Source organism: Aeromonas ichthyocola (assembly GCF_046087985.1).
GTDB lineage: Bacteria > Pseudomonadota > Gammaproteobacteria > Enterobacterales > Aeromonadaceae > Aeromonas > Aeromonas rivipollensis.
Genome location: NZ_JBJSWH010000009.1, coordinates 1 through 57,671, shown reverse-complemented (window position 1 = coordinate 57,671; position 57,671 = coordinate 1). Strand labels below are relative to the sequence as shown.

The following is a 57,671-nucleotide window of genomic DNA, read 5'->3' as shown; positions in this document are numbered from 1 at the left end:
CGGCTTCCGGCGTGACATCCTGTTCGGTGAGGTGATGAGAGGAACGGCGCTTGATCAACATGGAAAACTCCCGGGGCGATGAGGCTGACAACCATAAGACCCGCCCCGGCCGAGTTTTATTTCACACAAATTTACATGGGCTGGTAAAGAGGCAGCGCCTTGGCCATGGTGCCGACCAGGAACAGCAGAATGAATACCAGCAGGGGAACTATCACGTTTGGCACCATCAGACTCACTCCATGAGCAGGACAGGGCCTCTAACTATGGTCGAAGGCCAAGAACGCCTCCAATGAATTTTTTTCGCGAGCGCAAGCGTATTCCCGAGTTGAAAAGAGTGACGGAGATCACACACAATCCGGCCCCTGCTTGCCGCCTCCTCGCCGAAGGGTAGGCTGCCTCCTTTTCCGGATTCAACCACTGAGAGTCATGTCATGAGCCCATTGATCGCCATCGCCATCACGACCGGGATCCTCTCCGCCGTCTGGGGCGGACTGGCCGCCGCCCTCGGCCTCATCTCCTGGGTCGGCTTCCTCGGTTGTACCAGCTATTTCGCCTCGAGCGGCGGTTACAGGGCGCTGCTGCAGACCCTGCTGTGCAATGCCACCGGCATGCTGTGGGCACTGCTGCTGATCCACGGCGAAGGCTGGTGGGGGGCTGGCATGGCGGGCTATCTGATGACGGGTGTGGTGGCGACCCTGATGTGCGTGCAGGCCAAGCAGCAGTGGCTGGGCTACATTCCCGGCACCTTCGCCGGTTGCTGCGCCACCTTCGGGGCGGCGGGGGAGTGGCGGCTTATCCTGCCATCCTTGGTGATAGGCGCGCTCTTTGGCTACCTGATGAAGGCGAGCGGCCTCTGGCTCTCCGACAAAACCCGGAAGGCCCAGGCCGCGAACAGCGCGGTCGATCCGGCCTGAACAAGGGGAACGGCCCGTCGCTGACCGCCCACACCTGCCCCGCTTATCCCTTCGATTTGAAGTTTGCTGCCTCGATACCGTGCCGATTCAATAACTTGTAGAAATCGGTACGGTTTCTTCCCGCCATGTTGGCCGCCAGGGTCACATTCCCTTCCGTGGTGCGCAGCAGGCGGATCAGATACTCCTTCTCGAACTCGGCGCGGGCCTCGTTGAACGAGGGAATACCGCCGACACCACCGCTCAGGGCCGACTCCACCATGGCGGCGCCTATCACAGGGCTGCAGCAGAGGCTGGCGAGCTGTTCCACCACTCCGTAGAGCTGACGGACGTTGCCGGGCCAGGCCGCCGCCGCCAGCAGGGCCAGCGCCTCCGGCGAGAAGCCGAGGGCGGCGCAGTTGTCGTGGCGACTGCGATAGTCGTCCAGCGCCTGGCGCGCCAGCAGGGGGATGTCCTCGCTGCGGGCGCTGAGGGGCGGCAAGGTGATGTTGGCCACGTTGAGGCGGTAGAAGAGATCCTCCCGAAAACGCCCCTCCTCCATGGCGGTCACCAGATCCTGATGGCTGGAGCTGATGACCCGCACCTCGGGGGTGCCCTGACCATATTCCGCCAGCACCTGCAGCAACTTGGCCTGCAACGACTCCGACAGATTCCCTATCTCGTCGAGGAAGAGGGTCGCCCCCTTGGCCTGCTCGAACAGGCCGGACTGTCCATCCTCGCCAAACAGCTGCAAGTCCAGCACCGGCCAGGGCAGCGCGGCACAATTGATGGTGTGCAGCGGCTGGTCACGGCGACGGCTTGCCTGATGCAGCGCCTGGGTCATCACCCCCTTGCCGGAGCCCGAAGGCCCCAGGATCAGCACGGGCACCTCCATGGCGGCCACGCTGCTCGCCTGGATCAGCAACTGCTCCATCTGGGGGTTGCGGGTCTGGATGAGGGACTGCCACTCATGCTGCTGTTTCGGGCGGGTCAGACTCAGGGCGTGCTCTATGGTGACGAGCAGCTCGTCCTTGTCGATGGGCTTGGTGAGAAAGCTGAACACCCCGGAACGGGTCGCCTGTATGGCGTCCGGGATGGTGCCGTGGGCGGTCATGATGATGACCGGCATGCCGAGCCACTGGGCCTGGATCCTCTCGAACAGCGCCAGTCCGTCCATTCCCCCCATCCGCAGGTCGCTCAGCACCAGATCGGCCCGCTGCTGACGCAACCTGTCCAGCGCCCCCTCGGCGCTGTCGGCGGTATCCACCTCGTAACCCTGACTGCGCAGGCGCATGCTCATCAGCTTGAGCAGGCTGGCATCGTCGTCCACCAGCAGAATGCGACTCATGCTCTCACCCCTTTACCCTGAAGACCTGTTGTTGTTCCCCGCCTTGCACGCCCTCGGCATGTCATGGCTGGGCGCCCCCATTGAGCTTGCGCTGGTTGAGCTGTTCGTCGATGGCGGAGAGCTGCTCTATCTGGCGGCGCAGACGCTGCACCTCCTGGCTCTGATCGTCGCGGCGGCTGTCACGGGCCAGCAGCTCCTCGCCGAGGGCTATCCAACTGCGCAGGAAGGCCTGGGCATCCAGGCCGAGCTCAGGCAGCAGGGCCTTGAGCCGATCCAGCCCGGCCCGGCGGCTCGCTACCGACTCGGACGGATGGGTGTTGACCATGGCCAGGCTGACCCGGCTCTCGAGATCGGTGGCACCGGCCAGCCGCTCGCGCTCCTGCGCCCGCTGCTGGGGGCGGCTGGCCAGCAGCCAGTCCGAGTATTGCAGGCGCACCTGCATCTCCTTATTGGCGAACTCCATCCGCTTGGCGAGGACCTGCTCCGAGGGCTCGGTCAGGCTGCGCGATGGCAGCAGGGAGCAGCCTGAGAGCAGGCTTATCATCAATACGGGTACAACGAATCGTTTCATCTTGAATTTCACTTAAGATCCAACCGGAAACAGACATCAGCCTGTTTATCCTCAATTAATTTAAGCTCGCCCCCCAGACTCATCGCCGACTCGCGGGCAATGGAGAGGCCCATTCCGGATCCTTTCAACAACCCCTGGCGCACTATGCTGCCCTGCTCGAAGGGCTCGAAGATCCGCTCCCGCTCGTTTGGCGGGATGACGGGCCCTTCGTTGGCCACCTCCAGCCAGCTGCCGTTGGCATCCTGGCCGGCACGGATCCAGATCTGGCCACCCTTGGCGCCATAACTGACCGCGTTGGAAAACAGGTTGTCGAGGATGAGGCGCAGACGATAAGGCTCGGCCTGCAGGCTGATGGGCTCGGGCGGCAAGTGTACACTGATTTGTTTGGATTCCAGCGCCAGCCGGTACTCCGCAGACAATTCTGACAACAAGGGAGCCAGCGGTACCGCCGTCAGGCTGAACACCTCCTGCTGACTGAGGCGGTTGAAGTCGAGCAGGCGCTCGATCAGGGTCTGCAACCGACGGCTGTTCTCCTCCAGCATCTGGCAGATCTCCTGCTGATCCCCGTTGAGCGGCCCCACCAGTTGTTCGGAGAGCAGATCCGCCCCCTCCCGCAGCACGGCGAGGGGCGTCTTCAGCTCGTGGGATACATGGCGCAGGAACTGGTACTTCTGCTGTTCCAGCTCCTTGAGCTTGTCGTGCAGCCAGCCGATCCGCTCTCCCAGCAGCACCAGTTCGGCGGGGCCATCCACCGGGCGTTTGTCCGGCTCGACACCGGCGCCCAGGCTCAGGATCCGCGACTCAATCTGACGCACGGGGTGGATGATGAGGTAGGTAAACATCAGCACCAGCAACAGGCTGAGCCCCGCCACGAAGCCGCTCACCCACCAGAGCTCGCTGGTCAGTCCGGCGATGGCGATGAGCTGCACCGCATCCATGTGTTCGTCAACCCGGCTGCGGGTGACCACTTCCAGCTGCTGTTGGCATCGTTGAACTGGGTCAAGTTGGGGCTGTTTGCCTCCGCCTTGGCCAGCGCAGCATCCTGCAGGCTGTCGAGCCAGGCCAGCCCTGCTCGAGCCCGCTGTAAAGCTGGCCGTCGGTGATGGAGTTGCCTAGCGGCCAGCAGGCTGCGATACCCGCCGAGCTGCTGCTGATAACTGGTGAGGATGCGGCTCATCCCCCAGCACCGCATAGCGGCGCAAGGTGCGCTCCAGATCGATGGCTTGGGTGGTCAGCAGGTCGCGGCGGGTATCCTTGCACCGCCCGCTCCATCTCGTCGCTGGTCAGCTGACTGAGGTGGGCAGGGAGGGCTGTCGTGCCAGATCATGCCGCCCAGGGGCATCAACACCAGCACGAAGCCCATCAATACCACCTGCAGCAGGGAGCGTGGGCGAACCTTGGTCATCATCTCTTCTCTTGCATTCTTCATGGGTGGGCCAGCATATCCGCACCGCCCCAAAAAACAAAACCGGCCAACAGGGCCGGTTTGGTTGCACTCTGGATTGTGGTGATTCACGCCAACGCGACGGACGCCAGACAGATTATCAGGATCATCGCCAGCGCGCCCGAGGCGGTCAACAGCGCCCATTTCAGCTCCACACTCATGCAAACCTCCTTTCTGCCAATCAGAGCCGGATCACAATAGATAAGACAATGTTAAGCATAGTTAATCCGATAACCGTGAGCTGCGTATACATTTCAGATGAGCCCAACCTAAGGAATGGAACATGTTCTATCTGTGTAGCATTGGATCCAATATTGACCCCCATAGCATGTCAGCCAGGCCGTGGCCGAGCTGCTTGCGAACGTCGGCCCCTGCGGCTGAGCTCGGTGATCCGCACCAAGCCGGTGGGAATGCACTCCAGCCACGACTTTCTCAACTGCCTGCTGGTGGTGGAGAGCCCGCTCGATGCCGCCCGCCTCAAGCAGCACTTTGTCGCCCTCGAGGTAGCTCACGGCCGGGATCGCAGCGATCCGCTCTGCAAGGTGCATGATCGGCCGCTCGACATCGATATTCTGGCCAGCAACAGAGCGGTGACTTTGCCTCGGCAGAGGTCGATGCCTATCTGGCGGAGCTGCTGGCCGAGCTCTACGGCCATGGCGAGGTGCATGACTGCAAACCAGCAAGGTGGCGCTGCAGAGCTGACGCAGCCCTGCCCCGTCGGGCAAGCTCAAACCCGGCAAAGGCTTGCTGACCCGGCAGGTCGGGCTGGAGCCGCTGGTGCTTGGCAAATCTTCAGAGAGTGGCCAGCGCGCGCCCGCCATCCACCTTGATGCTGGCCCCCGTCACATAACTGTTCCCCATCAAAGCTGCACCGCCTGCCAGATGGGCTCCAGCCCCCCTCCCGCGCCAGCGGCGTCTTCGCCAGCACCTGCTGGCGCCATGCCTCGTCATGCTCGTCGAGAAACAGGATGGGGCCGGGCTCTATGGTGTTGACCCGCACCGCGGGCGCCAGCTCCCGGGCAAAGCTCATGGCCAGCGAATGCGCCCCGGCCTTGGTGGCCACATAGGCGGCGAACTGGGGCGCCGGGGCGTGAATATAGATGTCGGTGATGTGGATGATGCTGGCGTTGGGATTGCCTGCCAGCTTGGGTGCCAGCGCGCGATTCAGCTGAAATGGCGCCGCCATGTGTACCCGGTAGAACTGCTCGAACTGGGCCAGTTGCGCCGCCGGATCCGTTGCCTGCGGCTCGAAGGCCGAGGCGTTGTGGATCACCAGCGCCAGATCCTGATGGGTCGCCAGCACATCGATCAGCTTGCCAACGTCCTCTTCCCGACCAAAATCCGCCTGCACCAGCTCGACCCCCAGTGCCCGCCAGCGTGGCCAGCTCCGGCCGCTCGCTGCGATAGCTGCCCGTCACCTGCCAACCCGCCGCCACCAGCTGTTCACACAGATAAATCCGAGTCGACGGCCGCAGCCCGTTACCAATGCACGCATAACCTCTCCCTTTCATGGTCTTGCATGAACGAAGCCCGCCTGCCAGCGGATCACCGCCGATGGCTTGTGCCTATCAATCCCTGCGGCACAAGCCATTGGTCGCGGGCCACCCAGGGCGTCATAGTGGCGGCATCCCCCTCTTGCGGAGTCACCACCATGCTGAAAGTACACCACCACATGGGTCGCCTGACCCACTCCCTGCCGGACTCGGCCTGGCCGAGGCGCTCGATCGCTTGCATCAATCGGGTCTTGGCGGCCTGCCGGTGCTGGATGAGCAGAAACGGCTTATCGGCTTTCTTTCCGAGCAGGACTGCATCCCAGCCTGCTCACCGGCAGCTATCACTGCGATACCCGCACCCGGGTGGAGGATCTGATGAACCGCTCGCCCCTCTCGGTCGGGCCGGATGACAGCATTCTGGATCTGGCCCGCCAGATGGCCGACGCCAAGCCCAAGATCTACCCGGTGCTGCAACAGGGCAAGGTGATCGGCATCATCAGCCGCCGTCAGGTGATGCAGGCCCTCAACCAGCAGATGAAGGTGTGCCAGCAGACCTAAGCTCTGGTAACGCCCCTTGTCACCGATATCGAAGTGCAGGGGCATCCGCCACTTGGCCAGCGCCAGCAAGGTCAACAGGGCCCCGCAGACCAGCGCCACCAGTGCGGCGGCCCACTCCACCCGCAACCACTCCAGCAGCCATAACGCCGGCAGCAATAGGGCAGCAGCTTGATGCCGGGAATGGCGAAGCAAAACTGCTCCTTGAACGCCAGCCCGGAGAGGGTCACCAACGCCGCTCCCAGCACCAGCGCATCCGGTGCCCCGCACGCAGCCAGGGCCAGTGCGCCCCAGGCCAGCCCCTGCAGAATCAAAGCGAATCCGCTTGTCGTAGATATGCAGCGAGAAGCCGCATACCCCGCTTGCCACGGCCAGCGACATCAACCAGTGCTCGACGGCGAGCAGTGCCATCCCGCTCAGCAGCGCCGCCCCGCGGCAAAGCAGCAGCAAGGCTGCCAGACTCAAGCCAAGGCGGTAGAGGCAGACAGAACTTGTCGATGCCATCCAGCGCTTTCTATTTCAGGGTTTGCCATAAACAGTCGCTTCTAACGGATGCAGGTGCCATCCAATATACCCCAGGTCTTGCGAATATCTTCCGGGCTCAGGAGACGTGGTTTGCGTGTGATCCCCCTGTTTTGCTCTGCTGTTTCCACTCTGGCTGCAGGCCAAAGAGCTGGTGATCTGCGGCACCATGGAGCCCCCGCTCAAGTATCTCGATGCCGATCAGAAACCTCGGGACTGGATATGGACATAGTCACCGCCATCTTCGACAAGCTGGAGATTCCCTTTCGCATCGAGCTGACCGACTCCGGCGCCCGCCTGACCCGCAACGCCGAAACCGGCGCCTACGACCTGGTGATGACCCACTCCTACAAGGCGGAGCGGGAGAGTTATCTGCTCTACCCGCAGCAGGCCCATATCCGCCACAGCTGGCACTTCTTCGTGCGCAAGGCCGACATGAGCAAGATCCACTACCAGACCCTGGCCGATCTCAAGCCCTGGCGCATCGGTGTCACCAAGGACTTCTCCTACACCCCCGAGCTCACGGCGGCCATGGCCGATCCTGCCTATCGCTTCCAGGCGATCCCCATCAACCAGCTGCAACTGCGCAAGCTGATCGCCGGGCGCATCGATCTGGTTCCCATGTCCCTGGTCACCGCCTTCACCCAGATAAGGGAAGAGGGGCTGGAGGGCAAGCTCGGCTACCTGCCAAAACCCCTCAAGACCAGCGCCTACTTCAACACCTCTGGACCCGCGCCACGGGCCGATGCCACCACCCCGGCCCTGATGGCGGCCTACGACGCCGAACTGCTGCGCATGAAGCGCACGGCCGCCTCAAGGCCCTCTACGACAAGTACGCCATCCCCTCAGGGCTATCGAACCCTGATCAAGGGGTCAGGGTTTCACATCCCGCAGGATCGGATTCTGCAACGAAATGAGCGTTTCGGTGGACTGGATCTCGTCTATGGTCTGGATCTTGTGGATCAGCACAGTCTGCAACTCGTCGATGGAACGGGTCATCACCTTCATGAAGATGCTGTAGTGGCCCGTGGTGTAGTAGGCCTCCACCACCTCGTCCAACGCCTGCAACTTGGCCAGGGCCGAGGGGTAATCCTTGGCGCTCTTGAGGTTGATGCCGATAAAGCAGCAGACGTCGTAACCCAGCTTCTTCGCGTTCACCTGCACCCGGGTCCCCTCTATGATCCCCGCCTGCTTCATCTTCTCCACCCGCACATGAATGGTGCCCGGGCTGACCGCCAGCTGTTTGGCCAGCTCGGCATAAGGAATGCGCGCATTCTCCATCAGGGCGGTGAGGATGGCCTGATCGAGATTATCGATCCGATAATTTTCCGACACTTTTTTGCACTCCCGTTGACGATATCTCAGTAAAAACCCGGATATTTTGAACAAAAAAATACGTAAAGCCTATTTCTATTATCGAATATTGAATTTAGTGCGCAATCTGTTGAAGAATCGCCACATCCAACGGGTTTGAAACAGGTATTTCCCATGAAACAGCACTACATTCGCAGCCAACAACAGATCAGCTTCGTCAAAGAGATGTTCTCCCGCCAGCTCGCCCAGCAACTGGGTCTGATGGAGGTGCAAGCCCCCATTCTGAGCCGGGTCGGTGATGGCACTCAGGACAACCTCTCCGGCCACGAGAATGCGGTGCAAGTGAAGGTGAAGACTCTACCCGAACACAGCTACGAGGTGGTGCACTCCCTGGCCAAGTGGAAGCGCCATACCCTGGGTCGCTTTGGCTTCGGCCCGGGTGAAGGCATTTACACCCACATGAAGGCCCTGCGCCCGGACGAAGACAGACTCACCCCCATCCACTCCGTCTATGTGGATCAGTGGGACTGGGAGAAGGTGATGCCAAGCGAGCGCCGGGATCTCGCCTATCTGCAGGAGACGGTGCGCGGTATCTGGGCCGCCATCAAGGCCACAGAGCGCGCGGTCTGCGCCGAACACGAGCTGACCCCCTTCCTGCCGGCCGAGATCCAGTTCCTGCACAGTGAAGAGCTGCTGACCCGCTACCCGAACCTCGATGCCAAGGGGCGCGAGCGGGCCATCGCCAAGGAGCTGGGAGCCGTCTTCCTCATCGGCATCGGCGGCGCCCTCTCCCACGGTGAGCGTCACGACGTGCGCGCCCCTGACTATGACGACTGGAGCAGCCACAGCGAACTGGGTCTGGCGGGTCTGAACGGTGACATCCTGGTGTGGAACCCTGTGCTGGAAGACAGCTTCGAGATCTCCTCCATGGGGATCCGGGTGGACGCCGAGGCCCTGCGCCGCCAGCTCGCCATCACAGGGGACGAGGATCGCCTGCAGTACGACTGGCACCAGGATCTGCTGGCGGAGCGGATGCCGCAAACCATAGGCGGCGGCATAGGCCAATCCCGTCTGGCCATGCTGTTGCTGCAAAAAGAGCATATCGGCCAGGTACAAGTCGGTGTCTGGCCATCCGAGATGAAGGCTGCCATCCCGGGCATGCTGTAAGCAGATTGATGGCATCCGGCAACCCATGCCGGATGCCGAAGGTGTGTGGCGGTGCGGACTGAAAGAGCGCAGTCCGGACAGGCTGTAAGCAGGACGGTCATCCTGGATGATCCGCTGCGAAACCGGGGCTTGCCCCTGCGACCCGCTCAACCCACGCAAGGTCGCATCGAATACATTCCTCCCGGCAATCTTCGGATTGCCGTTTTTTTTGCCTGCGGCCCGGTGGCCCATGAAAAAAGGGGCCTGAGCCCCTCTGCAGTCCTGCCTCAGCCCTCAATACGCCTTGCTGCCCAGCAGGTGACCATCCACCGGGGAAGGCAAGCCGTACTGGGAGTAGGTGCCATGGAACGCCTTGGTGGTCTGGCCGAGATCCCCCTTGAACCTGGGATCCTGAGGGCGCTCGTGGCTGTTGATGTAAAGGGAGACATCCCAGGCCTGCTGATCGCTCAGACTCCCCCCCTGGGAGAGCGGCATGTTGCTCTTGATGAAGGCGGCCGCCTTGTCGATGCCGTGCATGCCCGCGCCCCAGTTGTAGCTCTCCTTGCCCCACAGGGGTGGGAAGACATAGCGATCCGCCACCTTCTTGCCCTCCCCCTCACCGCCGTGGCAATCGGCACAGCGCTCGGCATAGACGCTCTGGCCCCGCTTGAAATCGGGGGCCTGGGGAGGGGTGGCGATGGTGAAGAAGTTGCGCCCGGGCAGCTTGTCGCTGATGGGGGCACCGCTCGCCAGCCAGTAGGAGTAGGCCACCAGATCCCGGATCGCCTGACTGTCATAGGCGGGGGGCTGGCCCTCTCTGGCATTCATCGAATAGAGGAAGCAGCCTTGCAGCCGATCCTCATAGGTGTTCACCTTGTTGTTCTTCTTGCGATAGGCGGGGTAGGCCGGATAGGCCCCCCACATCGGACTGGCACCGGCAATGATGCCGGCCCCCAGGTGGCAGTTGCTGCACTGCAAGCCGTTCCCCGGCTGGCCCTGCCCCTTGAGCTGCTGGGTGTTGACGAACAGGCTGTAGCCACGCTTGATGGCCGCGCCCATCTCCCCCTCCGGCACGGCAGACCAGTCGGGCACCTTGTGGTAGTTGCCATCGGGTGCCTTCTCCCCGAGCGGGACGCTGAACTGATCCTCGAACGCGGCGCCATGAGCCAGACCGGCCAGCAGGCAGGCCATCAGATATGCATGCTTCATTTCGCCACCCCCTGCGCCGCGAAGTAGTTGGCCACTGCGTCCATTTCCGCCTCGCTGAGCGACTTGGCGATGGCAGGCATGGAGCCCATGGCGCCGAGCGGGCGCTTGTCGGCCTTCCAGTAGATCAACTGCCGCTTGAGGTAGGCGGGATCCTGACCGGCGAGACGGGGAAACAGGGGCATGACGCCGACGCCACTCGGGCCATGGCAAGCCACGCAGGCTGGCAGATTACGCTCAGGTTTGCCGGCCAGGGCCAGCCGCTCCCCCGTCTCCATGTCCCCGGGCCACTTGTCGCCGCTCCAGTGCAGGCTCACCTCCCTGGCGGCAGCCTGGCCGGCAAAATGGCTGGCCGCCCGGGCTATCTGCTCGTCGCTCAACTGGTAGATGATGGGATTCATGAAATCGCTGACCCGTTTGCCGCTGCGAAAGGCACGCAGTTGCTCGGTCAGGTAGGCCTCCGACTGTCCCCAGAGATTGGGGATGTTCGACTCCTTGGGCACGCCGTTCATCCCGTGGCAGGTGGCGCAGATCTGGGGCACATCCTGGGTTGCTTGCTCCCCCTGCACCGCCAGGGGCACCAGGCTGCTGCACAGCAACATGAGCGAAAATCGTGTTCTCATCGGCAAAGGCTCCCTCTCCTGACAATGACAATGGCGTCATTAATGGTATGAAGCCTATCACTACAATTCGATGACCAATAGTTATCGCCATGTTAACGCCAACACGCTGCGACAATAAAAACGCCAGCCCGAGGGCCGGCGTGGTTCTGGTCGATGGCCTCATCGTCACCGCCGCAGTACTGGTTGGGCTAGCTTCCCACCTCGCTCAGGCTCACGGGAACACATGTTCAAAGCCCGCCCCTATCTGGGTTTGCCTTGGCAGCCCCACCTTCCGCTTGCCGGTGCAATGGCAGGCAAACAGCTTCTCCACCGCTTCCTCCTGCAGATAGGTTCCCAGCGCAACTGCCCGTTGCGGGCCGGAAAACTTCAGGTGCAAGCCACCTATGACGGCATGCACCCGCTCGTCGCCACACACCTCTTTGGCCCACTGGACGATGTTTTCGACCCCGGAGTGGCCGCAGCCGATGAAGACAATCAGACCCTGCTCGCTCTTGTAGGCCAGCGCCGAGTCGTCGCTGATAAGATCCTTCTCCACTCGACCACCTCGCAATATGTAGCCAAGCAGGGAAGGAGCCGCCTTGTCGCGCCGCGCGATGCTCCCGAGAAACACCAGTCGCTCGGACAGCCAGACCGGCTCGGCCGAACAGTGAGGGATCAGCCCTCTCGTCGCCAGTTGTCGCGGATCCAGGTCGCCCGAGAGGCGGTAGAGGTTGTAGCGTCGGGGCAGCAACGGCAGGAAATAGCCCCGCTCATTGAACACATCCGGACAGGCGATCAGCGGGATGGGATCGGGATATAGGGGCAGGGAGCCGATGCCGCCCACATGATCGTAATGACCGTGGGACAGCACCACCTGGGTGAGAGAACCGAGATCGACCCCCATCACCTCGGCATTGTGGCGCAGCGCCCGGCCCCGACCGCTGTCGAACAGCACCCTGAGGCCATCGCACTCCAACAGCAACGACAGTCCCTTTTCAGGCAGGCAGCCGGGTAGATGAACATCATCATCCACCAAGACGGAAAACGTCAGCATCTCAATCACCCTGAAAACAAAACGCAGGCACGAGGCCTGCGTTTTTCATCGATGACACCATCATGGCTGGCTCATGGTGAGCCCGTTGCTGTCGGCACCCAGCAGCAACTTCTTGCCGGGGATGACCCGGCCGCTGAGCAGCGCCTGGGCCAGCGGGTTCTCCACCTTCTGCTGGATAGCCCGCTTGAGGGGTCGCGCCCCGTAGACGGGATCGAAACCGGCGTGGACCAGCTTGGTCAGCAGCTCCTCGCTCACCTCCACCTCGAAGCCCTGGGACTCCAGACGGCCCATCAGGCTCTTGAGCTGGATCCGGGCGATGGACTTGATGTGATCCTCGTCCAGCGGGTGGAACACCACAGTCTCGTCGATCCGGTTGATGAACTCCGGGCGGAAGCTGCGGGTCAGCAGCTCCATCAGCAGGGCCTTCATCTCCTCATAGTCCTTCTCGGCGTAGTGCTCCTGGATCAGATCCGAGCCGAGGTTGGAGGTCATGATCACCACGGTATTGCGGAAATCGACGGTGCGGCCCTGACCATCGGTCAGACGACCGTCGTCCAGCACCTGCAACAATATGTTGAACACATCCGGGTGCGCCTTCTCCACCTCGTCCAGCAGGATCACCGAGTAGGGGCGACGGCGTACCGCCTCGGTGAGATAACCCCCCTCCTCGTAGCCCACGTATCCCGGAGGTGCCCCCACCAGCCGCGCCACGCTGTGCTTCTCCATGAACTCGGACATGTCGATGCGCACCATGGCATCCTGGGTATCGAACAGGAACTCCGCCAGCGCCTTGCACAGCTCTGTCTTGCCCACCCCGGTAGGCCCGAGGAACAGGAAGGAGCCGATGGGGCGATTCGGATCGGACAGCCCGGCGCGGGAGCGACGGATGGCGTTGGAGACGGCGTCCACCGCCTCTTCCTGGCCGATCACCCGGCTGTGCAGTTGCTCTTCCATCCGCAGCAGCTTGTCCCGCTCCCCTTCCAGCATCCGCGCCACCGGAATGCCGGTCCAGCGCGCTAGGACATCTGCGATCTCCACGTCGGTGACTCTGTTGCGCAGCAGGCTGGTCTCCTGCATCTCCGCCTGGGTGGCGAGATCCAGCTGTTTCTCCAGCTCGGGGATGCGGCCATATTGCAGCTCGGACATGCGGCCGAGATCCCCGGCCCGGCGGGCCACCTCGAGATCCTGACGGGCCTGCTCCAGCGCGGCCTTGATGTGCTGGGTACCGGCAAGGGCGGCCTTCTCGGCCTTCCACACCTCTTCCAGCTCGTTGTATTCCCGCTCCTTCTCGGTCAGCTCCTGGTTGAGCAGATCGAGCCGCTTGCGGCTGGCGTCGTCGTCCTCCTTCATCAGCGCCTGCTGCTCCAGCTTGAGCTGTATGATGCGCCGCTCCAGCCGGTCCAGGGACTCAGGCTTGGAGTCGATCTGCAGCCGGATGCTGGCCGCCGCCTCGTCGATGAGATCTATCGCCTTGTCAGGCAGCTGGCGATCCGCGATGTAGCGGTGGGACAGCTGGGCCGCCGCAACTATGGCGGGGTCTGTGATCTGCACATGGTGGTGCAGCTCGTAGCGTTCTTTAAGGCCGCGCAGTATGGCGATGGTGTCCTCCACCGAGGGCTCCTCCACCAGCACTTTCTGGAAGCGGCGCTCCAGGGCGGCGTCTTTCTCCACGTACTGGCGATATTCGTCGAGGGTGGTGGCACCGACGCAGTGCAGCTCACCGCGCGCCAGGGCCGGTTTGAGCATGTTGCCCGCGTCCATGGCCCCCTCGCCCTTGCCGGCGCCGACCATGGTGTGCAGCTCGTCCACGAAGAGGATGACATTGCCCTCCTCCTTGGCGAGATCGCTCAGCACCGCCTTGAGCCGCTCCTCGAACTCGCCGCGATACTTGGCACCGGCCACCAGGGCCCCCATGTCGAGGGACAACACCCGCTTGTTCTTGAGCCCCTCCGGCACTTCACCGTTGATGATGCGCTGGGCCAACCCCTCGACGATGGCGGTCTTGCCCACACCGGGGGCACCGATCAGCACGGGGTTGTTCTTGGTACGGCGCTGCAGCACCTGTATGGTGCGGCGGATCTCTTCATCCCGGCCGATCACGGGGTCAAGTTTGCCGAGTTCGGCCCGCTCGGTGAGGTCTATGGTGTACTTCTCCAGCGCCTGGCGGTTCTCCTCGGCGTTGGCATCATCGATCTTCTTGCCGCCACGCACCTTGTCGATGGCGGCTTCGAGTTTTTCCTTGGTCAGGCCCTGGGCGCGCAGCAGCTCCCCCAGGTTACCCTTCTCGTCGAGGGCCGCCAGCACGAACAGCTCGGACGAGATGAACTGATCCTTGCGCTGCTGGGCAAGCTTGTCGCAGACGTTGAGCAGACGACCGAGGCCGTTGGAAAGTTGCACGTCCCCTTCGACGCCGCTCACCTTGGGCAGGCGGTCGAGCTCCTCGCCGAGACGGGAGCGCAGGGCATTGATGTCCATCCCGGTCAGGGTCAGCAGCGGGCGGATGGAGCCGCCATCCTGATTGAGCAGGGCTGTCATCAAGTGGACGGGTTCGATGAATTGGTGGTCACGACCCAGTGCGAGAGACTGGGCATCGGAAATAGCGACTTGGAATTTGCTGGTCAGGCGATCGAGGCGCATTGCACTCCCCCTTTGAAACAGACACGCCGCTTGCGCGGCAAACAACATGATCTTCTGACAAGGTAGATGAGGCCCGTACGGGCTATTTCAAGGGTTGGGGCTGGTTATTTTTTCTGCAAAACGGGGAGGGGGCCGGATCCCCGCCCCTCCCACGCGGATTTGATCGTGAGAGGAGCGGGCGGGTGCTTGACCGGCGCTTAGCGGGCCAACCAGATGATGGAGGCCATCCGGCCGGTCTGGCCGTCGCGGCGATAAGAGTAGAACTGATCGCCGTCGCCGAAGGTGCAGAATTCGCCGCCATAGACAGCGTTCACACCGGCGCGAGCCAGTCGCAGCCGGGCCAGCAGGTAGATATCCGCCAGCCATTTCCCGTCGTTGACTGAAGGTACGAAAGCGGATTCGGCTTCGGCCTGCTCCGCCATAAAGGCCTCGCGCACCTCGCCACCCACTTCGAACGCCGTGGGGCCTATGGCGGGGCCTAGCCAGGCCAGGATCTCCCCCGGCTCGCAGCCCATGGCGGCGATACTCGCCTCCAATACACCCTCCTTCAGCCCACGCCAACCGGCGTGAGCGGCCGCCACCACTGTGCCGGCCCGGTCGCAAAACAGCACCGGCAGGCAGTCGGCTGTCATCACTATGCAGGCCTGCCCGGCTTGCTGGGCGCAGGCCGCATCGGCGTCCGGCGCCCTTTCATAGTCGCTGCCGACCCTGTGGACTGCGGTGCCGTGCACCTGGTTGAGCCAGTTGAGGGGCCCGGGGAGCTGCGCCGCCTGTTGCAGACGGGCACGGTTGGCCTCGACCCGTGCCAGCTCGTCCCCCACATGGGCCCCCAGGTTGAGACCGGCGAAAACCCCTTCGCTCAGGCCACCATCCCGGGTGGTCGACAGGGCCCTGACATTGCCAGGAGCGGGCCAGTCGGGTTCAATCCAGTTCATCTGTGACTCCTTCCATTCACGGATATAAAAACGGGGCTCCTGAAAGGGAACCCCGTTTGGCATCTCTTGGGGCCGGACGGCGGCAGAAACCGACGCAGGCCCTATTGCATCAGCTCCAGACCAAATCGTCCGGGTTGGCGAGCGTATCAGCCCGCAGCACTTCCATCAGATCCAGCATGTCTTGCGGCGTGGCAGAGTGCCACTCCATGACTTCGCCGGTGATGGGGTGAGCCAGCTTCAGCATGGTGGCGTGCAGCGCCTGGCGGTTAAAGTTGCGCAGGGCCAGGGTCAGCTCCGGAGTCGCATTGCGCAGCAGGCGCAGACGGCCACCGTAAGCGGGATCCCCCACCAGCGGATGCTTGATGTGAGCCATGTGGACACGGATCTGGTGAGTACGACCGGTCTCCAGACGCAGACGCAGACGGGTGTGGCCACGGAACTTCTCGTGCACCCGGTAGTGGGTCACGGAAGGACGGCCATTGGGCACCACAGCCATGTGGGTACGCTGGGTCGGGTGACGGCCGATGGGGGCATCCACGGTACCGCCTGCGGTCATGTGACCTATGGCGACGGCTTCGTACTCACGGGTGATCTGACGCGCCTGCAGCGCCTCCACCAGATGGGTCTGGGCCGGGATCGTCTTGGCAACCACCATCAGGCCAGTGGTGTCTTTATCCAGACGGTGCACTATGCCGGCACGGGGTACCTCGGCGATGCCGGGGTAACGGTGCAGCAGGGCGTTGAGTATGGTGCCATCCGGCGTGCCGGCGCCCGGGTGAACCACCAGGCCGGCCGGCTTGTCGATCACCAGAATGTGTTCATCTTCATAGACGATGTTGAGGTCGATGTTCTGAGCATCCCAGCGGGTGTCATCTTCCAACTCGACATCTACATGTACCTGCTGCCCGGCCACCACTTTCTCGCGCGGGGTATTGGCAACCTGACCGTCCAGGGTCACTCTGTCCTGTAAAATCCACTCCTTGATGCGGGTTCTGGAGTAGTCTGGAAACAATTCGGCCAGGGCCTGGTCGAGTCGCTGCCCGAATTGGTGATCCTGAAATTCGCCTGTCAGTTCAATATGCTGGCTCATGTATGGTCTCTTGAGCGGGGGTATCAATTCGAAATAATCCGGGTATTCTAGCTTTTCTTTTAGCCAAGCATAACGGATACTTTGCCAATTTCGTGGAAATGGACCGGATGTTGTTGATGGGAAAGAAGTCTCGCCTGCTGATGTCGCTCGCCTTGGTCGCTACGCTGATCACTGGCTGTTCCAGCACCAAACCCAAGGTTCCCGACGAACCGCCGGAAGTTCTGTACCAGAAAGCCCGTCTCAAACTGGACACAGGCAACTACCTGAATGCCATCGAGTTGCTGGAAGCGCTGGACTCTCGTTACCCGTTCGGCGCCTACTCCAACCAGGTGCAGCTCGATCTCATCTACGCCTACTACAAGCAGGATGATACCGCTCAGGCGATCGCCAATATCGACCGCTTCATCCGCCTCAATCCGGCGCACAAGAACATCGATTACGTGTTCTACATGCGCGGTCTGACCAACATGGCGGCGGATTACAACTTCTTCCAGGACTTCCTGGGCATAGATCGGGACGACAAGGACCCCTCCTACGCCCGTCAGGCCTTCCAGGACTTCAAGACCCTGCTGCAGAGCTACCCCAACAGCAGCTACGCGGCCGATGCCCGTGCCCGCATGGTCGGTCTGAAGACCCGCCTCGCCCGCTACGATCTGGGGGTGGCCGAGTATTACGTGAAGCGTGATGCCCTGATCGCCGCCGCCAACCGCGCCAAGCTGGTGGTCGAAACCTATCCCGACACCGTCGAGACAGAGAAGGCACTGGAGATCATGGTCAACGCCTACGATACCCTGAAGATGCCGACCCTGGCCCGCCACGCCCGCGAAGTGCTGGCCAAGAACTACCCGGACAATCGCCTCGGCCGCGGCTGAGCAAGACGGGAACAAAAAAACCGATGCCAAGGCATCGGTTTTTTTATGGGCGCTATCCGGGCGCCATGACTGACGCCCCGGGATGCCTGCCCTGCTTGGCCACGTTGAGCACGCCCCAAGCCCATGGGCAGGTGCCGCCATGAGAGCGTCCGGCTACTTGGCTACGTTGCCCGCCACGTTGAGCACGTCCCAGGTGCGGGAGAAGGGCGGTGCATAGGCGAAGTCCAGCATGCCGAGCTGATCCGTGGTCACCCCCATGGTGATGGCCACCGCCAGGGCATCGATGCGGTGTACCGCCCCCTTGCGACCCAGGATCTGGCCCCCCAGCAGCCGCTTGCTGCCCGCCTCATAGACCAGCTTGACGTGAATGTCTGACTGACCCGGGCAGTAGTTGGTGTGGCACTTGTCCTTGATCACCACTGTGCGGTAGTCGATGCCCAATTGTTGGGCCTCTTTCTCAGAAAGTCCGGTACGACCCGCCTCCAGCCCCAGCACCTTGAGCGCCGCAGAGCCCAGCGTGCCCGGAAACTCCTGGCCGGCGCCGGCCAGGTTCTCCCCCACCATGCGTCCCAGCTTGTTGGCTATGGTGGCGAGCGGCACATAGACCTGCTGCCGCTTCACGCTGTGCCAGACGCTGGCGCAATCCCCCGCCGACCAGACATTGGCCAGCGAGCTGCGGCCCTGACGGTCGACCTTGATGGCGCCATTGCCGAGCCGCTCAATGCCGGTGTCGGCCAGGAACTCGGTGTTGGGCCTGACCCCGGTGCAGACCACCACTATATCGGCCTGGTACTCACCCTGGTCGGTGCGCACGCCACTGACCCTGCCCTCCCCCAGCAAGGCTTGGACGCGCTCACCCAGATGCAGAGAGACCCCCTGCTCGCGCAGCTCGGTCTCGATGTGCTGGGTGATCTCCGAGTCGAAGGCATCGGGGATGACCCTGTCCGCCAGCTCGATGAGGCGCACCTCCTTGCCCTGATGGACCAGGGCCTCGACCACCTCCAGCCCGATAAAGCCGGAGCCGATCACCACCGCCTTCTTGCTGCGCGGATCCTGCACCGCTGCCTTCAGTGCCAGCCCATCGCTCATGCGGCGCAGCCCGAACACCCCATCCTGCTGCAGGCCGGGGATCGGCGGCATCTGCTCGCGGGCGCCGGTGGCTATCATCAACCGATCGTAACTATCGGTGAAGCTGTCGCCCTTGTGCTCCACCCGCAAGGTCTGGGCAGTCGCGTCCAGGCTCAGCACCCTGTGACCGGTCTTGACCTCGATCCCCTTGGCGGCGAACTGTTCGGGGGTGAACTCGGCCATGTAGCCCGGCTCCTGGAAATCGTCCCCCACGAAGTAGGGCAGACCGCAGGCCCCGAAGGAGATCACCTCGGAGGCCTCATAGACCACAATCTCGGCATCCTTGGCCAGACGGCGCGCCTTGGCCGCCGCACTCATGCCGGCGGCTTCGCCACCGATGATCACAATACGCATAGCTTGACTCCAGTCACGACAGGGGAGGCCTCGCCTCCCCTTTTCATAAACAAATCAGAAGATAAGATCCGGTCAGACCGCGGACTCTTCCCCGTCCAGGCTGACCTCGGCATCGCCGTTGAAGACCGCCATGTCGGTCTGCCCCATCAGCCGGCTGGTGAGGGTGCCGGCCGTGATGGAGCCGGAGACGTTGAGGGCGGTGCGGCCCATGTCGATGAGCGGCTCGATGGAGATGAGCAGGCCCGCCAGGGCCACCGGGAAGTCCAGGGCGGAGAGCACGATCAGCGCCGCGAAGGTGGCGCCGCCGCCGACCCCGGCCACCCCGAAGGAGCTGACGGTGATGATGGCGATGAGCGTCATGATGAAGCCGGGATCCAGGGGATTGACCCCCACGGTCGGCGCTATCATCACCGCCAGCATGGCCGGGTAGATACCGGCACAGCCGTTCTGGCCTATGGTGGCGCCGAAGGAGGCAGCGAAGTTGGCTATGCCCGCCGGAATGCCGAGGGCCCGGGTCTGGGTCTGCACGTTCATCGGGATGGATCCCGCACTGGTGCGCGAGGTGAAGGCGAAGGCAAGCACCGGCATGATCTTCTTGAGGAAGCGCAGCGGGTTGATGCCCACCAGGCTCACCAGCAGCAGGTGCACCAGGAACATGATGGCGATGGCACCGTAAGAGGCCAGCACGAAGTTCAGCAGGTTGATGATGTCCGCGTAGTTGGAGCCGGACACCACCTTGGCCATCAGCGCCAACACGCCATAGGGGGTGAGGCGCAGCACCAGGGTCACCATCCGCATGACGATGGCGTGGGCGACCTGCATGAAGCGCTCGAAGCTGGCGAAGATCTCGGGCTGCTTGCGGGCGATGCCGGTGGCGGACAGGCCGATGAAGATGGAGAAGATCACCACGGCTATGGTGGAGGTCTTGCGTGCCCCCGTCATGTCGAGGAAGGGGTTGGCCGGGATGAACTCCAGCACCATCTTGGGGAGGGACATGCTCTCGACGCTGCCGAGGCTGGTCTGCAGGGCCGCGCCACGGGCCGTCTCGGCCGCGCCGGCAACCAACCCCTCGGCACTCAGGCCGAACAGGTTGGACATCAGTATGCCCGCCCCGGCGGCGATCATGGTGGTGAAGATCAGCACCCCTATGGTCAGGGCGCTGATCTTGCCGAGCGCCGTGCCGCCGCTCAGCTTGAGGATGGCGCCTATGATGGAGACCATGATGAGCGGGATGATGATCATCTGCAGCAGCTTCACGTAGCCGCTGCCGACCAGATCCAGGTAGTCGCCGGTCTGGACCAGTACCTCGGAGCCGACGCCGTACAGCAGTTGCAAGGCCCAGCCGAACAGGACCCCCAGCCCCAGCCCGGAGAAGACCCGGCGGGTGAAGGTGACGTGGGTCTGCTGCAAGCGGTAGAGAAACAGCAGCAACATGACCAGGATGGCCAGATTACCGATAACGTTAAGAGTCATGATATTCCCCAAAAATAAACGGGCGAGGCCCGAGATGGATGGACGGGCGCACCCTGCGCCTCGCCCCGAAACTGGCCGCATCGTGGCGGCACGCCCCCCGTTCGGGGTGACGTCAATCTCTGCAAAAACCGGGGGCGGCCAGTGCCGCCCCCCTCATCAGCCAGCCTTGCCTTGTTGCTTGGCCCGCATGATGTTGATGATCTCTATGTCGGTGTCCAGCATCCCCTGTTTCGAGAGACGACCCAGGTTCGCTATGGTCTGGTCCACATCGTCGGAGACTATACCCTCGCTCTGGGGCACGTGCAGGTTGTTGATGGCCATCAGCGACGACTTGACCGCCGCCGAGGTGGAGGTGGACACCTTCATGGAGCAGGCGCTGCCGGCGCCGTCGCAGATGATGCCGGAGACGTCGCCAATCATGTTGTTGATGCAGTGGCTGATCTGCTCGAACTGGCCGCCCAGCAGCCAGGTGATGGCGGCGCCCGAGCCCATGGCGGCAGTACTGGCAGCGCACAGGGCCGACAGCTTGTTCTGGTAGGCCTTGATGTAGATGGCCACCAGGTGGCTCATCACCAGTGCCCGGGTCAGCTGCTCGTCATCGGCCTTGAGGAAACGGGCGGCGGCGACCACCGGCATGGTGGCGGCTATGCCCTGGTTGCCCGAGCCCGAGTTGGACATGGCGGGCAGCATGGCGCCGTCCATCCGCGCGTCCGACGCGGCAGAAGAGAGGCGCATGGCCAAGGTCATCAGATCGTCCGAGAGCAGCTTGCGCTCCACCTGCTCGGTGAGGATCTTGCCGATGCGCAGGCCATAGCCCTGCAGCCCCTCATCCGCCAGCGCCTGGTTCATGGTGGCGGCCTCGCGGATGAAGTCGAGCTCGGCCAGTGGCGCCTCCAGGGCGAAGGCCACTATCTCCCGCAGCGTCATGGCGGGCTTGTCGGATTTCGCGGGCTGGATCTGCACACCGGGGGCACTGTCCTGCTCCATCAGCACCTCGCCATCCTTCTCCAGCAGCACTATGCGGGTGTGATCCGTGCAGATCACCACACGGGCGCTGTGACCGTCGGCCTCGGCAAGCACCTCGGCGTAGAGCACATCAGGCACATCCTTCACGTCCACCTTGATGATGGGCAGCAGCGCCTTGGCGGCGTCCACCTGCTCCGGGGTCAGGGTCTTGAGCACCTCCAGCCCCGCATCCGGGTTGCCCCCCGTGATGCCGACGGCGGCGGCGACCGGCAGGCCTATCATGCCGGTGCCGGGTACCCCGACCCCCATGCCATTCTTGAACAGATTGCCGCTGACCCAGACGCTGATGCGGGTCGGATCCTGCCCCAGCAGCTTGCGGCAGTTGGCGGCGGCCAGCGCCACCGACATGGGTTCGGTGCAGCCCAGGGCCGGCACCACTTCACGCTTGAGCAGAGTAATAAAGTCGGTCCATTGTGCTTTCATCTGTGGTTTCTCTGGTTCACTGTGCCGCAGGCATCATATGGGGGTATGGGTTCTATCTGGAGGGCCGCCCGCCGGGCCACCCCGTCCATGTCACTTTATTTGATTCTAGTGGCGCGAGTCTCAAATAAAATTGAGCCCCCTCGCCTTTTGCCGCCATTATGCCTTCCAGCGAGGGCAACGTCACCGGATTGCTGCCCTTCCGCCGGTAGCAGATCTCCCCTCCCGGCCAGGGCCCTTTGCCATCAATGTCTTGCCCGCGCCCCGTGAAAAGCGGGCAATAAAAAAGGAGGCCGAAGCCTCCTCTTGTCTCATCCCATCGACGCTTAGAGCGCCTTCAGGATGGCCTCGACGCTGGCCTTGGCATCGCCAAACAGCATCTGGGTGTTCTCCTTGAAGAACAGCGGGTTCTGGACACCGGCGTAGCCAGTGTTCATGGAGCGCTTGAAGCCGATGACGTTCTGCGCCTTCCACACTTCCAGCACCGGCATGCCGGCGATGGGGCTGCCCGGATCTTCCATGGCGGCCGGGTTGACGGTGTCGTTTGCACCTATCACCAGCACCACGTCGGTATCGCTGAAGTCCTCGTTGATCTCGTCCATTTCCAGAACTATGTCATACGGGACCTTGGCTTCCGCCAGCAGCACGTTCATGTGACCAGGCAGACGACCGGCAACCGGGTGGATACCGAAGCGCACCTTGACGCCGCGCTCGCGCAGCTTGTGGGTGATCTCGGCAACCGGGTACTGGGCCTGCGCCACCGCCATGCCGTAGCCCGGGGTGATGATGACGGAGCTGGCGTTCTTCAGCATGTCGGCCACATCTTCGGCGTTGGTCTCGCGGTATTCGCCCATCTCCTGATCGGCCGTGGAGGCCACACCGTCGGAGCCGAAGCCACCGGCGATGACGGAGATGAAGGAGCGGTTCATCGCCTTACACATGATGTAAGAGAGGATGGCACCGGAGGAACCCACCAGGGCACCCACCACGATCAGCAGGTCGTTGGAGAGCATGAAGCCCGCCGCCGCCGCCGCCCAACCTGAGTAGGAGTTCAGCATGGAGACCACCACCGGCATGTCGGCGCCGCCGATGGAGGCCACCAGGTGCCAGCCGAAGGCGAAGGCGATCAGGGTCATCACCAGCAGGGCGAAGGTGGAGCCACCGGCGTTGACGAAGTGGATCATCAGCGCCAGCGAAACCACCACGGCCAGCAGGTTCAGCTTGTGACGATGGGGCAGTTGCAGCGGCTTGGAAGAGATGAGGCCACGCAGCTTGCCGAACGCCACTACTGAACCGGTGAAGGTCACGGCACCGATGAAGACGCCCAGGAAGACTTCCACCAGGTGGATGTTCAGCATGGCGCCGGAGAGGTGCTCGACCTGGGCGACGCTGGCCGCCTGCTCGAACGCCGCCCGGGCAGCAGCCAGGGTCGCATCCAGGTTGGAGCCGACGGAGACGACTACCTCAGCGGGTGCGGAGGGGTGCAAGTCGATGAAGCTGTTGAAGCCCACCAGCACCGCCGCCATGCCCACGAAGCTGTGCAGCACGGCCACCAGCTCGGGCATCTCTGTCATCTCGACCTTGAGCGCCAGGCGCACGCCGATGGCGCCGCCGATGACCATGGCCAGGACTATCCAGTGCACGCCACTGGTTTCCGGGTTGAATACGGTGGCGAGCAGGGCGATGGCCATCCCCGCGATACCGAACAGGTTGCCATGCTTGGCCGTTTCTTGCTTCGACAGTCCCGCGAGACTGAGGATGAAGAGCACGGCGGCAACGATATAGGATGCTGTTACCAGTCCTTGAGACACGTTAAACCCCCTTAATCCTTACGGAACATCTTCAGCATGCGCTGAGTGACGGTGAAGCCACCGAAGATGTTGATACTGGCAATCAGCACGGCGATAAAGGCCAATACGGTGACCAGGGTCGACCCTTGCCCAATCTGCAGCAGGGCACCGACCACGATAATGCCGGAGATGGCATTGGTGACCGACATCAGCGGCGTGTGCAGGGCGTGAGAGACGTTCCACACCACGTAGTAACCGACCACGCAGGCCAGGATGAAGACGGTGAAGTGGGAGAGGAAGGCGGCAGGTGCCACCGCAGCCACCCAACCGAAGGCGGCGATGCCGAGGGCACCGAACACGAACTTCTTGTTGGACGGTTTCTTCTCTTCGGCCTTCTTCGGCGCAACCTTGGCGGCCGGCTTCTGCGGCGCGGCAGAGACGGAGATGGCGGGGGGCGGGAAGGTCACTTCACCGGCCTGGATCACCGTCATGTTGCGCTGAACCACGTCTTCGAAGTCGATGGCGACGTTGCCGTCCTTCTCCTTGCACATCAGCTTCATCAGGTTGACCAGGTTGGTACCGTAGAGCTGGGAGGATTGGGCGGGCAGACGACCCGGCAGATCGGTGTAACCTATCACCTTGACGCCGTTCGGGGTGACGAACAGCTCGGTCGGCTTGGTGTACTCGCAGTTGCCGCCGGTGGCGGCAGCCAGATCCACGATGACGGAACCCGGCTTCATGCTGTCGACCATCTCCTTGGTGATCAGCTTGGGTGCCGGACGACCGGGGATCAGGGCCGTGGTGATGATGATGTCCACTTCCTTGGCCTGCTGGGCAAACAGCTCCATCTCGGCCTTGATGAACTCATCGGACATGACCTTGGCATAACCGTCGCTGGAGGCACCGTCCTCGCTACCGAAGTCCAGCTTGAGGAATTCACCCCCCATGGATTCGATCTGCTCGGCGACTTCCAGACGGGTGTCGAATGCACGCACTATGGCACCGAGGGAACCGGCGGTCCCGATGGCGGCCAGACCGGCCACACCGGCACCTATCACCAATACCTTGGCGGGCGGTACCTTGCCGGCGGCGGTGATCTGACCGGTGAAGAAGCGACCGAACTGGTGGGCGGCTTCGACCACGGCGCGATAGCCGCCTATGTTGGCCATGGAGGAGAGGGCATCGAGGGACTGGGCACGGGAGATCCGCGGCACCATGTCCATCGCCATCACATTGATGTTGCGCTCGGACAGCTTCTTGACCAGCTCGGGGTTCTGGGCAGGCCAGATGAAGCTCACCAGGGTGGCACCATCCTTAATTTGTGCGATCTCGGCATCGGTCGGCGCGTTGACCTTGAAGATAAGGTCGGCTTGCCAGACGCTCGGCACCACGCTGGCACCGGCAGCCTCGAAGGCGGCATCATCGAAGCTGGCCAGCTGGCCGGCACCGGCCTCGATGGCGACCTCGAAGCCGAGCTTTTTCAGCTGCTCGACGGTGGCCGGGGTCGCTGCGACCCGGGTCTCACCGGCGAGACTCTCTCTCGGTATTCCAATCTGCATGACTATTCCCTGATGGTTAATAAACAATCATTGCCCAGTCTCTCATGTCTGAGGGGACAAGGCATGATCAAAGTGCAGGTCACGGGCCCTTTGTTATGAAAATCAGCAGGCTTTACCTCAACCTCCTGTCATGGTCAGGCCCCCGCTTTTCAGGCGCGAAGGTGATTAGTATCAAATTTTGGAGTTTTATTACAACCACGACCCCGAGCGGGCGGGTACAGAATTCAGCCCATCCCGGACCATGATTAAAAAAAACAAACCAAATTAGGGGCTTATACCAGCAAAATACGCTGAAAAAAGTGATCCAACCAGTCAAAAAAAATGTTTTGCCGAGCCTCTACCTTAGCGTTTTTTGTTCTTATGAAATCTGCCGTTGGCTCATCTGATGAGATGAAAGGGGAAAAAGTAACCGTTTTGTAACGACTCGGGGCCGCGCCGCCGCCATAAGGCGGGAGCGGGCCCCCTGATTCAACCCCGGACAAGGCCGGAGCTGGTCTCTCGCCTCTTACCAGGCGGCTTCATAAATATGCCGGCTCTGCACCAGGTCGATGTCGCCGTGTTCCCCGAGCGCCGTCATGCCGTGCTCTTCGAGCTTGGCCAGCAGGGTGTCGATATTGGCATCGGCCAGGCCGTAGTCCCGCAGCCGGGTCTTGACCCCCATCCGCTCGAAGAAATCGCGGGTGGCTTTGATGGCGCCGTCGATGCGCTCTTCTTCGCTGCCACTGCGCAGATCCCAGACCCGCTCGGCGTATTGCAGCAGTTTGGCGCGCTTCTGTTCACGCTTGGCTTGCAGCAGGGCGGGCAGCACCACCGCCAGGGTCTGGGCGTGGTCGAGGCCGTGCAGGGCTGTCAGCTCGTGGCCCAGCATGTGGGTGGCCCAGTCCTGGGGCACACCGGCTCCGATCAGGCCGTTGAGCGCCATGGTGGCGCTCCACATGATGTTGGCGCGCACCTCGTAATTTTCCGGCTCCACCAGCGCCTTGGGGCCCTCTTCAGCCAGGGTCAGCAGCAGGCCTTCGGCGAAGCGATCCTGCACCTTGGCGTTGACCGGGTAGGTGAGGTACTGCTCCAGGGTGTGGATGAAGGCATCCACCACGCCGTTCGCCACCTGGCGGGCCGGCAGTGTATAGGTGAGCACGGGATCCAGCACGGCGAAGCGCGGCATCACGAACGGGGAGAAGAAGTGCTGCTTGTCGCCGCTGCTCCTGCGGGTGATGACGGCCCCCATGTTCATCTCGGAGCCGGTGGCCGGCAGGGTCAGCACGGCGCCCAGGGGAATGGCGGAAGCCACCTCGCCACCGACGGTCTCGAGGATGTGCCAGGGCTCCTTGGCCAGATCGTAGTGAGCGGCCGCGGCGATGAACTTGGTGCCATCGAGCACCGAGCCGCCGCCGACGGCGAGCAGGAAGTCGATCTTCTCGGCACGGGCCAGCTCGACCGCCCCCATCAGGGTCTCGTAAGCCGGGTTGGGCTCTATGCCGCCGAACTCGAACAGGGTCAGGCCCGCCAGCTCGCTGCGGATCTGCGCCAGCAGGCCGCTACGCACCACGCTGCCGCCACCGTAGGTGATGAGGACACGGGCGTCGGCCGGGATCTGGCCGCGCAGCTGGGCCACCTGGCCCTTGCCGAACAGCACCTTGGTGGGGGTATGGAGAGTAAAGTTGTTCATCGACATTGCCTTCTTCTGATAGTCCGGCGGCCTGGCCGCAAAATGTTGATTGCATTTTTCTACAGGAAACCTCTACCATCAAGGCAACATTCTGCACATTACTTGCCTATTTCTACAAATCATCAGAATCCACCCGGAGCGACCATGTCCAACCGTTACGCCGATCTCGCCGCCAGGCTGGCCCGCCACGTCACCACCCCGGGCATCACCCCCTCCCCGGTGGATCAGGTGAACCTTATCTACACCACCGAGTATCACGGCCGCACGCCCGTGCTCTACCAGCCCCGGATGATCGTCATACTGCAGGGACACAAGGTGGGCTATCTGGCGGATCAGGTGTTTCGCTACGACCCCAGCCACTACCTGCTGATGACACTGCCGCTGCCCTGCGAGTGCGAGTGCTTCGCCTCCCCCGAGCAGCCCCTCATCGGCTTCTCCCTGGAGATCAACGTCGCCACCCTGCAGGAACTGCTGCTGGAACTGGGGGATGCCCTGCCCGCCCCGGCGGTGCAAAAGAGCGGCGTGCACTCTGTCCCCCTGTCCGAAGAAATGTTCTGTGCCGCCGAGCGATTGATCGATCTGATGGACAAGCCCCACCACGCCCGGGTGCTGGGGCCGCAGACGGTGCGGGAGATGCTGTTCTACGCCCTGCACGAGGGGGGCGGCCCGGCGCTGCAGGCGCTGGCCAATCGTCACAACCATGTGGGCCAGATAGCCCGGGTGCTGCGTATGATAGAGGCGCGCTACGCCGACACCCTGACCATGGAGGAGCTGGCCCGGGAGGTGAACATGAGCGTCTCCGCCTTCCACCACCACTTCAAGGCGGTCACCGCCACCTCGCCCCTGCAGTACATCAAGTCGTTTCGCCTGCACAAGGCGCGCATGATGATGCTGCACGACGGCATCAAGGCGGGGGCGGCGGCGGCCAAGGTAGGCTACGAGAGCAACTCCCAGTTCAGCCGGGAGTACAAGCGCTTCTTCGGCAGCACGCCGACGGATCAGGCCTCCCGCTTCCGGGAAGGCCAGTTGCACATCATCGAAGGCTAAAAGAGAGGGATCCCCCATGCGTTCACTGCTTTGTCTGCTCACCGCCTGGCTACTGACAGCCTGCACCGGCCTCGCCGACGGCATCCGCCCCGTCACCGGCTTCCAGCTCGACCGCTACCTCGGTACCTGGTACGAAATCGCCCGTCTCGACCACAGCTTCGAGCGGGGGCTGGAGCGGGTGAGCGCCACCTACAGCCTGCGTGACGATGGCGGCGTCAAGGTGCTCAACCGCGGCCTGCAGAGCGATGGCAGCTGGCGCGAGGCCGAGGGCAAAGCCTACTTCGTCGGTAGTCCTGACGAGGCGCGGCTCAAGGTGAGCTTCTTCGGCCCCTTCTACGGCGGCTACAACGTCATCGATCTGGACCCCGACTACCAGCTCTCCCTGGTGACCAGCTACAACCACGACTATCTGTGGATCCTCTCCCGCTCCCCCCAGCCGCCCAAGGCCAAGGTGGATGCGCTGATCGCCAAGGCCAGGGGGCTGGGCTTTGCCACCGACCAGCTTATCTGGGTCAGCCAGGATCCGGCCGGGAACACACCTTGAAGATCTTCCAGGCCACCCCGCCGGACATTCCCCGGGTCGTCCCCCTGATGCTGAGCACAGCCACCGACAATCAGGGTGCCCAGGCCCTCGATGAGGGACGCGGCGACCAGCGGGGCATCGAGTTCTACGGCTAGATCAAGCCGCTCTGACCCTCTGGCCGGGCCGGTTGCAAGCCCTGGCCCCGGCATTATTCAGCCGGTGCATGGTGAAACAATATCCATACACAGCATGAATAAAGGCGACCCAGGGGTCGCCTTTGTCACATCAGGGTCTGCCCCTAGAGCCGGAAGCGGCCTATCTCCTGCTCCAGCCGTTCGGTCAGGGACTTGAGCTCGGCGGCCTGGGCGGCCTCCTCCTTCGCCTGCGCCGCCAGCGTCTGGGAGACATGGCGGATGTTCTCGGTGTTGCGGCTGATCTCGCCGGTGACCGAGGTCTGCTCCTCCGCCGCCGCCGCTATCTGGGTCGCCATGTCGCTGATGGCGCCTATGGCCTCGTTGATCCGCGCCAGGCTCTGGTTGGCGGCCTCCGCATCCTCCACGCTGGTGCCCGCCAGCTGACGGCTGGTCTCCATGCCCCCCACGGCGCGGCGCGTGGTCTGCTGCAGCGCCTCTATCATCTGCTGGATCTCGGCGGTGGAGTCGTGGGTGCGGCGCGACAGCACCCGCACCTCGTCCGCCACCACGGCGAAGCCGCGTCCCTGCTCCCCGGCCCGGGCCGCCTCGATGGCGGCGTTCAGTGCCAGCAGGTTGGTCTGCTCGGCGATGCCGCTGATGGTGGCCAGGATGCCGCTGATCTTCTGGGCATGACCATCCAGCTCATGAATGGTCTGGCTGGCGTCGGCCACCTCCCCTGCCAGGCCGCTGATGCTGCGCTGGCTCTGGCCGACCTGGGACTGACCGGCCACGGCCAGCCTGACCGCATCACCTGAGGTGGTGGCGGCAAACTCGGCGTTGCCGGCGATCTCCTGGGTGGCGGACGCCATCTCGGTCACCGCGGTGGCCACCATGACGATCTCGTCCTGCTGCTCGCGCACCCGCTGGCTGCGAGCCTCTGCCCCCGCCGCCTGGGTCCGCGACTGGGCCGCCAGTTCGACGGTGACGTCCCGCAACCGGCTGACGATGCCGTGCAGCCGGGCCACGAACAGGTTGAAGTTCTGGGCCAGCAGCCCCACCTCGTCCTTGCTGTGGGCCGCGATCTGCACCGTGAGATCCCCCTCGCCGTGGGCTATGTCGGCCAGCGCCTTGGAGACCCGGCCGAGATCGGCAAAGAGGTAGTTGAACATGGCGATGAGCAGGGCGCTGAACACCAGCAGCAGCACCAGGGTCAGCCCCACCAGCTGCCACAGCAGGCTGGCGAAGGGCGCCTCCAGCACGTCCTTGTACATCACCATGGCGAGCAGCCAATCGGTGCCTGGCACCCCCTGCACCGACAGCAGCACCTCACGCCCCGCTATGGTAGCGATGTGCAGCTCGCCGTCCCGGCTCCAGCCCTCCAGAGTCGTCCCCGTGAGGCCGGGGGCCAGCTCGGCTACCTGCTTGAGGGCCAGCTCCTTCTGCGGGTGGCCGACGATGAGGCCGGAGCTGTCGAGCAGCATGGCGTAGCCCTCCCCCTGCACCTTCATGGCCAGCACCTCGTCGATCAGGGCATCCAGGGAGAGATCAGCCCCCGCCACCCCGATCACCTGACCCTGATGACTCACCGGCTCCGCCAGGGTCACCACCATCTGCTGCATGGTCACGCTGACGTAGGGCGGGGTGACGATCAGCTTGCCCGCCTTGCTGGCGCTCTGATACCAGGGGCGCACCCGGGGATCGTAGTTGGCGGTGTTGAGGGAGGGATCGTGGCGGGTCATGGCCCCTTGTGCCGAGCCGAAATAGGTGAGGCCGAAGCCGCCGGAGGTGCGGGTCTGCAGCAGGTGCGGCACCAGGGTCGCCTCGGGATTGTCGGCAATGACGGCGGCCAGGGCATCGACCGCGTGCCTGCGATCCGCCATCCAGTTGCCGATGGCCACAGAGTGGGCGTGACCATAGTTGACCGCCTCGCTCTGGATGGCGCTCAGGGTCCGTGATTTGAGGGTGTGGAAGGCGACTATGCCGAGCAGGGCAGCCATCAGCAGCACTACCCCCAGGCTGGTCGCGAGCAGCTTGCCGCGCAACGAGAGTGTCATGACTACAAATCCTTGTGGTGACGGGAGGCCAGGAATACCCCCATATTGGTAGGTGATATCGGCGGCAGCCCCACTGGACTTTAGTGAATCCTTTTAATTTCTTCTTTATCAACAGCTGAAGATGCTGTGCATGTCGCCGCGACCTCAGCCGCCGGGCACCAAGATCCAGAGGCCGCCCGCAGGCGGCACCAGTGTCAGCAACGACATGGCGCCAGGGCGACCAGCGAGGGTGAGCGAACCCAAGGGGCGGATCGGCAAGGACAAGAGAAGTGAGTCGCGCGGAGCGCGTCAGGGATCGCCGGCGAGCGGCGCAGCAGAAAGGCTCAGGGATCGCAGAAATGCGAAAGGCCAGCTCAATGAGCTGGCCTTTCTGAAAATGGCAGGGGCGGCAGGACTCGAACCCGCAACCATCGGTTTTGGAGACCGCTGTTCTACCAATTGGAACTACGCCCCTGCAACAAACGAGGCGAATTATACAAAGCCGGGATCAAAGGTAAAGGCTTTTTTTCTCACTTTCGATGCGATCGAACAATTCACGAGCAAATCGCGGCAATTCCCGCAACCAGCCGGGGTAACTTGCTGTATTTGCAGTCCCGCCGGGGTAGGAATGGGGCATAAATGGGGGTAGGGTGAAACCAGCTACAGGGAGGTCGTTCATGCTCAATTACCGCCTGCTTCAACAACTTGCGCCCCTCAACTTCCGGGATGAGCGCAAAACCGAGTCCCTGCCAGACTATCTCGAGCGGGTCTCTCCCCTGGTGCCTTTCATTCCCCAAAATGTGCTGACGCAATGGATTTACCGCCATTGGCGCGGTTTTGAGTCCAACTGGAGCTTTATCGACCTCGCCCGCCACCACTTCGAGTGCGAAGCCTGGGACACGGCCAAGGTCGTGAGCCAGATAGGCTCCCGCCACATGGAGGTGATCGAGCGCTGGGGCGAGATGCTGCGCAGCAACCGCTATGTGCGCCGCTCCTGGCTCGGCGAGGACATGCTGAGCCGGGGCACCTGGTCAGAGCCCATCATAGTGCTCGCCCCCGAGCCCGGCGGCCACTATCCGGACGGCCAACCCCTGCCGCAGCCATATTGTCTGCTGGAGGGGCACCACAGGCTCGGCTATCTGCGCAGCATGGCCGAAGATGACCTGTCGTTGCAGAGTGAGCACCAGGTCTGGATTTGTCGACCCGTTCGTGACACTCAAACGTTTTTACCGGCAAATCCCTGCCTCTGAAATAAATTTTTGACAATTCAAAAACCAGCCCTATAATCTGTCCGGTTTTGAAAAAGGTCGGGACAGGACGATGCCGTTTTTGATGAAAAAAGCAGCCTTGCAGACGGGTGGAGCGCACCAGAGCGGCCCCGTTGTTTCCGGTTTCCGACCCACAGATCCCCAGTTATTTTTAAAAAGAGCCCCTGTTTCAGGGGCTTTTTTTTGTGCCAGAAAAACCTTCATTGATGTCAAAGGGAATGCAGACGATGACCAATCCACTCTATAACAAACACGTCATCTCCATCTCGGACCTGACCCGGTCCGACATGGAACTGGTGGTCGCCACCGCTCAGCGGTTGAAGGCCGAACCCGACACCCGCCTGCTGAAAGACAAGCTGGTCGCCAGCTGCTTCTTCGAGGCCTCCACCCGCACCCGTCTCTCCTTCGAGACCGCGGTACAGCGCCTCGGCGGCAACATCATCGGCTTCGCCGACGGCGGCAACACCAGCGCCAAGAAGGGCGAGACCCTGGCCGACTCCATCAAGATCATCGGCTCCTATGCCGATGCGGTGGTGATGCGCCACCCGAAAGAGGGCGCCGCCCGTCTGGCCTCCGAGTTCTCCCGGGTGCCTGTCATCAACGGCGGTGACGGCTCCAACCAGCATCCGACCCAGACCCTGCTCGACCTCTTCTCCATTCATGAGACGCAAGGCAAGCTGGACGGCCTCAACGTGGCCTTCGTCGGTGACCTGAAATACGGCCGTACCGTCCACTCCCTGGCCCAGGCCCTGAGCCTGTTCAACTGCCGCTTCTTCTTCATCTCACCGGAAGCCCTGGCGATGCCGGACTACCTCTGCGAAGAGCTGGAGGAGAAGGGCATTCAGTTCAGCGTCCACGAGACCATGGAAGAGGTGATGCCGGAGCTCGACATCCTCTACATGACCCGAGTTCAGAAAGAGCGCTTCGACGAGACCGAATACAAGCACATGGCCGCCAAGTTCGTGCTGGAGCTGGCGACCCTGGAAGGGGCCAAACCCACCATGAAGATCCTGCATCCCCTGCCCCGGGTCGACGAGATCGAGGTCGCCGTCGACAAGACCCCCCACGCCTACTACTTCCAGCAGGCGGAAAACGGGGTCTATGCACGCCAGGCGCTGCTGGCACTGGTACTGAACGAAACCGTCTAAGGGAAAAGGGGAACATCATGTCCGAGAAGAACCAACTGCAAGTCGAAGCCATCCGTCACGGCTCCGTCATCGACCACGTCCCCGCCGGCCAGGGCATCAAGATCCTCAAGCTGTTCCAGCTGATCGAGACCCAGGAGCGGATCACCGTCGGCTTCAACCTCAAATCCGGCGCCCTGGGCAAGAAGGATCTCATCAAGATCGAGAACACCCGCCTGACCGAGCAGCAGGCGAACCAGCTGGCGCTGTTTGCCCCGGCCGCGACCGTCAACATCATCGAAGACTTCGCCGTGGTGAAGAAGCACCAGCTGAAGCTGCCGGAGTTCATCGCCGGGGTATTCCACTGCCCCAACTCCAACTGCATCTCCCACAACGAGCCGGTGGACAGCTACTTCCGGGTGCGCGAAGTGAAGGGCGCGGTGCGCATGAAGTGCAAATACTGCGAGAAATCCTTCACCCAGGACATCGTCAGCGAGCGCTATTGATACTCTGTCGGGCCCTGCGGGGCCCATTTTTGACCCCTGTCACATCACTTATTCCCCCTTTGGTTATAATTTGCCATCTCGCAACGGCTAGACATCGCTCATCACCTACCGAAATGCTCGTCATCAGTGTTTTTCGCTATGAAAAACAGGCGTGACAGACTGAGCGCCATAGCCATCTGTCATCGTCAAAGGAAGTCGCCATGGTCAAGACCCTCAGTCGCCCACCGGAACAGGAGTCCGACCTGGCCCAGCTCGATGCCTGCCGCCAGATCATCGGCCAGCACTGCTACAGCACCCAGGAAGAGATCCGCCGCGAGCTGGCGGAGCGCGGCTTCGCCGACATCAGCCAGTCCACCATCTCCCGTCTGCTGCGCCGCCTCGGCGTCGCCAAGGCCCAGAATGCCAACGGCAAGAAGGTCTACACGCTAGTGGATGACCAGCTGGAACCCGCCGGCAGCACCCGCTCCGTGCACGACATGGTGCGCGCCGTGGTGCACAACCAGCAGATGGTGCTGGTGCACACCACCCCGGGCGCCGCGACCGTGGTGGCCCGTCTGCTGGATCGCCACGCCGATCCCGAGATCCTGGGGGCCGTCGCCGGCAACGATGTGGTGCTGATAGCCCCGCGCCACATCAGTCGCACCCGCCAGGCCCATGCCGCCGTGGTGCGCACCCTGGAGCAGGCGCGCTAAGCCAGCCCCGAATGCAGCAAGGCGACCCCTGGGTCGCCTTTTTGTTGCCTGCGATCTGCCCGTGCCATCATGCACAGCCATAAAAAAACGGGAGCCCGCAGGCTCCCGTTGCGTCTTGATAGTCATCCCTTATGAGAGCAGGGCCCCCAGGCTCAGGCAGACCACGATCAGCACAGTCAGTATGCCGAGCAGCGGTGCCACCCACTTCAGCCAGCGCACATAGGGCACCTTGGCGATGGCCAGGCCACCCATGACCACGGCTGAGGTCGGGGTCACCAGGTTCACCAGACCGGAGGCGGATTGGTAAGCGGTCACCACCAGCTCGCGGCCCACGTTGGCGAAGTCGGCAAGGGGCGCCATGATCGGCATGGTCAGCACCGCCAGACCGGAAGAGGACGGCACCAGGAAGGAGAGCACCACTTCCAGCACGAACATCACGTTGATGAACACCACAGTGGAGAGGCCGGTCACTATGCCTTCCGCGCTGTTCAAGATGGTGTGGGTGATCATGCCGTTGTCCATCACCACCACTATACCGCGAGCGATGCCAATGATCAGGGCCACGCCGAGCAGGTCGCGGGCACCGTCGATGAAGTTGGAGGTCAGCTCCTCCTCGCTCATGCGGGAGATGAGGCCGACTATGATGGCGGCGGCCAGGAAGACACCGGAGATCTGCGCCATCCACCAGCCGAGCACGGCCACCCCGTAGATCATCACGGCGAAGGCGGCCACGAAGATACCCAGCACTATCTTGCGAGTAAGAGTGAACTCCAGCATCTGGTCGCTCTTGTTGCCGAGGAAGTGGGCACGGTTCTCATCCCACTTGTCGGCCACCAGGGACTTGCTGGGGTCGTTGCGCACCATCTTGGCGTAACGCATCACGTAGGCGACGCACAGCAGCCAGCCGGCCACCAGCATGGCGACCCGCAGCCAGATGCCGTCGGTGAAGGAGATGCCGGCCGCGTTGGCGGCAATCACGGTGGCGAACGGGTTGATGGTGGAGCCCAGCGTCCCTATACCGGCGCCGAGCAACACTGTCGCGGCGGCGACCACGGGGTCGAAGCGGGCGGCCATCATCACCGGCACCAGCAGGGTGTAGAAGGGCAGCGACTCTTCCGCCATGCCGTAGATGGTGCCCCCTGCGGCGAACAGCGCCATCAGGATAGGGATCATCCACTCCTCGCGGCCACGCAGACGATCGGTGACGCGCTCGATACCGGCATCGATGGCGCCAGTCTTGGTCACTATGCCAAGGAAGCCGCCGATGATCAGGATGAAGAGGGAGACGTCGATGGCGCCTGCCTCATAGGTGTCGTGGTTGTAGAGGCCGTCGATGGGTGCCAGCAGCACGTCGACTATCCCCTGGGGATTGGCCTCTACCAGCTTGTAGGTGCCAGCCACCGGCACTTCCTTGCCGAGGGCTTCATTCATTACCATGTCGTATTTGCCGGCCGGCACTATCCAGCTCAGGGCGGCCACCAGGGCGATCAGCACAAACAATATGGTGTAGGCTGACGGGAACTTGAATTTGGTCATGGTCCAGCTTCCTTCTGTGGTGTGGTATCCATGTATCTGCGGGTCGTAGGGTTAGAGGTGTTATGCCGCCGTCACATGGTCGAAAAGCCGGGGGTCACCCCCCGGCACCACTACTGCGACCTTAGTCGCCCAGCGTAGCCACCATCACTGCCTTGATGGTGTGCATCCGGTTTTCGGCCTCGTCGAATACTATGCTGTGCTCGGATTCGAACACGTCCTCGGTCACTTCCAGACCCTTCATGCCATATTTGTCAGCCACTTCCTTGCCCATGGTGGTCTCATCGTTGTGGAACGCCGGCAGGCAGTGCATGAACTTCACATCCGGGTTCTTGGTGGCGTTGATGACGTCCATGTTGATCTGATAGGGGGTCATCAGTTTCACCCGTTGATCCCAGGCTTCTTTCGCTTCACCCATAGAGACCCAGACGTCGGTGTAGAGGAAGTCGGTACCCAGCACGCCCTCTTTCACATCTTCGGTCAGGTGAATGCGCGCACCTGTCTCTTCGGCGATCTGGCGGCACTTGGCGACCAGCTCTTCTTCCGGCCAGAAGGCCTTGGGGGCAACCAGGCGGATGTCCATGCCCATCTTGGCGGCGCCGACCATCAGGGAGTTGCCCATGTTGTTGCGGGCATCACCCAGGTAGGCGAACTTGATCTGATCCAGACGCTTGCCCTTGCCGTGCTCCAGCATGGTCATGAAGTCCGCCAGGATCTGGGTCGGGTGGAATTCGTTGGTCAGGCCGTTCCAGACCGGGACGCCGGCATGGGCACCCAGCTCTTCGACTATCTCCTGGCCGTAGCCACGGTATTCGATGCCGTCATACATGCGGCCCAGCACCCGAGCGGTGTCCTTCATGGACTCCTTGTGACCGATCTGGGAACCGCTTGGGCCAAGGTAGGAGACCTGGGCACCCTGGTCGAAGGCCGCCACTTCAAAGGCGCAGCGGGTACGGGTGGAGGTCTTCTCGAAGATGAGGGCAATATTTTTTCCGCTTAGATGTTTGCGCTCATAGCCACCGTATTTGGCTTTTTTCAGGTCGATGGCCAGATCGATCATGTATTGGATTTCGCGCGGGGTGAAGTCCAGCAGTTTCAGGAAGTTACGGTTACGCAGATTAAAAGCCATGATGAGTTCTCTCTATATTTGTGTCAGACCAATTCGGGCAGTGTTGTTAACTACGCAGTGATTCAACGACTCAAGCATTCACGGTATGGGTGGCGACTATATTGGTGCCGGCCTCCCCCTTGAGGATGGCGAGGCCATCTTCTAGGGAACCGATCCCGACCATGCCGCCGGTTGCCTTGACGAATTCGCAGGAGGCTTCGACCTTGGGCCCCATGGAGCCGGCATCGAACTTGACGCCAGCCAGTTCGGCCGGGCTGGTGACTCGCAGCGGGTGCTGGGTCGGCTTGCCCCAATCCAGGTAGACGGCATCGGCGTCGGTCAGGATCAGCAGGGCATCGGCCTTGATCTGTCTGGCCAGGTAGGCGGCGGACATGTCTTTGTCGATCACCGCTTCGATGCCGGTCAGGCACTGGCCATCCCAGGTCACCGGAATGCCGCCACCACCGGTACAGATGATGAGGTGGCCCTGGGCGATCAGGGTTTCGATGGCGTCGCCTTCGACGATGCGCTGGGGCAGCGGGGACGGCACCACGCGGCGGAAGAACTTGCCGTCGGCCTTGACGCTCCACTGCTTCTCGGCCGCCAGGGCGCGGGCTTCGGCTTCCTCATAGATGGGGCCGATGAACTTGGTCGGATTGGCGAAGGCGGGATCCTTGGGATCGACCTGCACCTGGGTCAGCAGCGCGGTGACGTTGCGACTCGGCATCAGGTTTTTCAGCTCCTGGATCAGCATGTAGCCGATCATGCCCTGGGACTCGGCGCCCAGCACATCCAGGGGATAGGGAGAGACCTGGGTATAGGCGCTGTTCTGCAGAGCCAGCAGGCCGACTTGCGGGCCGTTGCCGTGCACCAGCACCACGTTGTACTCCTCGGCGATCCGGGCGATGGTCTTGGCGGCGGTCGCGATATTCTTGCGCTGAATGTCAGCTTCAAGGGGCTCGCCACGACGGAGCAGGGCATTGCCACCCAGGGCGACGACGACAGTTGGTTTTTTCATAGTGGTTGATCTCGATTCGGGGTCTGTGTGGCGCCAGCCTCTGCCGGCGCCACGCCGTCTTGTCAGATGCCGTCACGTTCCATCGGGCAGCTCATGCAGCGGGCGCCGCCGCGACCACGTCCCAGCTCTTCACCCGGGATGGGCAGCACTGTGATGCCGGCCTTGTCGTACTTCTCGTTGGTGTAGGTGTTGCGCTCATAACCCACCACCACGCCGGGACGCACTGTCAGCACGTTGTTGGCATCGTTCCACTGCTCGCGCTCGGCCTCGAAGCTGTCGCCGCCGGTGGTGATGAGCTTGAGCTGATCCACGCCCAGCGCCTTCTCGATGGCGGTGACGAAGTAGCCCTCTTCCTTGATGTTCATGCCGGTGGCACCGCCCGGAGTCAGACTCCAGCAGTTCACGTCCTTGCGGATGACTTCCGGATAGACGGAGAAGGTGTCTATGTCCATGTGGGTCATGACGGTATCCAGGTGCATGCAGCTGCGGTGTTTCGGCAGTTGCATGGCGATGACCTGTTTGGCCTGACCGTGCTTGAACAGGCCGCGGGCCAGGTGTTCCACCCCTTGCGGCGTGGTGCGCTCGGACATGCCGATGAGCACGGCGCCACGGCCGATGACCAGGACGTCACCCCCTTCGATGGTGGAGTTGTCGTAGTCACGATCCTCGTCACCGAAGTACTTGATGAAGTCCTGACCGGCGAACTGCGGGTGCCAGCGGTAGATGGCCTTCACATGGTTGGTTTCGCGGCGACGGGCGGCCTTGGCCATGGGGTTGATGGAGACGCCACCGTAAACCCAGCAGGAGGTATCACGGGTGAAGAGGTGGTTGGGCAGCGGCTCTATGATGAAGTCAGTCGGAGCGTGCATGCCCACTACCATGTTGACGCCGCTGAAGGGCATCTCTGAGTAGGTCAGGCCACCGGAGAGGATGCGGGCCAGCTCGCGGTGCGGCATGTCAGCCAGGAAGCAGCGCACGTCATTGGCCAGTGCGGTGCCGAGGCGATAGTCGGAGACCTGGTGTTGCAGCAGCCAGGCTTTGGCTTCCGGCACATCCAGGGTTTCGGCCAGCAGGTTGGTCAGCAGGAAGACTTCGACATTCTGATCGCGCAGTACCTGAGCGAATTTGTCGTGCTCCTGACCGGCACGTTCAACGGACAGGACGTCATCGAACAGCAGATCCTGGCAGTTGGAAGGGGTCAGGCGCTTCAGACTGAGGTTGGGGCGGTGCAGCATGACACGGCGCAATTGGCCAACTTCAGAACCTACATAAAATTTGCTCATGATTATATTCCGTCTAGCAGTGGTCCCTGCGAGTGATTGAATAGATTCCTTCTATTCTGGCTCGTGGCTAAGGCGGGATATTCTTTATGTAGGGTACTCGGCTTGTGTTCTATCCTGCCCTTGCCTTTCGTGACAGAGGTTAGGACTAGCAATCACCACAAACTTAGACATTGATCACATTCACTCGAGACTGAATAAAATCAGGAGTTAATTTATGATGGAGTTTACATAAATGACATTTACTCATTAACGCCTGCCGCATAACGACGCAATAAGGGCAGGTTTTATTTCACCGGGATACCGTTTTCATTCATGAATGATATCTACAAATGGATATGATCAATTAAAAATAACCAATAAAATCATAAGCATGTATGGTTTTTATTTTTTGTTTGAATTTTATACGTTCATCCATGCATTTATCCTCATAAATACTCCCGCCACTCACCACATAAATAGTCATCTTCATCCCTTCGCCTGAATAATCCATCTCTTGTCCCAGATCATGGCATCGGCGCCAACCCGCACGGGCAGCCCTCCGTATCAGGGTGCTCATCGCATCTCCTTTATATGGATATGCATTCTGGGCGCATCCTGGCGATGCTTTTCTCACCAGCGCCATTGCATCCCAGTTTTAAAGTTTTTTCATTAGTTGAATTTATTGCGCCACCTTGCGCCACTCCCGGGTTCGCCTTAACTCAGAAAGTGATCAGGATCACGCTATTTTCTATCACCAAGGAGATAACCATGAAGATCAAATCGCTGTTTCTGCTGGTCGCCCTGGTTCTGCCCATGACCCCGACCCTGGTTCAGGCCCAGGGCGCCCCCGCCATGCCGCTGGTGGTGTGCCATATTGACCAGGCCCCCCAGAAGCTGCTCCCCGCCTATCTGTGCCAACAGCATGGCGGCCAGCAGCACCATTGATACTGCCCCAGGGGGAGAACGCCTCCTCCTGGGTTGTCAGTTCCCCACACCGGCATACCCCTCCCCCGATAGCCCGCTCCTTTTAGCCGCTTCCGGCCAGCAACCCCATGCAACCCTCTGTGTTCACCCCTCAACCCGTCCTGGCACAGACGCCTCTGACCCTGGATGCTGACGGCCCCGGCTCACCTATCTGCGATCGACTCTGACCCTGGTGACGTTTCTGAACCTCAGTTAAACGAGCCGTGAGACATTCGCCATAGCAGGTGTAAGCGAAGCGCCTCAAAAATTCTCGCCATAGTCGGAAGATAGGAGCAAAAAAACCGCACTTAAAAATCACAACTAAATGATTTACAAAGAAATGACATCATTATCATTTCTCGAGAAACGAGTTTCGAAAAAACGTTTTTCAACATGCCGTTGTCGTCCCCCGGGAAATCCTTATAGTTACTCCTGCACGGACGCAATGAAGTCGGTCAGGAAGACTGGCTGCCAGGGTTGGGCAAATGGACTCACCACAGGATGTGGTAAAGGACACCTCCCAGGACGGAGAAAGTGCGACGGGAACGGATGACTCGTCAGGCCATGATGGCTAAAGGACACCCCAAAGGATTGGGAAGGGGAAACCTAAAGGAAGAGGTATAGTCAGGGATTGCAGGGAGCAACTTCGTTCAAGGATATGAGCGATAAGACTATCGGGGGCGACGCAAGTCGCCCCCATCTTTTTTGGGAATTTTTCACACTTTCCCGGTGAGCTGCCACCCTGGCGCCAACGGCCAGGGTGCCCACGACCAGTCCAACCAACCTTACTCCAGTCGGAAGTGTCCCACTATCTCCCGCAGCCTGTCATAGGTGTGCTGCATTGAAGTCGAACTCTCCACCGTCCGCTCACCATTGCCCTTGAGCTGGGTGATCACCTCGGCGATGGCGCTCATGTTGCGATTGATCTCTTCGGCCACCGCACTCTGCTGCTCCGCCGCTGTGGCGATGTGACTGATGAGATCGTTGATCTCCACCACCTCCCCCGCCATCAGATCCAGCGACGCATTCACCTTGCTGGTGTTCTCTGCCGCATCCTGACAGCTCTGCCGGGTGTTACCCATGGCCGCCACTACAGTCTGGGTCCCCCGCTGCAACCGGGTCAGCATGGTCTGGATCTCGGCCGTGCTCTGCTGGGTACGGCCCGCCAGGGAGCGCACTTCGTCGGCCACCACGGCAAAGCCGCGCCCCTGCTCACCGGCCCGGGCGGCCTCGATGGCGGCGTTGAGGGCCAGCAGGTTGGTCTGCTCGGCGATGCTGCCGATGACCCCGAGGATGGAGCCTATCTGCTGCACATCCTGCTGCATGGCGGCGATGGAGTGGGCCGTGGTTTCCACCTCCGTCACCAGGGCGGTCACGCTGGCCATGGCCTGATCCACCACCCGGCGCGACTGGCTCGCGAGCTGCTGGCTCTGGCCGGTCAGCTGGGCCGTGCTGGCGGCGCTCTCCGATACCGAGACGGCGGTACGGCTCATCTCGTTGATGGCGGTGACCACCTGTTCGGTCTCTCGCACATGCTCGGCCAACAGCCCCTGGGCCGAGCCCGTCTGCCTGGCCAGACCCGAGATCCCTTCGTTGAGCTGGCCGCTGGCTTCCCGTACCTCTCCCATCATCTCCTGCAGCCGCTCGATGAAGCGGTTGATGCCGGCCGAGATCTGGCCGAGATCATCCTTGCTGGTCACCGTCAGGCGGCGGGTCAGATCGCCGCTGCCCCGAGACAGCTCCTGCACCAGATCACGCAGGGAGAGGATGGGGCGGTAGGCCAGGTTGAGGGCCACCATGGAGATCACCAGCACCAGGGCCGCAACCCCGAGCAGGGCCAGGGTGATCTTGCCGTTGAGCGCCTGGGTCATGGACCGGATGTAATCGAGGTCCACGTAACCGGTCAGGGTCCACTGGCTGCCACGGATATCCAGCTGGTTGGGGCGAGACTCGCTCTCTCCCTGGGGTTTGCTGCTGTAGAGCACCTGGCCCTGACTGTCCGCCAGGGAGAAGTAGCGCCCCTCCCCGCTTACCTTCGCCAGCAGTGCCTTGAACTCGCTCATGTCGAGGTAGTAGAGGTAGGCGGAATCGGCACCCCGGGGCACCAGGATGGAGATGACCGGCTTGCCGTCCAGCTGCTCCAGCGAGCTGACGGTGATCTGGTTGTTGGCGGCGGGGATCAGCTTGCGCAGGGCTTCAACCCTGGCCTTGTCGTCGATGACCCCGTTCACGTCGAACGCCATGTCGCCGATCAGCTTGACGATGTTGTGAAAGCCGGTCTCCTGCAGCGCCTTCTTGACGCTGGTCACCCCGAGGTTGAGGTTCGCCGCCAGCAGCACCTTCTGGTTGATGTCACCGGCCAGCTTCTCCTTGACCAGGGTGATCTGCTCGTTGATGTTCTGGGTCGCCTGGGTGCGGATATAGCCACTGATGAAGTGATTGACGCTGAACCAGGCGGTGCCGATGGTGACCAGGATGGCGAGCAGCAGCAGGACGTTGATTTTGACTTTGAATGGCATGGGGTGGGTCCCTCCAAGTAGAAAGGGCCGGAACATGTCCGACCCTCTCTGCCAATGCTTACTTCTTCTTGGCGTACTTCATGGAGTCCAGGGCCACGGCAAGAATGATGATGCCGCCCTTGATGATGAACTGCCAGTAGGGGCTGACCCCTATGTAGGTCAAGCCGTAGTTGATCAGGGTGAAGATGAGCACCCCTGTGATGACACCGGCGACAGTCCCCACACCACCGGCAAAGGAGACACCGCCCACCACGCAGGCCGCGATGGCATCGAGTTCATACATGAAGCCGAGGTTGTTGGTGGCGCTGCCGATGCGGCCCGCTTCCAGCATGCCGCCGAAGGCGTAGAAGACGCCGGCCAGGGCGTAGATCATCACCAGGTTGACCGCCACGTTGACGCCGGAGACCTTGGCGGCTTCCGGGTTGCCGCCGATGGCGAAGATGTTCTTGCCGAAGCGGGTCTTGTTCCACAGCACCCAGACGAAGACGCTGGCGATGGCCGCATAGAAGGTGAGGTACGAAAGCTTGAATCCCCCTATCCGGATAAAGCCCTGCGCGAAGCTGGAGAAGCGGGGGTCGAAGCCGGCCACCGGGGAGGCACCTACAGAGTCAAAGTAGAGGGAGTTGATGCCGTAGACGATGATCATGGTGCCCAGGGTGGTGATGAAGGGCGTCACGTTCAGGTAGGCAACGATCAGGCCGTTGACCAGACCGATCAGGGCACCCACAGCACACACCAGCAGGATCACCACAGGAATGGGCACTTCACCCAGACTGGGGAACACCTTGTTGACGTTGGTCAGCGCCTGCAGCATGGTGGCCGCGATCAGCGCCGCCAGACCGACCTGACGACCGGCCGAGAGATCCGTGCCCTGGGTGATGATGATGCCCGCCACCCCGAGGGCTATGATGACCCGCACCGAGGACTGGGTCAGTATGTTGCTGAGGTTGGTGAGGCTGAGGAAGGAGGGCTCCTGGATCACTATGATCATGAGCAACACCAGCAGCACCAGGTAGATGGCGTTCTCTTTGAGCGCCTGCATCAGATTGAAATTTTTAGCCGACTCCATAATGTCTTCCTGTCTTTATAGGTACAGAGATGCCAGGCGCAGGATCTCGCTCTGGTCAGTTTCTTTGGTGTTGACGATCCCCGCGACCCGGCCATTGCTCATGACCATGATGCGATCCGTGATCCCCAGCAGTTCAGGCATCTCGGACGAGATGATGATGATGCCCTTGTCCTTCTTCGCCAGCTCCAGGATGAGCTGATAGATCTCGAACTTGGCGCCCACGTCTATGCCGCGGGTCGGTTCATCCAGCATCAGGATCTCCGGCTGGGTCAGCAGCCAGCGGCCTATGATGACCTTCTGCTGGTTGCCCCCGGAGAGGGAGCCAATCTGTGTCTGCTGGGTCGGTGTCTTGACCCGCATGGAGTCGATGACCCACTGGGTATCGCTCTTCATCTTGTTGTCGCTGAGCAGCCCCATGGATCCCTTGTAGCTGTCCATGTTGGCGATCAGGGAGTTGAAGGCGATATCGAGACGGGAGTAGATGCCGGTGGAACGGCGCTCCTCCGTCACCAGGGCGAAGCCGTTCTGGATCGCCTCATGGGCGTTGCGATTGGCGACCTCCTTGCCGTGCAGCTTGATGACACCGTCGCTGTGATCGCGGATGCCGAACAGGGTCTCGACTATGTCGGTGCGCTTTGCCCCCACCAGACCGGCGATGCCGAGGATCTCCCCCTTGTGCAGGTTGAAGCTCACGTCCTTGATGGAGGGCTGGTTCTTGGCCGTCAGGTGCTCGACTTCGAGGATCACCTCTTTCGGCTGGTTGGTTTTCTCCGGGAAGCGCTGGGTCAACTCGCGACCGACCATCATGCCGATGATCTGATCCATGGTCATACCCTCGAGCGGCTGGGTCGCCACCCACTGGCCATCCCGCAATATGGTGATCTCGTCACAGAGCTGGAAGATCTCTTCCATCTTGTGGGAGATGTAGACGATGCCGCACCCCTTGTCCTTCAACTTGTTGATGATCTTGAAGAGGTGGTTGACCTCTTTCTCGGTCAGGGAGGAGGTGGGTTCGTCCATGATGACGATCTTGGCGTCATAGGAGAATGCCTTGGCAATCTCGATCATCTGCATCTGGGAGACGGAGAGGGTGCCGACCTTGACCCGGGGGTCTATGTCGATGTCCAGCTCGTCGAAGATGCGCTTGGTGTCGTCATACATCTTGCCGTGGTCGATGAACCAGCCCTTGGTGGGATAGCGACCGAGCCACATGTTGTCCATCACGGTGCGTTGCAATACCAGGTTCAGCTCCTGGTGCACCATGGATACGCCATTTTCCAGCGCCTCTTTGGAAGAGGTGAAGTTGACCTCCTCGCCCTTGAAGAAGATCTTGCCCTGATCCTTCTCGTAGATGCCGAACAGGCACTTGAGCAGCGTGGACTTTCCTGCGCCATTCTCGCCCATCAACGCATGCACAGAATGAGGACGGACCCGTAAATTGACATTATCGAGTGCCTTGACGCCAGGAAAGCTCTTACTGACGTCAATCATCTCCAACAGCCATTCTGATTGTTGCCGTGTTGTCATATCAGCCATCACATCTGGTTGAAAAAAGGGCAAGGGGATCTCCCTTGCCCTGGAGGGGGGAATTACTCGAATTGGGACAGGTTGTCTTTATCAACGCCCACGTAGGCAACACGCACGACCTTGTTGTCGATCTTCCAGTTGGTGCCTTCACCGGCCGGCTTGCCTTCAGCCAGGTTCTTGGTCAGCTCGTAGGTGGCCTTGGCCTGGTTGGCCGCATCGTTCAGCACTGTACCCGCCATGGCACCGCTCTTGACCATGGCCAGGGCTTCCGGCAAGGCATCGACGCCGAATACCGGGATGGCGCTCTTGCCCTGGGCTTTCAGGGATTCAACAGCGCCCATTGCCATGCCGTCGTTGTTGGCGATGACCACTTCGATCTTGTTGGCGTTGGGGCCGGAGATCCAGGCGTCCATCTTGTCTTTCGCCATGGCGGTATCCCACATACCGGTATCCATGTGCAGCTGCTCTGTCTTGACGCCACCGTCATTCAGGGTCTTGACGACGTAGGTGGTGCGGGCTTCCGCATCCGGGTGGCCCGGCTCGCCCTTCAGCAGTACGAACTGGATGACGCCGTCCTTGTTCAGATCCCACTCAGGGTGTGCCTTCCAGTGCTTGGCGATCAGCTGGCCCTGGATGATGCCTGACTCCTTGGAGTCGGTGCCCACGTAGTAGGCCTTGTCATAGCTGGCCAGGTCGGCCGCGCTCGGTTCCTTGTTGTAGAACACCACGGGGATCTCGTCCGCACGGGCCTTCTCGATCACGACAGGGGCCGCCGCCGGGTCAACCAGGTTGATGGCCAGCGCCTTCACGCCCTTGGCCAGCAGCACGTCGATCTGGTCGTTCTGCTTGGACTGGTCATTCTGGGAGTCATTCATCAGCAGCTCCACACCGGGATTGGCTGCCGCTTCCTTCTCGATGGCCTTGCGCACTACCGCCATGAAGTTGTCGTCATACTTGTAGACGGTGACACCGATACGGGTATCGGCCTGGGCTTGGGCTCCCGCCATCAGTCCCATCAGCAAGGTGGCAACTGTCGTGAGTTTTTTCATTGTTATGCTCCGATCTCTAATATCTGTTTTTGTAGGGAATGCTGTACACCGTTTGAACTGGCGCCAGCCTAATGTAATCAGTTTGTTGTATGGCGGTCTGTGATCATGGCAACAAAATGAAAACGTTTACACTCTGTTACATAGACATAAAACATTTTAAAATCAATCAGATAACCAATTAAAAGACCTTTACGAATCCATTTTCGTCATCGGCGTCAGATTCAGTGTAGAACACAGTTCCAACTGTAACTTCCAGGCGGCAACCAGAATTCGGGTCGCACGCTCTGGCTCCAGGAGTCATCGCCCCCTACACCCATGTGGAAACCATCCAGGCAGAGGTGCAATCCCCCCTGAGCCACCAGATCGGTCTGGTGGCGGGCCTGGGCCAGCTGCTGCTGGCTGTAGCGGCTGACGCTGAAGTGGAACTTGCCCTCCATGCTCACCTCTGCGAGGCGCAGCTGACGGGTATCGCAACGCAACCCGTTGTCGGTCGGGAACACATAGGGGGTGTACAGGGCCGCGATCGGCAGCTGCCAGCGATGAAGGTCGGCGGCAAGCTGACGATCCGGATAGTTCTCGTGGGGACCGCGCCCCAGCCAGCTCACCTCATCGACCTCGTCGGCCAGCCAGAGCCTGGCCCCGATGCGGGGCAGGGACGGCATGTCGGCGGCAACCTCCACCTCTATGCGCAGCGCCATGGCACCGTCGGCACCGAAGCTGTGATGCCAGCGGGTCAGCAGCCGCAGCGACTCACCGACGAAGTAACCGTGGGATACGACCAGCGTCCCCCTATCGGGGTTAGCCTCCAGGCCGAGGCAGCGGTGCTGCAGATCATTGAGCCCGGCCTCCTGCCAGCGGGCAATCCAGGCGTTGGGATCCGCGTGATCCGCCTCGCTGGTGCCGATGTCGTTGTCGAGCGGTGCCCGGTAGAAGTGATCGGTGATGGCATCCCGCAGCCGCTCACGGCCCTGTTTCTGCCAGCTGCTGATGCGGCCGCTGGCCTTGTCCAGCCGCCACTCGCTGCCTGCGGCACGCACCAGCCAGTGGTCCGGCTGTTCGCTCAATGAGGCGGGAGCCCGGGTAACAGGCAAGGCCAGAGGGGTCGGCAGCATGCATTGCTGGCGCGCCACCTCGTGATCCGCCCCGGCCCATGCCGTGGCGGCGGGCTGCACTATGGCCAGATCCAGCCAGGCCAGGGTGCCTGCGGCAAAGCCCGGCAGCCGCTCCAGCAGGGTCAGCGTCACGCTGCCCTGGGGCGCCAGCTCGAGCGGGCACTCACCCTGGCTCAGCACCACACCGTCCTCCAGCAGCTGCCAGCGCAACACCTCGTTGTCCGTGGGGCGGAACAGGTATTCGCTGCGGATCTCGACCCGGAGCGGCTGCCGGCTTTGCAGGGTCAGCACGAAGGGCTGCTGGGCCCGTTTCGCCTCGAACAGGGCGGGATGCGGCGTCCGGTCCGGGAACAGCAGGCCGTTGCAGCAGAACTGGCGATCGTTGGGAAGATCGCCGAAGTCACCGCCATAGGCCCAGAAATGGCGGCCATCGTCGGTCTGCTTGTCGAGCCCCTGATCCACCCAATCCCACACGAAGCCGCCCTGCAAGCGGGGATGATCGCGAAACGCCTGCCAGTAGTGGGCGTAGCCCCCCAGGCTGTTGCCCATGGCGTGGGCATATTCGCAGAGGATGAGCGGCCGGGTCTCGTCCGGCAGGCCTATCCACTTGGCCAGCGCCCACTTGGGCACCGCCGGGAAGGGTTGATCCTGATGGGTGCGGGCATACATGGGGCAGATGATGTCGGTGGCCGGGGTATCGGCCCCGCCCCCTTCGTACTGGACCGGCCGGCTCGGATCGGCCCGTTTGACCCACTGATACATGGCGTCGTGGGCCGGGCCATAACCGGATTCGTTGCCCAGGGACCAGATGATGATGCTGGGGTGGTTGAAGTCCCGCGCCACCATGCGGGTGACCCGCTCCAGGAAGGCGTTGCTCCAGGCGGGATCCTGCGCTAGCCGCCCCATGGGGGTCATGCCGTGGGTCTCCAGGTTCGCCTCGTCCACCACGTAGAGGCCGAGCCGGTCACACAGTCGATAGAACTCGGGATGGTTGGGGTAGTGAGAGCAGCGCACCGCGTTGAAGTTGTGCTGCTTCATCAACCGCAGATCCTGCTCCATGGCGGCAGGGGTCACCACATGGCCCAGGGCGGGATCGTGTTCGTGGCGATTGGCGCCGCGGATCAGCAGCGGCTGGCCGTTGACCCTCAGCAGGCCGCCCTTGATCTCCACCGCCCGAAAACCCACGTCATGGGCCTCGCTCTCGATGGGCTCGCCCTGCTCATCCAGCAGGGTCAGGGTAAGTCGATAAAGATGGGGCGTCTCGGCGCTCCACTTGTGCGGCGCCGCTATATCCAGCCACAGCTCGGTCCTGTCTGGGTAGGCGCCCTTCTCGTCGATGGCGCCTGTGCCGAGCGGCTGGCGCCGATCGGCGATCAGCGTCTCACCGAAATAGAGCCTGGCCTCCACCGCCAGCCCGGCGCCCTCATTGACCTGCAGCGCCACCTTGAGGCGGGCGTCCCGGTAACAGGCGTCCAGCACAGGTGTCAGCCGCACGTCCAGCAACCGGCGCTCGGGTTTGTGCAGCAGGCTGACGGAGCGGAAGATGCCGCTCATGCGCCACATGTCCTGATCCTCCAGATAGGAGCCATCGGACCAGCGCAGCACCAGCACGGCCAGCCGGTTCGGACCGGCCTGCAGGAAGTCGCCGAGATCAAATTCTGCGGGCAGCCTGCTGTCCTGGGAGTAACCGACCCAACGGCCGTTGCAGAACAGATGGAAGGCGCTGTCCACCCCATCGAAGATGATGCGGGTCTGGCCGCTGGCCAGCCAGTCGGCGGGCAGTTCAATCTCGCGGGAATAGCAGCCGGTGGGATTCTCGGCCGGCACCCGGGGCGGATCGCAGGGGAAGGGGTACTTGATGTTGGTATAGATGGGGCGATCGGTGAGGCCGCGCTGCCGGATAGGCGGCATCCAGCTGCCAGTTGCCCGGCACCTTGATGGGACAGGCATCCGGCAGATCCTCGCCAGCCAGTCTCGGGCACCAGCTCGGGCGCGGCGAAGAAGGAGAAGCGCCACTCCCCATCCAGCAAGAGACGAGGAAGAGGCCCGATCATCCCGGCATCCGCTTCGCTGCGCCAGCTGAACATGGGGGTATGGGCAGCCAGCCGGTTTACCGACGTAATCGCCTGGGTCTGCCAGTCCTGACGCGCCACTATCTCCCTGAGCATTCTTCTCTCTCCCTGCATGAACGCCGAAAACGTATGCAGTCTAGAGAAGTATGGCGCAGGGAACGGCGATCTCGCTCACACAGATGTAAACGATTACACTGATTTTGTTAAGTAAAACAGGGTAAAAATGATTAAAAATGCAGGTAAAACAATAACGCCTGCGCCATGCAACGGCAAAAGAGCGGCCCCGAACAGGGAGGTAAATGAAAGGGATCATCCGGCCCGAACGGGAGCCACCGAGTGGCGGTTGATCAGGGTCGGGGTGTAGATCCGGCTCTGCACCGTCTCGCTCTCCCCGGCGGCGAGTTGCAACGCCAGCTTGGCGGCCTGGGCGGCCATGAGTTCTATGGGATAGCGCATGGTGGATAGCTTGGGCCTCAAGTATCTGGCATAGATGATGTCATCGAAGCCCACCACAGAGACCTCTTCCGGCACCTTGAGGCCGTTGTCTGCCAGTACAGAGATGGCCCCTGCCGCCATGGCGTCGTTGTAGGCCACCACGGCCGTGATGGGCAGCCCCTTGGCCAGCAGGTTGAGCATGGCGCGCTCCCCCCCCTCCTCATTGGGCATGCCGCTCTCCACCAGCTCGGGATCTGCGCTCAAACCTGCCTCGGCCAGGGCATCCTGATAACCCTGATGGCGCAGAAGGGCATCTTCGATGGCGTGATCCGAACTGAGGAAAGCGATGTGGCGGTGCCCCAGCTCCAGCAGATGGCGGGTCGCGGTGGCGGCCCCCTGCCGGTTGTTGAGGGCGATGCAGCGCCCCCTCAGGCTGGGGATGTCGCGATTGATCAGCACCATGCCGGGGGCCCGCAGGGCGTAGTCGATGAGCTCCTCGTCGCTGAGCGCCTTGCTGTGCACCACCAGCGCCTCGCAGCGCTTGCCGATCAGCAGCTCTATGGCTTCCCGCTCCTGCTGGGCGCGGTGAAAACCATTACCCATCAGCAGGTGCAACCCCTGTTCCACCGCCACGGCGGCGACCCCCTTGACCAGGGCTCCGAAGAAGGGATCCGCCACGTCACCGACCACCACCCCCATGGTGTCGCAGGTCTGGCTGACCAGGGCCCGGGCGTTGGCGTTGGGGGTGTAGCCCAGCTCTGCCATGGCCTTCTGCACCACCTCGCGGGAGGCGGCACTGGCCTTGGGTGAGTTGTTCATCACCCGTGAAACCGTTGCCACCGATACATTGGCCAAACGGGCGACATCCTTGATGGTGCTCATGCTGTTTTCACTTATTTCACGGTTCGATATGGCGCCATTATACCGGGCAATGTCACTGATAACAGGGGGAAAAGCCATGTCGATGCATTTATAACCACACAAACAAGTGTAATCGTTTCCACATATTTGTTAACCAGTTCACAGTTTGTCCGTCAGCCCCTCGGCTAGACTCCTGCTCAGGCTTTCCTTGCGTGAGGCACTAACGGTGGAGAAGAGGATGAGAGTACTGGTGACCGGCGGTTGCGGCTATATCGGCAGCCACACCTGTCTGGCCTTGCAGGCGGCAGGCATGGAGCCCGTGGTGGTGGACAACCTCTGCAACAGCAAGGCCGCCGTGCTGACACGGGTCGCCGCCATCAGCGGGCAGATGCCCAAATTCTATCAGGGGGACATCCGTGATCCTGCCCTGCTGGACAGCATCTTCGCCGAGCAGCAGATAGACGCAGTGATCCACTTCGCCGCCCTGAAAGCGGTCGGCGAATCGACCCGGATCCCCCTCGAATATTATGAGAACAACCTGAGCGGCACCCTGGTGCTGCTGCAGGCGATGAAGCGGGCCGGAGTTCACAACCTGGTGTTCAGCTCCTCGGCCACCGTCTACGGCGACCCGGCCAGCACCCCCATCCGGGAAGACTTCCCGCGCAGCGCCACCAATCCCTATGGCCGATCCAAGCTGATCATCGAGGAGATCCTCGAGGATCTGCAGACCGCCGAACCCCACTGGAGCATGACGCTGCTGCGCTACTTCAACCCGGTCGGCGCCCACGAGTCCGGCACCCTGGGGGAGGATCCCCAGGGCATGCCCAACAATCTCATGCCCTATATCACTCAGGTGGCCATTGGCCGTCGTGACTGTCTCTCGGTCTTTGGAAACGATTACAACACCGTGGACGGCACAGGGGTGCGCGACTATATCCATGTGATGGATCTCGCCGGGGGGCACGTCAAGGCGCTGCACCACTGTGCGGGGCGAGGCGGCGTCCACCCTTACAACCTGGGTACGGGCCAGGGCCAGAGCGTGCTGCAGATGGTGGCGGCGTTCGAGGCGGCATGCGGTCGCCCCCTGCCCTGTCGCATCGAACCCAGACGCCCGGGTGACATCGCCGAATGCTGGGCCGATCCCGCCAAGGCCGAGCGCGAGCTGGGCTGGCATGCCAGCCGGGATCTCGCCGCCATGTGCGCCGACAGCTGGCGCTGGCAGTTCGCCAACCCGAACGGTTACGAGGAGTAGGCCTGACGGCCTGCCCGTTACGATTTTCTCAACTCATTGATTGGAGTGATGATGTTCAACCCTGTTGATCACCCCCACCGCCGTTTCAACCCGCTGACCGGCCAATATGTGCTGGTCTCCCCCCACAGGGCCAAGCGCCCCTGGCAGGGTCAGGTCGAAAAAATAAGCCAGGCACCGAGCCAGTCCCACGATCCGGACTGCTTCCTCTGTGCGGGCAACAAGCGCGTCACCGGCGACCAGAATCCCGACTATCAGGAGACCTTCGTCTTCACCAACGACTTCGCCGCCCTGATGCAAGACACCCCGGCCGCCGACAGCCAGCTGGATCCCCTGCTCAAGCTGGAGGCCGCCCGCGGCACCAGCCGGGTCATCTGCTTCTCGCCGGATCACGGCAAGACACTCCCCGAGCTGGCGCTGCCCGCCATAGAGGCGGTGATCAGCACCTGGATGAGCCAGGTGGCCGAGCTGTCGAGCCAGTGGGACTGGGTGCAGGTCTTTGAAAACAAGGGCGCCGTCATGGGCTGCTCCAACCCCCACCCCCACGGCCAGCTGTGGGGCAGCGACTTCCTGCCCAACGAGATCGCCCGCGAAGAGCAGCACCAGCGCAACTGGCTGGCCGAACACGGCCGCCCGCTGCTGCTGGACTATGTGGAGCGGGAGCTGGCGGACAGATCCCGCATAGTGGTGGAGACCGAACATTGGCTGGCAGTGGTGCCCTTCTGGGCCGCCTGGCCGTTCGAGACCCTGCTGCTGCCCAAGGCCCATGTGCCCTCCCTGCTGGGTCTCACCCGGGAGCAGCAGGAGGATCTGGCGGTGGCACTCAAGGAGCTCACCAGCCGCTACGACAACCTGTTCGAGTGCAGCTTCCCCTACTCCATGGGCTGGCACTTCGCGCCGCCCAAGTCGGATTGCCCCGAGGCCTGGCAACTGCATGCCCACTTCTATCCGCCCCTGCTGCGCTCCGCCACGGTACGCAAGTTCATGGTGGGCTTCGAGATGCTGGCCGAAACCCAGCGAGACCTGACCCCGGAACAGGCCGCCGAGCGCCTGCGCTCCCTCTCCCCCATTCATTACAAAGCCAATGAGGTGACCCCATGACCCCGAGCCAACGCGTCAGCGCCGTGTTTGCCGAGCAGTTTGAGCAACAACCCGACCTGCTGGTGCGCGCCCCCGGTCGCGTCAACCTCATCGGCGAGCACACCGACTACAACGACGGCTTCGTGCTGCCCTGCGCCATCGACTACGAGACCTGTGTCGCCATCGGCCTGCGCAGCGACAACCTGGTGCACGTGATCGCCGCCGACTACGGCAACCAACGGGATCTGTTCGACCTGGACAAGCCCATCACCCATCATCCTGACCAGCGCTGGAGCGACTACATTCGCGGCGTGGTCAAGCATCTGCAAGCCCGTGGCCATGCCCTGCGCGGCCTCAATCTGGTGGTCTCAGGCAACGTGCCCCAGGGGACCGGCCTGTCGTCGTCCGCGTCTCTTGAGGTGGCCATAGGCCAGGCCTTCAAGGAGGCCCTGGGGCTTCACATCAGCCAGGCCGAGATCGCCCTCAACGGCCAGCAGGCGGAGAACCAGTTCGTCGGCTGCAACTGCGGCATCATGGATCAGATGATCTCCGCCAGTGGCAAGCAGGATCACGCCCTGCTGCTGGACTGCCGATCCCTGGAGACCCGCCTCATCCCCATGCCCGAAGATCTGGCGGTGCTGATCGTCAACTCCAACGTGCGCCGCGGCCTGGTGGACAGCGAATACAACACCCGTCGCCAGCAGTGCGAGACCGCCGCCCGTCACTACGGGGTCAAGGCCCTGCGCGACCTGGATCTGGCCGCGCTGGAAGCGGGCAAGGCCGGGCTGGACGAAGCCTGCTACCGCCGTGCCCGCCACGTGGTAGGGGAAAACGCCCGCACCCTGGCCGCCGCCGAGGCGCTGGCCTCTGGCGATCTGGTGCGCCTCGGCGAGCTGATGGGCCAGTCCCATGCCGCCATGCGGGATGACTTCGAGATCACCGTGCCCGCCATCGACGGCCTGGTGGAGATCATCAAGGCAGAGATCGGTACCCAGGGCGGCGTGCGCATGACAGGGGGTGGCTTCGGTGGCTGCGTGGTGGCCCTGTTGCGCCCGGCGCAGGTGGACGAGGTGATCGCCGTGGTCGAGGCCCAGTACCCGGCCAGGTTTGGCCTCAAGGCGGACTGCTATGTCTGCCGCGCCAGCGCCGGGGCCGGCAGGCTCTAACGGGAAGCACATGAGTGACAGGTCACTGACCATAGAAACGGGCAAACCATGAAGACATTCGAACTGGAAAACGAGGAGGGGCTGCGCCTGCGCGGCCTCGAATTTGGCGCCACCCTCACCTCCCTCAGCCTGCCGGTGGCCGGAGTGCGCCGTGAAGTGTTGCTGGGCTGCGCCGATGAAGCCTATGCCACCCAGCAGGTGTGGCTGGGGGCGGTGGCGGGGCGCTTTGCCAACCGCATCGGCGGCGCCGGGCTGGTGCGTGGGGACGAACGCTGGTCCCTGGACGCCAATCAGGCCCCCCATTGCCTGCATGGCGGACGGGCCGGATTCCATCGTCAGTCCTGGCAGATCAAGGAGCGGGAGGCGGACAGGGTCAGGCTGGCCCTGCTCTCAAGGGCGGGAGATCAGGGCTTCCCCGGCAACCTTCGGGTGACCCTGGAGTACCGGCTGGAGCAGCAGGATCTGGTGGTCGACTTCAGGGCCAGCACGGACGCGCCGACCCCGGTCAGCCTCACCAGCCACGCCTATTTCAATCTCGATGGCCACCAAAGCGGCAGCGATCTGCACTCTGATATTCGCAGTCATGCCATCAGCATCAATGCCGATCGCTTCCTGCCCACCGACCAGAGCGGTTTGCCGCTCGCCATCACGCCGGTGGAGGGCCCCTTCGATCTGCGAACCGAACGCCCCATAGGCCAGGATTGGCTGAGCCACCCCCAACAGCAGCAGGCCAAGGGCTTTGATCACGCCTTTCTGCTGAACGGTCCCGAACGGGCGTGGGCGGCACGGGTGGTCTCAGGGGATAAGCAGCTGGTGATGGAGGTCCATACCAATCAACCCTCTCTGCAGTTCTACACCGGCAACTGGCTGGCCAGCACGCCGGACCGTAGCGGTCGGCCATACCGGGATTACGACGGTTTCTGCCTGGAGGCGCAACTGCTACCGGACAGCCCGAACCGGCCCGAGCTCGGCGACCCCTGGCTGCTGCCGGGCCAGCTGTATCACCACCAGACCCGTTACCGCCTGATCCCCGCAGGCTAAGACCCCCTACCGATCTCCCCCTTCAAAGGGGGAGGCGCTATGACGCCCCTTATGAAGGGGAGAGGTGGGGTTCTTCACCCTCTCTTGCTGACGACAGTCCACCGAACCAACTCAGGAGTCTTGATGAACATGGATGATCACTACCTGGCCGCGCCGGATCGTTACCAGCGCCAGCCCTACAGAGCCGCCGGTCGCCACGGCCTGCGCCTGCCCGGCATAGGCCTCGGGCTCTGGCACAACTTCGGCGCCGGGAGCGATCCCGCCAGGGTGAAGGCCATGGTGCATCAGGCCTTCGATCTGGGGATCACCCACTTCGATCTCGCCAACAACTACGGGCCGCCGCCAGGCTCCGCCGAGACCACCTTCGGCGGCGTGCTCAAACGCAGTCTGGCCCCCTACAGAGACGAGCTCATCATCGCCAGCAAGGCGGGCTATGTGATGTGGGACGGCCCCTACGGCGATGGCGGTAGCGCCAAATACCTGTTTGCCAGCCTGCACCAGAGCCTGCGCCGGCTCGGGCTCGACTACCTGGACATCTTCTATCACCACAGGCCGGATCCCCGCACCCCGCTGGAGGAGACCTGTCAGGCGCTGGCGCTCATGGTGCGTCAGGGCAAGGCGCTCTATGTCGGCCTCTCCAACTACCCGGCCGAGCTTGCCGCCAGGGCGGCGACCCGGCTGGCGGAGCTGGGCACCCCCTGCCTGGTCAACCAGCTCAAGTACTCCCTGTTCCAGCGCGACATCGAGGCCGAGACGCTGCCGGTCTGCCGCGAGCAGGGAGTGGGGGTAGTCGCCTTCTCGCCCCTGGCGGGGGGCCTGCTGAGTGATCGCTACCTGGAGGGGATCCCGGCGGATTCGCGCGCCGCCAGCGCCAGCCCCTTCCTTAAGCCAGACCAGATCACCGCGGACAAGCTGGCCCGCATCCGCGCCCTCCACGCCCTGGCGCAGCAAAGGGGGCAGCCCCTGTCACAGCTGGCATTGCAGTGGGTGCTTCGCGATCCCGTGGTGAGCTGCGCCCTGATCGGCGCCAGCAGCCCGCAACAGATAGTGAGCGCGGTCGAGGCCCAGGCCCTGCCGCCATTGGACGAGGCGCTGCAGCAGCAGATCCTGGCGGTGCTGGCATGACAGGCCTATGCCGCTGACCATGTCAGAAGATGACGGAACCAGGGGACTGCCGGCCCCTGCCCCGCGCCGCCCGCAGACAGACGACCCCGGCCGCGCGGCACCTAGCGGGTTCGACTGTCCCTTCCAATAATCTCTGGTTGCCCGCGTGATTTTCCGCCATCATTGGCCGCCCCGACCCTGATCGGGGCTGATTTTATCCGGACCCATCAACCAAGAGATCTGTACCATGACCGAATCCTACGCCCTGTTTGTGGCCTTCGTGCTGGGCATAGTGGAAGGCCTGACCGAGTTTCTGCCCGTTTCCTCCACCGGCCACATGATCATCGTCGGCCACCTGCTCGGTTTCGAAGGCCCCAAGGCCGCCACCTTCGAGGTGGTGATCCAGCTGGGCTCCATCCTGGCTGTGGTCGTCATGTTCTGGCGTCGCCTGTTCGGCCTCATCGGCATCCATTTCGGTCAGAAACCGGCACCTGGGCATGCCACCCTCTCCCTGGTGCACATCATCCTCGGCATGCTGCCCGCCGTGCTCATCGGGCTGGCCATCCACAGCTGGATCAAGGCCCATCTGTTTGGCCCTGAAACCGTGATGTATGCCCTGGTGGCCGGCGGCATACTGCTCATCATCGCCGAGAAGTTCCGCCCAGCCGTCACCGCCGAGACCCTGGACGACATCAGCTACAAGCAGGCGTTCGGCATAGGCCTGTTCCAGTGCCTGGCGCTCTGGCCCGGTTTCTCCCGCTCCGGCGCCACCATCAGCGGCGGCATGCTGATGGGCATCAGTCGCCATGCGGCGGCCGAATTCTCCTTCATCATGGCGGTGCCCATGATGATGGCGGCCAGCGGACTGGACCTCTACAAGAGTCGCGACTTCCTCTCCATGGCCGACTTCCCCATGTTTGCGGTGGGCTTCGTCACCGCCTTCGCGGTCGCCATGGTCGCCATCAAGACCTTCCTGGCGCTGATCCGTCGCCTCGACTTCATCCCGTTCGCCATCTACCGCTTCGTGGTGGCCTTCGCCGTCTACCTGGTATTTGTGGCCTGATCCCGAGGGATTGCC

General features: G+C 62.3%; 45 protein-coding genes, 1 tRNA gene and 7 pseudogenes (1 of these 53 running past the window's edge). 20 read left to right on the top strand and 33 right to left on the bottom strand.

What is annotated here, in order from left to right:
- A protein-coding gene (gene msrP, locus ACF2JD_RS21175) for a protein-methionine-sulfoxide reductase catalytic subunit MsrP (RefSeq protein ID WP_440988135.1) crosses the window boundary here: on the bottom strand, positions 1–61 show its 5' portion. The gene continues 944 nt to the left of window position 1, outside the view; the window shows 61 of its 1,005 coding nt (coding positions 1–61); its start codon is at positions 59–61; the stop codon falls past the left edge of the window.
- 370 nt (positions 62–431) lie between these two features.
- On the opposite strand from msrP, the gene ACF2JD_RS21170 reads away from it, so the two are divergent.
- Positions 432–914 carry a DUF1097 domain-containing protein gene (locus ACF2JD_RS21170; RefSeq protein ID WP_234568784.1) on the top strand — a complete coding sequence of 161 codons (483 nt, stop codon included), beginning with the start codon at positions 432–434 and terminating at the stop codon, positions 912–914.
- 43 nt (positions 915–957) lie between these two features.
- Here ACF2JD_RS21170 and ACF2JD_RS21165 read toward each other — a convergent pair whose 3' ends face one another.
- The 4 genes and pseudogenes from ACF2JD_RS21165 to cydH all read right to left on the bottom strand — a co-directional run bounded on the left by ACF2JD_RS21165 (position 958) and on the right by cydH (position 4,414).
- The gene (locus ACF2JD_RS21165; RefSeq protein WP_106885553.1) at positions 958–2,238 is read right to left on the bottom strand and encodes a sigma 54-interacting transcriptional regulator; all 1,281 of its coding nucleotides are present in this window, start codon (positions 2,236–2,238) and stop codon (positions 958–960) included.
- A 61-nt stretch (positions 2,239–2,299) separates the two neighbouring features.
- On the bottom strand, positions 2,300–2,809 hold the full coding sequence (locus ACF2JD_RS21160) for a hypothetical protein (protein ID WP_025328636.1): 510 nt from the start codon (positions 2,807–2,809) through the stop codon (positions 2,300–2,302).
- 8 nt (positions 2,810–2,817) lie between these two features.
- Positions 2,818–4,214, bottom strand: a pseudogene (locus tag ACF2JD_RS21155) (sensor histidine kinase).
- Between the two features lie 107 nt (positions 4,215–4,321).
- Positions 4,322–4,414 carry a cytochrome bd-I oxidase subunit CydH gene (gene cydH / locus ACF2JD_RS21150; RefSeq protein WP_111807323.1) on the bottom strand — a complete coding sequence of 31 codons (93 nt, stop codon included), beginning with the start codon at positions 4,412–4,414 and terminating at the stop codon, positions 4,322–4,324.
- 122 nt (positions 4,415–4,536) lie between these two features.
- Here cydH and ACF2JD_RS21145 point away from each other — a divergent pair.
- A pseudogene (locus ACF2JD_RS21145) lies at positions 4,537–5,117 on the top strand (2-amino-4-hydroxy-6-hydroxymethyldihydropteridine diphosphokinase); the annotation flags it as partial.
- Here ACF2JD_RS21145 and ACF2JD_RS21140 read toward each other — a convergent pair.
- A pseudogene (locus ACF2JD_RS21140) lies at positions 5,046–5,748 on the bottom strand (SDR family oxidoreductase). The pseudogenes ACF2JD_RS21145 and ACF2JD_RS21140 overlap by 72 nt on opposite strands.
- A 156-nt stretch (positions 5,749–5,904) precedes the next feature.
- Here ACF2JD_RS21140 and ACF2JD_RS21135 point away from each other — a divergent pair.
- Positions 5,905–6,304 (top strand): annotated as a pseudogene (locus tag ACF2JD_RS21135) (CBS domain-containing protein).
- Between the two features lie 3 nt (positions 6,305–6,307).
- On the opposite strand, the pseudogene ACF2JD_RS21130 reads toward ACF2JD_RS21135, so the two are convergent.
- Positions 6,308–6,834: pseudogene (locus tag ACF2JD_RS21130) on the bottom strand (DUF2301 domain-containing membrane protein); the annotation flags it as partial.
- 82 nt (positions 6,835–6,916) lie between these two features.
- Between ACF2JD_RS21130 and ACF2JD_RS21125 the strand changes: the two are divergent.
- Positions 6,917–7,668: pseudogene (locus tag ACF2JD_RS21125) on the top strand (substrate-binding periplasmic protein); the annotation flags it as partial.
- Positions 7,669–7,696: 28 nt separating this feature from the next.
- On the opposite strand, the gene asnC reads toward ACF2JD_RS21125, so the two are convergent.
- Positions 7,697–8,158, bottom strand: coding sequence for a transcriptional regulator AsnC (gene asnC, locus ACF2JD_RS21120; RefSeq protein ID WP_005324409.1), 462 nt, complete (start codon positions 8,156–8,158; stop codon positions 7,697–7,699).
- 153 nt (positions 8,159–8,311) lie between these two features.
- Between asnC and asnA the strand changes: the two genes are divergently transcribed.
- On the top strand, positions 8,312–9,304 hold the full coding sequence (gene asnA / locus ACF2JD_RS21115; protein WP_411668958.1) for an aspartate--ammonia ligase: 993 nt from the start codon (positions 8,312–8,314) through the stop codon (positions 9,302–9,304).
- A gap of 273 nt (positions 9,305–9,577) precedes the next feature.
- Here the strand turns inward: asnA and ACF2JD_RS21110 are convergent, their stop codons facing one another.
- The 6 genes from ACF2JD_RS21110 to rluD form a co-directional block, all read right to left on the bottom strand.
- On the bottom strand, positions 9,578–10,492 hold the full coding sequence (locus ACF2JD_RS21110) for a c-type cytochrome (protein ID WP_111910898.1): 915 nt from the start codon (positions 10,490–10,492) through the stop codon (positions 9,578–9,580).
- Positions 10,489–11,112 (bottom strand): c-type cytochrome, encoded by a 624-nt coding sequence (locus ACF2JD_RS21105; RefSeq protein ID WP_163137528.1) that lies wholly within the window; start codon positions 11,110–11,112, stop codon positions 10,489–10,491. Before ACF2JD_RS21105 ends, ACF2JD_RS21110 begins: the two co-directional genes overlap by 4 nt.
- A gap of 211 nt (positions 11,113–11,323) precedes the next feature.
- Positions 11,324–12,145 carry an MBL fold metallo-hydrolase gene (locus ACF2JD_RS21100; protein ID WP_440988134.1) on the bottom strand — a complete coding sequence of 274 codons (822 nt, stop codon included), beginning with the start codon at positions 12,143–12,145 and terminating at the stop codon, positions 11,324–11,326.
- Between the two features lie 60 nt (positions 12,146–12,205).
- Complete coding sequence (clpB, locus tag ACF2JD_RS21095) at positions 12,206–14,782, bottom strand: ATP-dependent chaperone ClpB (RefSeq protein ID WP_408848527.1); 2,577 nt, start codon at positions 14,780–14,782, stop codon at positions 12,206–12,208.
- A 197-nt stretch (positions 14,783–14,979) separates the two neighbouring features.
- On the bottom strand, positions 14,980–15,717 hold the full coding sequence (gene pgeF, locus ACF2JD_RS21090; RefSeq protein ID WP_440988133.1) for a peptidoglycan editing factor PgeF: 738 nt from the start codon (positions 15,715–15,717) through the stop codon (positions 14,980–14,982).
- A gap of 109 nt (positions 15,718–15,826) precedes the next feature.
- A complete protein-coding gene (gene rluD / locus ACF2JD_RS21085; protein WP_005324417.1) occupies positions 15,827–16,807 on the bottom strand; it encodes a 23S rRNA pseudouridine(1911/1915/1917) synthase RluD in 981 nt (326 codons plus the stop codon).
- A gap of 116 nt (positions 16,808–16,923) precedes the next feature.
- On the opposite strand from rluD, the gene ACF2JD_RS21080 reads away from it, so the two are divergent.
- Positions 16,924–17,679, top strand: coding sequence for an outer membrane protein assembly factor BamD (locus ACF2JD_RS21080; protein WP_163137524.1), 756 nt, complete (start codon positions 16,924–16,926; stop codon positions 17,677–17,679).
- 153 nt (positions 17,680–17,832) lie between these two features.
- On the opposite strand, the gene ACF2JD_RS21075 is transcribed toward ACF2JD_RS21080, so the two are convergent.
- The 6 genes from ACF2JD_RS21075 to yqhD all read right to left on the bottom strand — a co-directional run bounded on the left by ACF2JD_RS21075 (position 17,833) and on the right by yqhD (position 27,098).
- Complete coding sequence (locus ACF2JD_RS21075; protein WP_440988132.1) at positions 17,833–19,161, bottom strand: CoA-disulfide reductase; 1,329 nt, start codon at positions 19,159–19,161, stop codon at positions 17,833–17,835.
- Between the two features lie 72 nt (positions 19,162–19,233).
- A complete protein-coding gene (locus tag ACF2JD_RS21070; protein WP_440988131.1) occupies positions 19,234–20,634 on the bottom strand; it encodes a cation:dicarboxylate symporter family transporter in 1,401 nt (466 codons plus the stop codon).
- Positions 20,635–20,790: 156 nt separating this feature from the next.
- Positions 20,791–22,083 (bottom strand): L-cysteine desulfidase family protein, encoded by a 1,293-nt coding sequence (locus ACF2JD_RS21065; protein ID WP_111910890.1) that lies wholly within the window; start codon positions 22,081–22,083, stop codon positions 20,791–20,793.
- 323 nt (positions 22,084–22,406) lie between these two features.
- Entirely contained in the window at positions 22,407–23,891 is a 1,485-nt protein-coding gene (pntB, locus tag ACF2JD_RS21060; RefSeq protein ID WP_106885534.1) for a Re/Si-specific NAD(P)(+) transhydrogenase subunit beta, read from the bottom strand.
- An 11-nt stretch (positions 23,892–23,902) separates the two neighbouring features.
- Positions 23,903–25,429 carry a Re/Si-specific NAD(P)(+) transhydrogenase subunit alpha gene (gene pntA, locus ACF2JD_RS21055; protein WP_106885533.1) on the bottom strand — a complete coding sequence of 509 codons (1,527 nt, stop codon included), beginning with the start codon at positions 25,427–25,429 and terminating at the stop codon, positions 23,903–23,905.
- A 505-nt stretch (positions 25,430–25,934) separates the two neighbouring features.
- Complete coding sequence (gene yqhD, locus ACF2JD_RS21050; RefSeq protein WP_440988130.1) at positions 25,935–27,098, bottom strand: alcohol dehydrogenase; 1,164 nt, start codon at positions 27,096–27,098, stop codon at positions 25,935–25,937.
- Positions 27,099–27,242: 144 nt separating this feature from the next.
- On the opposite strand from yqhD, the gene ACF2JD_RS21045 reads away from it, so the two are divergent.
- Genes ACF2JD_RS21045 through ACF2JD_RS21035 form a run of 3 tightly spaced genes read left to right on the top strand, consistent with a single transcriptional unit; the run spans position 27,243 to position 28,823 of the window.
- A complete protein-coding gene (locus ACF2JD_RS21045) occupies positions 27,243–28,145 on the top strand; it encodes an AraC family transcriptional regulator (protein ID WP_168236007.1) in 903 nt (300 codons plus the stop codon).
- A gap of 16 nt (positions 28,146–28,161) precedes the next feature.
- Positions 28,162–28,689, top strand: coding sequence for a lipocalin family protein (locus ACF2JD_RS21040; RefSeq protein ID WP_106885530.1), 528 nt, complete (start codon positions 28,162–28,164; stop codon positions 28,687–28,689).
- Positions 28,686–28,823: a hypothetical protein gene (locus tag ACF2JD_RS21035; RefSeq protein ID WP_440988129.1), complete on the top strand. Its 138-nt coding sequence runs from the start codon at positions 28,686–28,688 to the stop codon at positions 28,821–28,823. Before ACF2JD_RS21040 ends, ACF2JD_RS21035 begins: the two co-directional genes overlap by 4 nt.
- Before the next feature lie 143 nt (positions 28,824–28,966).
- Here the strand turns inward: ACF2JD_RS21035 and ACF2JD_RS21030 are convergent, their stop codons facing one another.
- Positions 28,967–30,856 carry a methyl-accepting chemotaxis protein gene (locus tag ACF2JD_RS21030; RefSeq protein ID WP_394293539.1) on the bottom strand — a complete coding sequence of 630 codons (1,890 nt, stop codon included), beginning with the start codon at positions 30,854–30,856 and terminating at the stop codon, positions 28,967–28,969.
- 377 nt (positions 30,857–31,233) lie between these two features.
- Positions 31,234–31,310 (bottom strand) — tRNA-Trp (locus tag ACF2JD_RS21025).
- Positions 31,311–31,512: 202 nt separating this feature from the next.
- Here ACF2JD_RS21025 and ACF2JD_RS21020 point away from each other — a divergent pair.
- The 4 genes from ACF2JD_RS21020 to ACF2JD_RS21005 all read left to right on the top strand — a co-directional run bounded on the left by ACF2JD_RS21020 (position 31,513) and on the right by ACF2JD_RS21005 (position 34,425).
- The gene (locus tag ACF2JD_RS21020) at positions 31,513–32,085 is read left to right on the top strand and encodes a hypothetical protein (protein ID WP_440988128.1); all 573 of its coding nucleotides are present in this window, start codon (positions 31,513–31,515) and stop codon (positions 32,083–32,085) included.
- A gap of 245 nt (positions 32,086–32,330) precedes the next feature.
- Positions 32,331–33,251, top strand: coding sequence for an aspartate carbamoyltransferase (gene pyrB, locus ACF2JD_RS21015; protein WP_005324450.1), 921 nt, complete (start codon positions 32,331–32,333; stop codon positions 33,249–33,251).
- A gap of 17 nt (positions 33,252–33,268) precedes the next feature.
- Positions 33,269–33,733 (top strand): aspartate carbamoyltransferase regulatory subunit, encoded by a 465-nt coding sequence (pyrI, locus tag ACF2JD_RS21010; RefSeq protein ID WP_025328662.1) that lies wholly within the window; start codon positions 33,269–33,271, stop codon positions 33,731–33,733.
- 200 nt (positions 33,734–33,933) lie between these two features.
- Positions 33,934–34,425 carry an arginine repressor gene (locus tag ACF2JD_RS21005; RefSeq protein WP_005324454.1) on the top strand — a complete coding sequence of 164 codons (492 nt, stop codon included), beginning with the start codon at positions 33,934–33,936 and terminating at the stop codon, positions 34,423–34,425.
- A gap of 129 nt (positions 34,426–34,554) precedes the next feature.
- Here ACF2JD_RS21005 and ACF2JD_RS21000 read toward each other — a convergent pair whose 3' ends face one another.
- The 5 genes from ACF2JD_RS21000 to ACF2JD_RS20980 form a co-directional block, all read right to left on the bottom strand.
- A complete protein-coding gene (locus ACF2JD_RS21000; RefSeq protein ID WP_025328664.1) occupies positions 34,555–35,961 on the bottom strand; it encodes a YfcC family protein in 1,407 nt (468 codons plus the stop codon).
- 121 nt (positions 35,962–36,082) lie between these two features.
- The gene (gene argF, locus ACF2JD_RS20995) at positions 36,083–37,087 is read right to left on the bottom strand and encodes an ornithine carbamoyltransferase (protein ID WP_171275235.1); all 1,005 of its coding nucleotides are present in this window, start codon (positions 37,085–37,087) and stop codon (positions 36,083–36,085) included.
- 70 nt (positions 37,088–37,157) lie between these two features.
- On the bottom strand, positions 37,158–38,084 hold the full coding sequence (gene arcC / locus ACF2JD_RS20990) for a carbamate kinase (protein WP_440988127.1): 927 nt from the start codon (positions 38,082–38,084) through the stop codon (positions 37,158–37,160).
- Between the two features lie 62 nt (positions 38,085–38,146).
- Complete coding sequence (arcA, locus tag ACF2JD_RS20985) at positions 38,147–39,367, bottom strand: arginine deiminase (RefSeq protein WP_106885524.1); 1,221 nt, start codon at positions 39,365–39,367, stop codon at positions 38,147–38,149.
- Positions 39,368–39,710: 343 nt separating this feature from the next.
- Positions 39,711–39,923: a hypothetical protein gene (locus ACF2JD_RS20980; RefSeq protein ID WP_440988126.1), complete on the bottom strand. Its 213-nt coding sequence runs from the start codon at positions 39,921–39,923 to the stop codon at positions 39,711–39,713.
- A gap of 191 nt (positions 39,924–40,114) precedes the next feature.
- Between ACF2JD_RS20980 and ACF2JD_RS20975 the strand changes: the two genes are divergently transcribed.
- Positions 40,115–40,291, top strand: coding sequence for a hypothetical protein (locus ACF2JD_RS20975; RefSeq protein WP_262112598.1), 177 nt, complete (start codon positions 40,115–40,117; stop codon positions 40,289–40,291).
- 803 nt (positions 40,292–41,094) lie between these two features.
- Here the strand turns inward: ACF2JD_RS20975 and ACF2JD_RS20970 are convergent.
- The 6 genes and pseudogenes from ACF2JD_RS20970 to ACF2JD_RS20945 form a co-directional block, all read right to left on the bottom strand.
- A complete protein-coding gene (locus tag ACF2JD_RS20970) occupies positions 41,095–42,828 on the bottom strand; it encodes a methyl-accepting chemotaxis protein (protein ID WP_290030626.1) in 1,734 nt (577 codons plus the stop codon).
- A 58-nt stretch (positions 42,829–42,886) separates the two neighbouring features.
- The gene (mglC, locus tag ACF2JD_RS20965; RefSeq protein ID WP_106885521.1) at positions 42,887–43,897 is read right to left on the bottom strand and encodes a galactose/methyl galactoside ABC transporter permease MglC; all 1,011 of its coding nucleotides are present in this window, start codon (positions 43,895–43,897) and stop codon (positions 42,887–42,889) included.
- Between the two features lie 15 nt (positions 43,898–43,912).
- The gene (gene mglA, locus ACF2JD_RS20960) at positions 43,913–45,433 is read right to left on the bottom strand and encodes a galactose/methyl galactoside ABC transporter ATP-binding protein MglA (protein WP_041206573.1); all 1,521 of its coding nucleotides are present in this window, start codon (positions 45,431–45,433) and stop codon (positions 43,913–43,915) included.
- 53 nt (positions 45,434–45,486) lie between these two features.
- Complete coding sequence (gene mglB / locus ACF2JD_RS20955; protein ID WP_111910882.1) at positions 45,487–46,473, bottom strand: galactose/glucose ABC transporter substrate-binding protein MglB; 987 nt, start codon at positions 46,471–46,473, stop codon at positions 45,487–45,489.
- Between the two features lie 221 nt (positions 46,474–46,694).
- Positions 46,695–49,753: pseudogene (locus ACF2JD_RS20950) on the bottom strand (beta-galactosidase).
- Between the two features lie 213 nt (positions 49,754–49,966).
- On the bottom strand, positions 49,967–50,974 hold the full coding sequence (locus ACF2JD_RS20945) for a substrate-binding domain-containing protein (RefSeq protein ID WP_440988125.1): 1,008 nt from the start codon (positions 50,972–50,974) through the stop codon (positions 49,967–49,969).
- Positions 50,975–51,191: 217 nt separating this feature from the next.
- On the opposite strand from ACF2JD_RS20945, the gene galE reads away from it, so the two are divergent.
- The 6 genes from galE to bacA all read left to right on the top strand — a co-directional run bounded on the left by galE (position 51,192) and on the right by bacA (position 57,656).
- Positions 51,192–52,205, top strand: coding sequence for a UDP-glucose 4-epimerase GalE (galE, locus tag ACF2JD_RS20940; protein WP_440988124.1), 1,014 nt, complete (start codon positions 51,192–51,194; stop codon positions 52,203–52,205).
- A 51-nt stretch (positions 52,206–52,256) separates the two neighbouring features.
- Positions 52,257–53,303 (top strand): UDP-glucose--hexose-1-phosphate uridylyltransferase, encoded by a 1,047-nt coding sequence (locus ACF2JD_RS20935; RefSeq protein ID WP_440988123.1) that lies wholly within the window; start codon positions 52,257–52,259, stop codon positions 53,301–53,303.
- Positions 53,300–54,448 carry a galactokinase gene (gene galK, locus ACF2JD_RS20930; protein WP_163148386.1) on the top strand — a complete coding sequence of 383 codons (1,149 nt, stop codon included), beginning with the start codon at positions 53,300–53,302 and terminating at the stop codon, positions 54,446–54,448. Before ACF2JD_RS20935 ends, galK begins: the two co-directional genes overlap by 4 nt.
- A 48-nt stretch (positions 54,449–54,496) precedes the next feature.
- The gene (gene galM, locus ACF2JD_RS20925) at positions 54,497–55,489 is read left to right on the top strand and encodes a galactose-1-epimerase (protein ID WP_408776666.1); all 993 of its coding nucleotides are present in this window, start codon (positions 54,497–54,499) and stop codon (positions 55,487–55,489) included.
- A 129-nt stretch (positions 55,490–55,618) separates the two neighbouring features.
- On the top strand, positions 55,619–56,614 hold the full coding sequence (locus tag ACF2JD_RS20920) for an aldo/keto reductase (RefSeq protein WP_440988138.1): 996 nt from the start codon (positions 55,619–55,621) through the stop codon (positions 56,612–56,614).
- 226 nt (positions 56,615–56,840) lie between these two features.
- Positions 56,841–57,656, top strand: a complete 816-nt coding sequence (gene bacA / locus ACF2JD_RS20915; RefSeq protein ID WP_106885514.1) for an undecaprenyl-diphosphate phosphatase — start codon at positions 56,841–56,843, stop codon at positions 57,654–57,656.
- Positions 57,657–57,671: the final 15 nt, after the last annotated feature.

Coding starts and splice junctions, on each gene's coding strand:
- mglA (WP_041206573.1), bottom strand. CDS start 45,433: ATGGCTGATATGACAACACGGCAACAATCAGAATGGCTGTTGGAGATG.
- pgeF (WP_440988133.1), bottom strand. CDS start 15,717: ATGAACTGGATTGAACCCGACTGGCCCGCTCCTGGCAATGTCAGGGCC.
- ACF2JD_RS21040 (WP_106885530.1), top strand. CDS start 28,162: ATGCGTTCACTGCTTTGTCTGCTCACCGCCTGGCTACTGACAGCCTGC.
- pyrB (WP_005324450.1), top strand. CDS start 32,331: ATGACCAATCCACTCTATAACAAACACGTCATCTCCATCTCGGACCTG.
- ACF2JD_RS20935 (WP_440988123.1), top strand. CDS start 52,257: ATGTTCAACCCTGTTGATCACCCCCACCGCCGTTTCAACCCGCTGACC.
- ACF2JD_RS20945 (WP_440988125.1), bottom strand. CDS start 50,974: ATGAGCACCATCAAGGATGTCGCCCGTTTGGCCAATGTATCGGTGGCA.
- ACF2JD_RS21100 (WP_440988134.1), bottom strand. CDS start 12,145: ATGCTGACGTTTTCCGTCTTGGTGGATGATGATGTTCATCTACCCGGC.
- ACF2JD_RS21075 (WP_440988132.1), bottom strand. CDS start 19,161: ATGCGTATTGTGATCATCGGTGGCGAAGCCGCCGGCATGAGTGCGGCG.
- arcA (WP_106885524.1), bottom strand. CDS start 39,367: ATGAGCAAATTTTATGTAGGTTCTGAAGTTGGCCAATTGCGCCGTGTC.
- clpB (WP_408848527.1), bottom strand. CDS start 14,782: ATGCGCCTCGATCGCCTGACCAGCAAATTCCAAGTCGCTATTTCCGAT.
- cydH (WP_111807323.1), bottom strand. CDS start 4,414: ATGAGTGTGGAGCTGAAATGGGCGCTGTTGACCGCCTCGGGCGCGCTG.
- ACF2JD_RS21065 (WP_111910890.1), bottom strand. CDS start 22,083: ATGAAAGCACAATGGACCGACTTTATTACTCTGCTCAAGCGTGAAGTG.
- ACF2JD_RS21170 (WP_234568784.1), top strand. CDS start 432: ATGAGCCCATTGATCGCCATCGCCATCACGACCGGGATCCTCTCCGCC.
- asnA (WP_411668958.1), top strand. CDS start 8,312: ATGAAACAGCACTACATTCGCAGCCAACAACAGATCAGCTTCGTCAAA.
- ACF2JD_RS21030 (WP_394293539.1), bottom strand. CDS start 30,856: ATGACACTCTCGTTGCGCGGCAAGCTGCTCGCGACCAGCCTGGGGGTA.
- bacA (WP_106885514.1), top strand. CDS start 56,841: ATGACCGAATCCTACGCCCTGTTTGTGGCCTTCGTGCTGGGCATAGTG.
- ACF2JD_RS21070 (WP_440988131.1), bottom strand. CDS start 20,634: ATGACTCTTAACGTTATCGGTAATCTGGCCATCCTGGTCATGTTGCTG.
- galE (WP_440988124.1), top strand. CDS start 51,192: ATGAGAGTACTGGTGACCGGCGGTTGCGGCTATATCGGCAGCCACACC.
- ACF2JD_RS20970 (WP_290030626.1), bottom strand. CDS start 42,828: ATGCCATTCAAAGTCAAAATCAACGTCCTGCTGCTGCTCGCCATCCTG.
- pntA (WP_106885533.1), bottom strand. CDS start 25,429: ATGCAGATTGGAATACCGAGAGAGAGTCTCGCCGGTGAGACCCGGGTC.
- ACF2JD_RS21110 (WP_111910898.1), bottom strand. CDS start 10,492: ATGAAGCATGCATATCTGATGGCCTGCCTGCTGGCCGGTCTGGCTCAT.
- rluD (WP_005324417.1), bottom strand. CDS start 16,807: ATGAGCCAGCATATTGAACTGACAGGCGAATTTCAGGATCACCAATTC.
- mglC (WP_106885521.1), bottom strand. CDS start 43,897: ATGGAGTCGGCTAAAAATTTCAATCTGATGCAGGCGCTCAAAGAGAAC.
- ACF2JD_RS20975 (WP_262112598.1), top strand. CDS start 40,115: ATGAAGATCAAATCGCTGTTTCTGCTGGTCGCCCTGGTTCTGCCCATG.
- ACF2JD_RS21105 (WP_163137528.1), bottom strand. CDS start 11,112: ATGAGAACACGATTTTCGCTCATGTTGCTGTGCAGCAGCCTGGTGCCC.
- yqhD (WP_440988130.1), bottom strand. CDS start 27,098: ATGAACAACTTTACTCTCCATACCCCCACCAAGGTGCTGTTCGGCAAG.
- galK (WP_163148386.1), top strand. CDS start 53,300: ATGACCCCGAGCCAACGCGTCAGCGCCGTGTTTGCCGAGCAGTTTGAG.
- galM (WP_408776666.1), top strand. CDS start 54,497: ATGAAGACATTCGAACTGGAAAACGAGGAGGGGCTGCGCCTGCGCGGC.
- argF (WP_171275235.1), bottom strand. CDS start 37,087: ATGGCTTTTAATCTGCGTAACCGTAACTTCCTGAAACTGCTGGACTTC.
- ACF2JD_RS21045 (WP_168236007.1), top strand. CDS start 27,243: ATGTCCAACCGTTACGCCGATCTCGCCGCCAGGCTGGCCCGCCACGTC.
- ACF2JD_RS21080 (WP_163137524.1), top strand. CDS start 16,924: ATGGGAAAGAAGTCTCGCCTGCTGATGTCGCTCGCCTTGGTCGCTACG.
- ACF2JD_RS20980 (WP_440988126.1), bottom strand. CDS start 39,923: ATGAGCACCCTGATACGGAGGGCTGCCCGTGCGGGTTGGCGCCGATGC.
- arcC (WP_440988127.1), bottom strand. CDS start 38,084: ATGAAAAAACCAACTGTCGTCGTCGCCCTGGGTGGCAATGCCCTGCTC.
- ACF2JD_RS21165 (WP_106885553.1), bottom strand. CDS start 2,238: ATGAGTCGCATTCTGCTGGTGGACGACGATGCCAGCCTGCTCAAGCTG.
- ACF2JD_RS21020 (WP_440988128.1), top strand. CDS start 31,513: ATGCTCAATTACCGCCTGCTTCAACAACTTGCGCCCCTCAACTTCCGG.
- ACF2JD_RS21160 (WP_025328636.1), bottom strand. CDS start 2,809: ATGAAACGATTCGTTGTACCCGTATTGATGATAAGCCTGCTCTCAGGC.
- pyrI (WP_025328662.1), top strand. CDS start 33,269: ATGTCCGAGAAGAACCAACTGCAAGTCGAAGCCATCCGTCACGGCTCC.
- ACF2JD_RS21000 (WP_025328664.1), bottom strand. CDS start 35,961: ATGACCAAATTCAAGTTCCCGTCAGCCTACACCATATTGTTTGTGCTG.
- ACF2JD_RS20920 (WP_440988138.1), top strand. CDS start 55,619: ATGGATGATCACTACCTGGCCGCGCCGGATCGTTACCAGCGCCAGCCC.
- mglB (WP_111910882.1), bottom strand. CDS start 46,473: ATGAAAAAACTCACGACAGTTGCCACCTTGCTGATGGGACTGATGGCG.
- ACF2JD_RS21005 (WP_005324454.1), top strand. CDS start 33,934: ATGGTCAAGACCCTCAGTCGCCCACCGGAACAGGAGTCCGACCTGGCC.